This is a genomic window from Bilifractor sp. LCP21S3_A7 (genome assembly GCF_052118825.1).
Classification (GTDB): Bacteria; Bacillota; Clostridia; order Lachnospirales; family Lachnospiraceae; genus Bilifractor.
In genome coordinates this window covers 1-57,671 of the sequence record NZ_JBQKGL010000008.1, presented here as the reverse complement: position 1 = coordinate 57,671, position 57,671 = coordinate 1, and the positions used below count along the sequence as shown (strand labels likewise).

Annotated in this window: 55 protein-coding genes and 3 pseudogenes (1 of these 58 running past the window's edge); 57 read left to right on the top strand and 1 reads right to left on the bottom strand. The window is 47.8% G+C overall.

Annotated features, from left to right (window positions below):
• On the bottom strand, positions 1 to 105 hold the 5' portion of the coding sequence (locus tag ACTQ1O_RS08755) for a hypothetical protein (RefSeq protein ID WP_441474208.1). It extends 525 nt beyond the left edge of the window; 105 of the gene's 630 nt are visible here — the first part of the coding sequence; it begins with the start codon at positions 103 to 105; the stop codon falls past the left edge of the window.
• A 504-nt stretch (positions 106 to 609) separates the two neighbouring features.
• Here ACTQ1O_RS08755 and greA point away from each other — a divergent pair.
• The 57 genes and pseudogenes from greA (at position 610) to ACTQ1O_RS08470 (ending at position 57,526) form a co-directional block, all read left to right on the top strand.
• A complete protein-coding gene (greA, locus tag ACTQ1O_RS08750; RefSeq protein ID WP_441099753.1) occupies positions 610 to 1,089 on the top strand; it encodes a transcription elongation factor GreA in 480 nt (159 codons plus the stop codon).
• 39 nt (positions 1,090 to 1,128) lie between these two features.
• The gene (lysS, locus tag ACTQ1O_RS08745; protein WP_441486956.1) at positions 1,129 to 3,117 is read left to right on the top strand and encodes a lysine--tRNA ligase; all 1,989 of its coding nucleotides are present in this window, start codon (positions 1,129 to 1,131) and stop codon (positions 3,115 to 3,117) included.
• Positions 3,118 to 3,373: 256 nt separating this feature from the next.
• Complete coding sequence (locus ACTQ1O_RS08740) at positions 3,374 to 3,697, top strand: DUF6462 family protein (protein ID WP_441486955.1); 324 nt, start codon at positions 3,374 to 3,376, stop codon at positions 3,695 to 3,697.
• Positions 3,687 to 3,935 carry a DUF6462 family protein gene (locus tag ACTQ1O_RS08735; RefSeq protein WP_441486954.1) on the top strand — a complete coding sequence of 83 codons (249 nt, stop codon included), beginning with the start codon at positions 3,687 to 3,689 and terminating at the stop codon, positions 3,933 to 3,935. Before ACTQ1O_RS08740 ends, ACTQ1O_RS08735 begins: the two co-directional genes overlap by 11 nt.
• Positions 3,922 to 4,128, top strand: coding sequence for a DUF6462 family protein (locus tag ACTQ1O_RS08730; RefSeq protein ID WP_441486953.1), 207 nt, complete (start codon positions 3,922 to 3,924; stop codon positions 4,126 to 4,128). Before ACTQ1O_RS08735 ends, ACTQ1O_RS08730 begins: the two co-directional genes overlap by 14 nt.
• Before the next feature lie 14 nt (positions 4,129 to 4,142).
• Positions 4,143 to 4,928 (top strand): ParA family protein, encoded by a 786-nt coding sequence (locus tag ACTQ1O_RS08725; RefSeq protein ID WP_441486952.1) that lies wholly within the window; start codon positions 4,143 to 4,145, stop codon positions 4,926 to 4,928.
• On the top strand, positions 4,918 to 5,871 hold the full coding sequence (locus ACTQ1O_RS08720) for a ParB/RepB/Spo0J family partition protein (protein WP_441486951.1): 954 nt from the start codon (positions 4,918 to 4,920) through the stop codon (positions 5,869 to 5,871). The genes ACTQ1O_RS08725 and ACTQ1O_RS08720 overlap by 11 nt, the downstream gene beginning before the upstream one ends.
• Positions 5,861 to 6,217 (top strand): replication initiator protein A, encoded by a 357-nt coding sequence (locus tag ACTQ1O_RS08715; protein WP_441486950.1) that lies wholly within the window; start codon positions 5,861 to 5,863, stop codon positions 6,215 to 6,217. The genes ACTQ1O_RS08720 and ACTQ1O_RS08715 overlap by 11 nt, the downstream gene beginning before the upstream one ends.
• 74 nt (positions 6,218 to 6,291) lie before the next feature.
• A complete protein-coding gene (locus ACTQ1O_RS08710) occupies positions 6,292 to 7,218 on the top strand; it encodes a DUF6017 domain-containing protein (protein WP_441486949.1) in 927 nt (308 codons plus the stop codon).
• 82 nt (positions 7,219 to 7,300) lie between these two features.
• A complete protein-coding gene (locus ACTQ1O_RS08705) occupies positions 7,301 to 7,690 on the top strand; it encodes a helix-turn-helix domain-containing protein (RefSeq protein WP_441486948.1) in 390 nt (129 codons plus the stop codon).
• Between the two features lie 22 nt (positions 7,691 to 7,712).
• Positions 7,713 to 8,366, top strand: a complete 654-nt coding sequence (locus ACTQ1O_RS08700) for a hypothetical protein (protein WP_441486947.1) — start codon at positions 7,713 to 7,715, stop codon at positions 8,364 to 8,366.
• A 259-nt stretch (positions 8,367 to 8,625) separates the two neighbouring features.
• Positions 8,626 to 9,684 carry a DUF5688 family protein gene (locus ACTQ1O_RS08695; protein WP_441486946.1) on the top strand — a complete coding sequence of 353 codons (1,059 nt, stop codon included), beginning with the start codon at positions 8,626 to 8,628 and terminating at the stop codon, positions 9,682 to 9,684.
• Positions 9,681 to 9,881: a hypothetical protein gene (locus ACTQ1O_RS08690; protein WP_441486945.1), complete on the top strand. Its 201-nt coding sequence runs from the start codon at positions 9,681 to 9,683 to the stop codon at positions 9,879 to 9,881. Before ACTQ1O_RS08695 ends, ACTQ1O_RS08690 begins: the two co-directional genes overlap by 4 nt.
• A 4-nt stretch (positions 9,882 to 9,885) precedes the next feature.
• Entirely contained in the window at positions 9,886 to 10,755 is an 870-nt protein-coding gene (locus ACTQ1O_RS08685; RefSeq protein WP_441486944.1) for a DUF6017 domain-containing protein, read from the top strand.
• Positions 10,756 to 10,768: 13 nt separating this feature from the next.
• Positions 10,769 to 11,200, top strand: coding sequence for a hypothetical protein (locus tag ACTQ1O_RS08680; protein WP_441486943.1), 432 nt, complete (start codon positions 10,769 to 10,771; stop codon positions 11,198 to 11,200).
• Positions 11,201 to 11,210: 10 nt separating this feature from the next.
• Entirely contained in the window at positions 11,211 to 11,543 is a 333-nt protein-coding gene (locus ACTQ1O_RS08675; protein ID WP_040800312.1) for a DUF7768 domain-containing protein, read from the top strand.
• Between the two features lie 58 nt (positions 11,544 to 11,601).
• Positions 11,602 to 12,138: a PcfB family protein gene (locus ACTQ1O_RS08670; protein ID WP_441486942.1), complete on the top strand. Its 537-nt coding sequence runs from the start codon at positions 11,602 to 11,604 to the stop codon at positions 12,136 to 12,138.
• Complete coding sequence (locus ACTQ1O_RS08665) at positions 12,135 to 13,949, top strand: VirD4-like conjugal transfer protein, CD1115 family (RefSeq protein ID WP_441486941.1); 1,815 nt, start codon at positions 12,135 to 12,137, stop codon at positions 13,947 to 13,949. The genes ACTQ1O_RS08670 and ACTQ1O_RS08665 overlap by 4 nt, the downstream gene beginning before the upstream one ends.
• 117 nt (positions 13,950 to 14,066) lie before the next feature.
• Positions 14,067 to 14,615, top strand: a complete 549-nt coding sequence (locus ACTQ1O_RS08660; protein ID WP_441486940.1) for a hypothetical protein — start codon at positions 14,067 to 14,069, stop codon at positions 14,613 to 14,615.
• Between the two features lie 199 nt (positions 14,616 to 14,814).
• A pseudogene (locus tag ACTQ1O_RS08655) lies at positions 14,815 to 14,943 on the top strand (Maff2 family mobile element protein); the annotation flags it as partial.
• A 724-nt stretch (positions 14,944 to 15,667) separates the two neighbouring features.
• Positions 15,668 to 17,551 (top strand): group II intron reverse transcriptase/maturase, encoded by a 1,884-nt coding sequence (gene ltrA, locus ACTQ1O_RS08650; protein WP_441486939.1) that lies wholly within the window; start codon positions 15,668 to 15,670, stop codon positions 17,549 to 17,551.
• A gap of 151 nt (positions 17,552 to 17,702) precedes the next feature.
• A pseudogene (locus tag ACTQ1O_RS08645) lies at positions 17,703 to 17,801 on the top strand (Maff2 family mobile element protein); the annotation flags it as partial.
• 110 nt (positions 17,802 to 17,911) lie between these two features.
• Positions 17,912 to 18,778 carry a VirB6/TrbL-like conjugal transfer protein, CD1112 family gene (locus ACTQ1O_RS08640; RefSeq protein ID WP_441486938.1) on the top strand — a complete coding sequence of 289 codons (867 nt, stop codon included), beginning with the start codon at positions 17,912 to 17,914 and terminating at the stop codon, positions 18,776 to 18,778.
• Between the two features lie 57 nt (positions 18,779 to 18,835).
• A complete protein-coding gene (locus tag ACTQ1O_RS08635) occupies positions 18,836 to 19,261 on the top strand; it encodes a PrgI family protein (protein WP_441486937.1) in 426 nt (141 codons plus the stop codon).
• Positions 19,245 to 21,626, top strand: a pseudogene (locus ACTQ1O_RS08630) (VirB4-like conjugal transfer ATPase, CD1110 family); the annotation flags it as partial. The gene ACTQ1O_RS08635 and the pseudogene ACTQ1O_RS08630, both read left to right, overlap by 17 nt.
• Positions 21,627 to 21,771: 145 nt before the next feature.
• Positions 21,772 to 23,634, top strand: a complete 1,863-nt coding sequence (locus ACTQ1O_RS08625; RefSeq protein WP_441486936.1) for a CD1108 family mobile element protein — start codon at positions 21,772 to 21,774, stop codon at positions 23,632 to 23,634.
• A 143-nt stretch (positions 23,635 to 23,777) separates the two neighbouring features.
• Complete coding sequence (locus ACTQ1O_RS08620) at positions 23,778 to 24,218, top strand: DUF4315 family protein (RefSeq protein WP_106612474.1); 441 nt, start codon at positions 23,778 to 23,780, stop codon at positions 24,216 to 24,218.
• Positions 24,211 to 25,044 (top strand): CD1107 family mobile element protein, encoded by an 834-nt coding sequence (locus tag ACTQ1O_RS08615; RefSeq protein ID WP_441486935.1) that lies wholly within the window; start codon positions 24,211 to 24,213, stop codon positions 25,042 to 25,044. Before ACTQ1O_RS08620 ends, ACTQ1O_RS08615 begins: the two co-directional genes overlap by 8 nt.
• Before the next feature lie 212 nt (positions 25,045 to 25,256).
• Complete coding sequence (locus ACTQ1O_RS08610; RefSeq protein ID WP_441486934.1) at positions 25,257 to 25,583, top strand: DUF3784 domain-containing protein; 327 nt, start codon at positions 25,257 to 25,259, stop codon at positions 25,581 to 25,583.
• 22 nt (positions 25,584 to 25,605) lie between these two features.
• On the top strand, positions 25,606 to 26,154 hold the full coding sequence (locus ACTQ1O_RS08605) for a GNAT family N-acetyltransferase (protein WP_441486933.1): 549 nt from the start codon (positions 25,606 to 25,608) through the stop codon (positions 26,152 to 26,154).
• A 19-nt stretch (positions 26,155 to 26,173) separates the two neighbouring features.
• Complete coding sequence (locus ACTQ1O_RS08600; RefSeq protein WP_441486932.1) at positions 26,174 to 26,647, top strand: GNAT family N-acetyltransferase; 474 nt, start codon at positions 26,174 to 26,176, stop codon at positions 26,645 to 26,647.
• A 187-nt stretch (positions 26,648 to 26,834) separates the two neighbouring features.
• Positions 26,835 to 27,029: a hypothetical protein gene (locus ACTQ1O_RS08595; RefSeq protein ID WP_441486931.1), complete on the top strand. Its 195-nt coding sequence runs from the start codon at positions 26,835 to 26,837 to the stop codon at positions 27,027 to 27,029.
• A complete protein-coding gene (locus tag ACTQ1O_RS08590; RefSeq protein WP_441486930.1) occupies positions 27,022 to 27,186 on the top strand; it encodes a hypothetical protein in 165 nt (54 codons plus the stop codon). Before ACTQ1O_RS08595 ends, ACTQ1O_RS08590 begins: the two co-directional genes overlap by 8 nt.
• Entirely contained in the window at positions 27,143 to 29,203 is a 2,061-nt protein-coding gene (locus ACTQ1O_RS08585; protein ID WP_441486929.1) for a JAB domain-containing protein, read from the top strand. The genes ACTQ1O_RS08590 and ACTQ1O_RS08585 overlap by 44 nt, the downstream gene beginning before the upstream one ends.
• 76 nt (positions 29,204 to 29,279) lie before the next feature.
• Positions 29,280 to 31,466, top strand: coding sequence for a DNA topoisomerase 3 (locus ACTQ1O_RS08580; RefSeq protein WP_441486928.1), 2,187 nt, complete (start codon positions 29,280 to 29,282; stop codon positions 31,464 to 31,466).
• On the top strand, positions 31,463 to 31,849 hold the full coding sequence (locus tag ACTQ1O_RS08575) for a DUF4316 domain-containing protein (protein ID WP_441486927.1): 387 nt from the start codon (positions 31,463 to 31,465) through the stop codon (positions 31,847 to 31,849). Before ACTQ1O_RS08580 ends, ACTQ1O_RS08575 begins: the two co-directional genes overlap by 4 nt.
• Position 31,850: 1 nt before the next feature.
• Positions 31,851 to 32,195: a plasmid mobilization protein gene (locus tag ACTQ1O_RS08570; protein ID WP_441486926.1), complete on the top strand. Its 345-nt coding sequence runs from the start codon at positions 31,851 to 31,853 to the stop codon at positions 32,193 to 32,195.
• A gap of 23 nt (positions 32,196 to 32,218) precedes the next feature.
• On the top strand, positions 32,219 to 33,757 hold the full coding sequence (locus tag ACTQ1O_RS08565) for a relaxase/mobilization nuclease domain-containing protein (protein ID WP_441486925.1): 1,539 nt from the start codon (positions 32,219 to 32,221) through the stop codon (positions 33,755 to 33,757).
• Between the two features lie 426 nt (positions 33,758 to 34,183).
• A complete protein-coding gene (locus tag ACTQ1O_RS08560; protein WP_441486924.1) occupies positions 34,184 to 34,420 on the top strand; it encodes a helix-turn-helix domain-containing protein in 237 nt (78 codons plus the stop codon).
• Positions 34,413 to 34,688: a YdbC family protein gene (locus ACTQ1O_RS08555; RefSeq protein ID WP_441486923.1), complete on the top strand. Its 276-nt coding sequence runs from the start codon at positions 34,413 to 34,415 to the stop codon at positions 34,686 to 34,688. The genes ACTQ1O_RS08560 and ACTQ1O_RS08555 overlap by 8 nt, the downstream gene beginning before the upstream one ends.
• An 11-nt stretch (positions 34,689 to 34,699) precedes the next feature.
• Positions 34,700 to 35,320: a DUF1819 family protein gene (locus tag ACTQ1O_RS08550; protein WP_441486922.1), complete on the top strand. Its 621-nt coding sequence runs from the start codon at positions 34,700 to 34,702 to the stop codon at positions 35,318 to 35,320.
• The gene (locus ACTQ1O_RS08545; protein WP_441486921.1) at positions 35,317 to 35,898 is read left to right on the top strand and encodes a DUF1788 domain-containing protein; all 582 of its coding nucleotides are present in this window, start codon (positions 35,317 to 35,319) and stop codon (positions 35,896 to 35,898) included. The genes ACTQ1O_RS08550 and ACTQ1O_RS08545 overlap by 4 nt, the downstream gene beginning before the upstream one ends.
• 28 nt (positions 35,899 to 35,926) lie before the next feature.
• On the top strand, positions 35,927 to 37,006 hold the full coding sequence (locus ACTQ1O_RS08540) for a hypothetical protein (RefSeq protein ID WP_441486920.1): 1,080 nt from the start codon (positions 35,927 to 35,929) through the stop codon (positions 37,004 to 37,006).
• A 37-nt stretch (positions 37,007 to 37,043) separates the two neighbouring features.
• Complete coding sequence (gene brxC / locus ACTQ1O_RS08535) at positions 37,044 to 40,715, top strand: BREX system P-loop protein BrxC (RefSeq protein ID WP_441486919.1); 3,672 nt, start codon at positions 37,044 to 37,046, stop codon at positions 40,713 to 40,715.
• Between the two features lie 38 nt (positions 40,716 to 40,753).
• Positions 40,754 to 44,392 carry a BREX-1 system adenine-specific DNA-methyltransferase PglX gene (gene pglX / locus ACTQ1O_RS08530; RefSeq protein ID WP_441486918.1) on the top strand — a complete coding sequence of 1,213 codons (3,639 nt, stop codon included), beginning with the start codon at positions 40,754 to 40,756 and terminating at the stop codon, positions 44,390 to 44,392.
• 14 nt (positions 44,393 to 44,406) lie between these two features.
• Entirely contained in the window at positions 44,407 to 45,948 is a 1,542-nt protein-coding gene (locus tag ACTQ1O_RS08525) for an ATP-binding protein (RefSeq protein WP_441486917.1), read from the top strand.
• Complete coding sequence (gene pglZ, locus ACTQ1O_RS08520) at positions 45,941 to 48,526, top strand: BREX-1 system phosphatase PglZ type A (protein WP_441486916.1); 2,586 nt, start codon at positions 45,941 to 45,943, stop codon at positions 48,524 to 48,526. Before ACTQ1O_RS08525 ends, pglZ begins: the two co-directional genes overlap by 8 nt.
• A gap of 21 nt (positions 48,527 to 48,547) precedes the next feature.
• The gene (gene brxL, locus ACTQ1O_RS08515) at positions 48,548 to 50,662 is read left to right on the top strand and encodes a protease Lon-related BREX system protein BrxL (RefSeq protein WP_441486915.1); all 2,115 of its coding nucleotides are present in this window, start codon (positions 48,548 to 48,550) and stop codon (positions 50,660 to 50,662) included.
• 25 nt (positions 50,663 to 50,687) lie between these two features.
• Positions 50,688 to 52,526, top strand: coding sequence for a KAP family P-loop NTPase fold protein (locus ACTQ1O_RS08510; protein WP_441486914.1), 1,839 nt, complete (start codon positions 50,688 to 50,690; stop codon positions 52,524 to 52,526).
• A gap of 4 nt (positions 52,527 to 52,530) precedes the next feature.
• Positions 52,531 to 53,217, top strand: coding sequence for a hypothetical protein (locus tag ACTQ1O_RS08505; protein ID WP_441486913.1), 687 nt, complete (start codon positions 52,531 to 52,533; stop codon positions 53,215 to 53,217).
• Positions 53,214 to 54,581, top strand: coding sequence for a Qat anti-phage system QueC-like protein QatC (gene qatC / locus ACTQ1O_RS08500; protein ID WP_441486912.1), 1,368 nt, complete (start codon positions 53,214 to 53,216; stop codon positions 54,579 to 54,581). Before ACTQ1O_RS08505 ends, qatC begins: the two co-directional genes overlap by 4 nt.
• Positions 54,578 to 55,303 (top strand): TatD family hydrolase, encoded by a 726-nt coding sequence (locus ACTQ1O_RS08495; RefSeq protein ID WP_441486911.1) that lies wholly within the window; start codon positions 54,578 to 54,580, stop codon positions 55,301 to 55,303. Before qatC ends, ACTQ1O_RS08495 begins: the two co-directional genes overlap by 4 nt.
• A 57-nt stretch (positions 55,304 to 55,360) precedes the next feature.
• A complete protein-coding gene (locus tag ACTQ1O_RS08490) occupies positions 55,361 to 55,636 on the top strand; it encodes a hypothetical protein (protein ID WP_441486910.1) in 276 nt (91 codons plus the stop codon).
• Positions 55,637 to 55,725: 89 nt separating this feature from the next.
• On the top strand, positions 55,726 to 56,502 hold the full coding sequence (locus tag ACTQ1O_RS08485) for a hypothetical protein (protein ID WP_441486909.1): 777 nt from the start codon (positions 55,726 to 55,728) through the stop codon (positions 56,500 to 56,502).
• A 58-nt stretch (positions 56,503 to 56,560) separates the two neighbouring features.
• Positions 56,561 to 56,767 (top strand): hypothetical protein, encoded by a 207-nt coding sequence (locus ACTQ1O_RS08480; protein WP_441486908.1) that lies wholly within the window; start codon positions 56,561 to 56,563, stop codon positions 56,765 to 56,767.
• Positions 56,768 to 56,779: 12 nt separating this feature from the next.
• Complete coding sequence (locus tag ACTQ1O_RS08475; RefSeq protein WP_441486907.1) at positions 56,780 to 57,094, top strand: hypothetical protein; 315 nt, start codon at positions 56,780 to 56,782, stop codon at positions 57,092 to 57,094.
• Between the two features lie 216 nt (positions 57,095 to 57,310).
• Positions 57,311 to 57,526, top strand: coding sequence for a hypothetical protein (locus ACTQ1O_RS08470; RefSeq protein WP_441486906.1), 216 nt, complete (start codon positions 57,311 to 57,313; stop codon positions 57,524 to 57,526).
• Positions 57,527 to 57,671 lie beyond the last annotated feature (145 nt).

The window sequence follows — 57,671 nt, the reverse complement described above, 5'->3', positions numbered from 1 at the left end:
GCGGGTCACGCCTGCAGTTGCCGTGCTGACGATCGATATCAGAAGTATCAGCACACTTAAGATGACGCCGGACCATTTGATCAGAAACGGTAGAATGTTGTCCATGTGAATGAGCCCCCTTGGTAATAATCTGAAATATAAGCCATTGAGTATTTCCGGTCCAGCGGATACCAACCACTGGAAGCAGGTGAAGGTACGGCGCTGTTTATCGCTATTTACATTTATATAGGAGATAAAGCCGGATAAGATAAGAAAATTCTAGCATTGCCTTGTATCAATGTCAATTTTTGAACGTATTTTGCACTGTCAGACGAAGCAGTTAAGGCTGAGTGCTGCAGCGAAGTATATCTGATTTTCGGCGAAGAATACTTGTTTTCCAGGACGATGTATCCACCTGGTTGAGCATCTGGAAACTATGGCCTTGCGGAGCAATGTAATTCCCGGATCCGGCATCAGAAGATACCCGCTCGCCGGGGGCAATTTTTACGGATTTTTACCTGCCTTCCGCGCCGAACTTTACTTGACATCGTCTGGTGGACAGTTTAAAATATGGAAATTGCGAATATGCGCGCAAATGACGGTAATTTCTTTTATTCATGAGGTGAAATCATGGCAAATAAGACAGTAGTTACATATGCAGGCCTGAAGGCACTCGAGGACGAGCTGCAGGATCTCAAGGTTACAAAGCGTAAAGAGATTGCAGAGAAGCTGAAAGAAGCCCGGGCGCAGGGCGACCTCTCCGAGAACGCGGAGTATGATGCCGCAAAGGACGAGCAGGCCCAGATCGAGGCAAGAATCGAGGAAATTGAGGCGCTGCTGAAGAATGTAGAGGTAGTCGTTGAGTCCGAGGCGGACGCAAACAAGGTAAATATCGGCTGCAAGGTCAAGGTTCAGGACATGACCTACGACGAGGAGCTTGAGTTCCAGATTGTCGGTTCAACGGAGGCAAACAGCCTGAAGGGGAAAATCTCCAATGAGTCTCCGGTTGGAAAGGCTCTTCTGGGACACGAGGTAGGCGAAGTGGTTTCCATCGAGACGCCGGACGGCGATGAGCAGTACAAGATCCTCGGAATCGAGAGAAACATCTGATAGATATTTTTTTGGAACATAAGGAAGCAGGAGGAAGAGATGGCAGAGCAGAACCAGAATAAAAACGGGAAGCAGAAACCGGTACAGGATATGAACCAGATCCTGAAGGTACGTCGCGACAAGCTGAAAGAGCTGCAGGATGCAGGCAAGGATCCGTTCAAGATCACAACCTACGACCAGACCCATCACAGCCAGGAAATCAAAGATCACTTTGAGGAACTCGACGGGAAGGACGTATCCATCGCGGGACGTATCATGAGCAAGCGTGTCATGGGTAAGGCTTCCTTCTGCCATATTCAGGATAAGCTGGGACAGATTCAGTGCTATGTGCAGCGCGATTCTCTGGGAGATGAGCCCTACAAGGAGTTCAAGCATCTCGATATCGGCGATATCGTCGGCATCAAGGGCTATGTATTCCGGACCCAGACCGGAGAGATCAGTGTCCACGCAAAGGAAGTTATTCTTCTGTCAAAATCCCTTCAGCCGCTTCCGGAGAAGTTCCACGGGCTTCAGGATACCGACACACGGTATCGTCAGAGATATGTGGATCTGATCATGAATGAGGATGTCAAGAAGACATTTATTAAAAGATCCCAGATTATCCGCGAGATCCGTAATTTCCTCGGTGAGCGTGACTTCATGGAGGTGGAGACCCCCATGCTGGTAGACAATGCCGGCGGAGCTTCCGCACGTCCCTTTGTCACCTACTATAATGCGCTCGGCGAGTACAAGAAGCTGCGGATTTCTCTGGAGCTGTATCTGAAGCGTCTGATCGTCGGCGGACTTGAGAGAGTCTATGAGATCGGACGTGTATTCCGGAACGAGGGACTCGATCAGAAGCATAACCCGGAATTCACGCTTATGGAGCTTTATCAGGCATATACCGATTACAACGGCATGATGGAGCTGACCGAGAGCATGTTCCGTTATCTTGCGGAAAAAGTTTGCGGAAGCACAAGCATCTATTATGGAAATAAAGAGGACGGCACAGGCAAGATCATTGACCTCGGAAAACCGTTCCGCCGTCTGACGATGGAAGACGCGATCAAGGAGCAGACCGGAATCGATTTTGAGACGATCAACACAGACGAAGAGGCAAAGGCTCTCGCAAAAGAGCACAACATCGAGTTCGAGGACCGTCACAAGAGAGGAGACATCATCAACCTGTTCTTCGACGAGTACTGCGAGGACAAGATGATCCAGCCGACCTTCATCATGGATCACCCGCTCGAGATCAGCCCTCTGACAAAGAAGAAACCGTCCGATCCGAGAAAAGTAGAGCGTTTCGAGCTTTACATCAACGGATGGGAGATGTGCAACGCTTATTCTGAGCTGAACGACCCGATCGACCAGAGAGAACGTTTTGCTGCTCAGGATGCCCTCTCCGCACAGGGCGATGAGGAAGCACAGCACACAGATGAGGATTTCCTTCACGCGATGGAAATCGGTATGCCTCCGACAGGCGGCATCGGATACGGCATTGACCGTCTCTGCATGCTTCTGACAAACAGTGCATCCATTCGAGACGTTTTGCTCTTCCCGACACTCAAGAGCTTATCGAAGGATAACACTCAAGTACATGAGGACAAGAAGGACGAGACAGCAGGATCTGACAATAACGGATTTTTCACCCCGAACGACAAGATCGACTTCTCCAATGTGAAGATCGAGCCTCTGTTCGAGGAGCAGGTTGATTTTGATACCTTCAGTAAGTCCGATTTCCGGGCGGTGAAGGTTAAGGCCTGCGAGGCAGTTCCGAAGAGTAAGAAGCTGCTGAAATTCGTTCTGGACGACGGGACAGGCACAGACAGAGTCATTCTTTCCGGCATTCACGCTTACTATGAGCCGGAAGAACTGGTTGGAAAGACCCTGATCGCCATCACCAATCTTCCTCCGCGGAAGATGATGGGCATCGACTCCTGCGGAATGCTTCTCTCCGCTGTCAACAACAAGAAGGACAGCGATGACGAGGAACTCCACCTTCTCATGGTGGACAACCACATCCCGGCAGGCGCGAAGCTGTACTGATCCGACCGAAAAGTACTTGGATTTGTGTAACAAGTTGCAGACTTAGATAAATTCGTGGACATGAATTGCAACATGGTTGCAACGAATCCGCAGTTTTTGAAGAGGACTGACGGATTCAGACATGTAGCAAGACAGAAATCATAGAGTACCCACTGAGGCACTTTCTTTAGAAGAGATTCTGAAGAAAGTGCTTTTTTTATTGTTTTTGAATCCAAGACTAGGGATACCACAAATCCAAAGCGAAAGGAGAAATGCAATGAGCAAGACCAGGATCGGTGAGGAACTGATGACAGACGAATATTACGATCTGGAACGAAGGACAGAAATAAAGGCGGAGGCAAGCCGATTGAAAAAGAAATTCCTGACCTGGAGGGAATGTGAGATTGTCTACAGCCTGCAGCACAGGAAGCTTCTGAAGCTGGCTGACGAAGCCGGAGCGATTTACCGTTTCGAAGGGGTTGTACTCATCAACCGGGATATCTTCGATGCCTATCTGGAGAAGTTCCGGCAGGAGCCTCTTACCCAGGGACAGGTCCGTAAGGTGAGAAACCGCTGGGAGCAGATGAAGGATGAAGGGTAATTTATGGAAGATTTCAGATCGATTGGATGAAACAGACATCCGCTTCGCGCAGAAGCAGTTCTTTGATCTGAGATCGGGGTACGAGTACTACGGACTGACGGAAAAGGTGATCCTTCGCATGGCAAGAGAAGCAGGAGCTCTCTACAAGATCGACACCACTTATCGGGTCCGGAGAGATCTATTTGATGCGTATTTAAGGGAACAAAGCAGAAAGGAGAACGAACATGAAACCACTTAGTCAGGCAGCAAGAGAGGCAAGAAGTAAGAGAAAGAAGTATGTAAAGTTTCAGGAGGGTGCAGAGCTTTACAGTATGGGAAAGTCCAAATTCATGGAGATGGCCCATGATTGTGGTGCGGTTATAAAGGTTGGAAGAAGTGCATTTGTAGACCTTGAGATTTTCGACAAATATTTTCAGACATTCAGATTATGAGGGAGGAAGAAATCATGAGCAGGATCATAGCAATCGCGAATCAGAAGGGCGGCGTGGGTAAGACCACGTCTGCCGTTAACCTGGCCGCAGGCCTGGCAGATAAGGGAAAGAGGGTACTCCTGGTGGACCTGGATCCCCAGGCGTCCCTCACCCTCAGTATGGGATACCGGGAGCCGGACAAGCTGGAGCATTCCGTTACCGAGGTTATCTCCGCAATTGTGAATGATGAGGAGCTGTCGGAGAACTTCGGAATCATCCATGTGAAGGACAATCTGGATCTCCTTCCTTCCAATATTAATCTTTCTGCCGCAGAGGTATCCCTGGTGAATGCTATGAGCAGGGAACTGATCCTTCGGACCTATATGGATCAGATCAGAACCAGGTACGAATATATTCTGATCGACTGCATGCCGTCGCTGGGAATTCTTACCGTAAATGCCCTGGCCTGTGCAGACAGTGTTCTGATCCCAGTTCAGGCTGCCTACCTTCCGGTCAAGGGCCTTCAGCAACTGATCAAGACGATCTATACGGTCAAGAGAAGATTGAACAGCAACCTTCAGATTGAAGGGATTCTTTTCACCATGGTGGATCGCCGGACGATTTATGCCAGAGAAATCGTAGATGAGGTCAATGAGGTTTACGGCAAGTCCATACCAATCTTTCAGATTGAGATCCCAATGTCAGTCCGGGCATCTGAGACCAGTCAGCTGGCAAAGACAATCTATGACTATGATCCGAATGGGAAGGCGGCGGATGCCTATTCGAAATTGACAAAGGAGGTACTGGAGCATGGCTGTTAAGAGGGAGAAGGTTCACTTTGAGACTGTGGAGGAGCTTCTCGGTGCGCCAGTTGAAAAGGATGCGACAACAGAGATCCGGATTGACCAGATTTATCCCTTTGAGAATCATCCCTTCAAGGTATTGGATGATGACAAGATGGAGGAACTGGTCGAGAGCATCAAGGAGAATGGAGTCTTGTCACCGGTTCTGGTCCGTCCGGATGATGAGGGAGGCTATGAGATGATTTCCGGCCACCGCCGGATGCATGCGGCAAAGCTGGCAGGGCTTACCACGATACCGGCGATTATCAAGCCTATGACCAATGATGAAGCGACAATTGTCATGGTGGATTCCAATATGCAGAGGGAGGAAATCCTGCCGAGCGAGCGGGCCTTTGCATTGAAGATGAAGCTGGATGCTATGAGGAGACAGGGAAGCCGCGTGGACTTAACTAGTGGACCTGATGTCCAGAGCATGAATTTGACAGAAACTTCTCGACATGATGTCGAGAAGTCTCGTGAATCCTGGAGCAGTGAGGCGGTTGGCAGATCCATGGGCATGGGCGGTCGTCAGGTGCAGCGCTATATCCGGCTGACAGAACTGATACCGGAGCTGCTGGATTATGTGGATCGGAGACGGCTTCCCATGATTCTCGGTGTCGAGATCTCCTATTTCAATAAGGTTCTTCAGAAATGGCTGTATCAGTACATCAGGGAGAATGGCATGGTCCGGCAGGCACAGATCGATGCCATTAAGAAGAACAACGTTGATAATCTGACGCAGTACAGCATGATCGAAGTGCTGAATGCAGCACTGCCACAGAAGAAGCAGAATGGAAAGCTCACGTTCTCCAAGAGAAAGCTGGATCGCTTCTTCACGGCAGATTATGACAACGAGGAACGCGAGAAAGTGATCCTGCAGCTTCTGGAGAAATGGAAGGAGAATGGTGAACATGGCATTTGATTATATCGACAGGGATGAATCCCTGCAGTATGCATTCATCCGGATCCCAAAGGCAATGATGGATCCGGACGGATATTTCGGAAATATCTCCAGTGGTTCAAAGATGCTCTACGGTCTCCTCCTGGACCGTATGTCTGAGTCCATGAAAAACCACTGGCTGGATGGACAGAACAGGGCCTATATTATCTATCCCATCAAGGAAATGGCGGATGACCTTGGTATATCTTCCAGGAAGACCAGTGACTGCCTGCAGGAACTGGAGCAGATCGGACTTGTTGAAAAGAGGCATCAGGGACAGGGAAGGCCGGATATTATTTACGTGAAAAACTTCGCTGTCATCGAGTGATGAAGCAGGATCCCGGTGAGTTCAGAAGTGCAGATTCTGCATGTCTGAACGCAGACGGAAAGGAGGAAAATCGAGTGAGCGACCAGATACAATTCAAGTATTTCTATGGAACAGAATCGGAAATGCTCACCTTCTACCGGATCCCGAAGCTTCTGGTTACCAGCGACTTCTTTAGTAAGGTCTCCAATGATGCCAAGGTTTTATACAGCCTGATGCTGGACCGGATGTCACTTTCGGCCAGAAATCATTGGTTTGACAAGGAAAATCGGGTCTATATCTATTATTCCGTTGAAGATACCATGGAAAATCTGCACTGTGGGAAGAATAAGGCGATGAAGACGATTGCAGAACTGGATGCGAAAGGGGGGATCGGACTGATCGAGAAAAAGAAGCAGGGGCTGGGGAAACCGGACATTATCTATGTGAAAAACTTCTTCCTGGAGTCAGAAAAAAGCGGTTCTGAAGTTTACAATTTAAACCTCTGCAGGTCCCGAAATGAAACCTCCGGAGGTTTACAAAACGGACCTCTGGAGGTTTACAAAGGGGACCCTAATAAGAATAAAAAAAATAATACTGAGTTTAATAATACTGAATCAGATCTCATCTCATCCGGAGAAAACGGAGAGAAGAGATCTGATGTGGCAGGATACACAGAGCTCATCAAGGAGAATATTGAGTATGGCTGCCTTCTGGAGCGATTTCCCTACGAGAAGGACATCATCGACGGGATCTGCGACCTGATTCTGGAGGTTGTGCTGTCTAAGAGGAGTCAGATTGAAATCGCAAGAGACAGTTATCCGGCGGAACTTGTCAGATCCAGATTCCTGAAGCTGGAATACAGCCATGTGGAATATGTCATTGAGCGTATGAAGGACAACACAGCAAAGGTCCGAAATATCAAGAAATATCTCCTTGCCATGTTGTTTAATGCTGTGTCTACGATGGGGAGCTACTACCAGGCAGAAGTCAGTCACGATATGTATTATCCAAAGGCAGAATAAATGCGTGTCAGAAAAGCTGACAAACATCACTAAATATGTTATGCTGAGGGTAGGTCAGAAATACTAACATGGAGGTAATAAAATGAGCTTCGGGGAGAGACTGAAAGAGGCAAGAATTCTAAGTGGAATGAGGCAGTTGGATGCTGCAAAAGCAATGGGAATGTCCAGGCCTACCTTGTCTGCAATCGAAGCTGACAAAAGGCCGCTCCGGGCTTCTGAAGTCCATGAGTTCGCAGCCCTTTATCATGTATCAACGGCAAGCCTTATGGAGGATGAAGAACCAGTCCTGGAAGAGAAAAATACAGAAGAGACCACCCGGAAAGAGAATAAGCGCAAAGAGGCAGATCAAACCACAAAAGAGGATAAACAATTTGCCAGACTGCTTGAGTACCAGAATGGATTCAAGAGACTGAGTAAGAAGAAGCAGGAAAAGGTTCTAAAGTACATCCGGAAGCTTCAGGACGAGGAGTGACCCGGAAAAGGGGGTAACGGTAATGCTGCTTTATATCATCACAATATTATGGTTCGTCATTTCGGCGGCATTGATTATCATTTCAGCCTGTTTCTATGCTGCGATGACGATAATGCCCTATATCAGCGGTGCGCTGATCAGCCTGTTCATCTGCACGGAAGTGCCATGGGCAGGCAGAATAGTGCCCGGGCATCCTGTCATGAACTACCTAATGATCCTTCTTGTGGTTGAGGTTGTGGTTGCGGTACTGATGAATATTAAGGCTACCGGCAGGGCAACGGCATTGTCCTTCAGCGAAATAATGATTGCTGTCATTAGCATGATTGCACTCGATGCCATGAAACCGGATTCTGTAGGATATTGTGTGTTTGTAACGATCGTTTATCTGATCCTCAATCTTGTATTCCTCGTTTCAAATTCCTCAAAATATAGAGCTGACAAGGAGGATAGCCCGGTTGGAACCGTAATATCCTCGCTGATTTGTGCATTTTCCGCGTATTTTGTCCTGGCTATTCCCGCTGAACTTTTATGGCAGAAATTCATCGAGGCAAACTACTCTCCGGCTATGCCGGTTTTTACTGTGATTTATTGGATCCTTCGGATTTCGCTTTGCGGCGGAATTGTCCTTCTGGGCATACTAAAAGCAAGAAAAACAGGGCTTGTAGAAGTCATGTAGAACAAATTTAGAGGAAATTTAGATCCTGTGTAGGTTGTACCTCTCTTTTGAAGCTGATACTATTATCATAGACAAGCAAGACGAAAACACCTGAGCGGTGATTCGCTTGCTTGTTTTCTTTTGCAGAAGAATGAAATAGGGACTTTTGATGAGCGTCAGCTCGAGACCGGAATGGCCGCGGGTCTGGCGCTTTTCTTTTGCCCGAAATCAGGTGACGACCTGATTTCAGACAAAGCACAAGAGAAAGGAAAACAGCCTGATGGATTATGAACAGTTTAAGGCAGCGTTCGCAGAGGATCTCAAAACCAATCTCCAGAAGCTGGGGATCGAGGCAGATGTCAGTGAACATCACATTGAGAAGCTGAATGATTCCTACGATGCATTAAGTGTTACGCCGAAGGGAAGCAGCATTGGCGTCAATGCAAACCTTGATGAAATTTTCCACGCAATGGAAAGGGGTAGAGATTACAGCGAGGTGCTTTCCGGAGTTACCGAATCACTGAAAGGCAGCCTTGAGCATATGCCGAAGTTTCAGGTATCGGATCTTACCAACTATGCGGAAATGAAGAACAGGCTTGCCATGGAGGTCGTATCCGCGGAGCGGAACGCTAAGATGCTTCAGGATGTTCCGCATGAGCAGATGGAGGACATCGCCGTTGTCTACCGTCTGGTGCTGGATTCGAGTAAAGACGCGAGCAGCACGATTCTGGTCACCAACGATCTGATGGACAAGTTCGGAATCACACATGAGCAGCTCCACGATGACGCCATGAAAAATGCACCACTCATTCGCCCTGCAGAGATTAAGGGGATGGGGGAGACACTGAATGAAATTGAGCACGGACCTGTACTGGAGCCGGATCCGGATGAATTCCTGTTTGTGGCAGGTGTTCCAGACCAGACCCACGGAGCTGCCGTCATCGCGTATCCGAATTTCTTTGAGGAGGCCGCTGAAAAGCTTGGCGGTGATTACTTCATCATTCCCAGCAGTATTCATGAGGTGCTTCTGGTTAAGGATACCGGTGAAATGAATGCCAGGGATCTGGCAGCCCTGATCAGGGAGGTCAATGCCACGGAGGTTGCTCCGGAAGATGTTCTGACGGACCATGCCTACCATTACGACAGCAAGGAGCATATTTTCGAATCGGCAGACAAATTCGAGGAGCGCCAGGCAGAAATGGAGGCTGCGGGACCGGAGGAGGACAGGGGATCTCTCATTGAGCAGCTGAATGCAAAGAAGGAGGAAGCTGCAAAGGAGTCACCGGAAAAAGCCGCAAAGGATGCGGTTAGGAAGAGCCGCGGAGGTGAGGCATTATGAGCATGAGCACTACCGTTATCTTTGCGGGGCATATTCCGGTGGAAAACAGATACGGCGGTGGGGACTTCATCCAGGGAGCTCCGACACCTTCCCCACTGAATTGTGAGCATCCCTGCTGTTATGGCAAGGGAAGATGTTTCTGCTGGCCCTGCATGAAAGAGATCCTGGAGAAAAGGAGAAGCGGACAGAAGGGGTGATCTCTTGGACTATGACTACTTTTATGAGGAGGAGTCAGAGCAGTTTGCCTTCTACCGGATCCCGAAAGTTCTGTTTACGGATGAGCGGTTCAGACGTATCTCCACATCGGCCAAAGTGCTGTATGGACTGCTTCTGGACCGTGTTTCATTGTCCGCGAGGAACCGGTGGGTCGATGAGCAGGGCAGAGTCTATATTTACTACACGTTGGAGAGTATTCAGGCAGATCTGCTCTGCGCCAATGAGAAGGCAACGAAGCTTCTGAAGGAGCTGGAGCGGTACGGACTGATCGAGCGGACGGTGCAGGGACTCTGCAAGCCAAACCGGATCTATGTGAAGAATTTTATCCGCTCACGAAAAACCGGACTCCGGAATCACGAAAATCGTGAGTCCGGGGTCACGAATTCCGTGAGTCTGGAGTCACGAAAATCGAACGGAAATAATACTGATATTACTAAGACTGAGTACAGCGATACTGATCTTATCTCTTCTGGGGACGGGAACAGAATGGAAGAGAGGCAGGCGTACCGGGAGTATTTCATGGATGCACTTTCCATTGATCTCATGAAGGAGCGGTATCCCTATGACACGGATGCCATCGAGGAGATTCTGGAGCTCATCCTTGATACGGTCTGCACCAGCAGAAAGACCATAGGCATTGCCGGGGAGCAGAGACCGGCGGAGGTTGTGAAGAGCCGCTTTAAGAAGCTCGATTCCAGCCATCTGGAATTCGTTCTGAAAGGGCTTTCTGAAAATACGACTCTGGTCCGGAACATGAAACAGTACCTGTTGGCGTCACTTTATAATGCGCCGCTTACGATCAACAACTACTACAAATCCCTTGTCCACCATGACATGGCGGAGGGGAATATCTGAGGAGAATGAAGAAATGAGTAAACACATTGAGATCAGACTGGATCCCCTGACGGATGGATTCACAGAAAATAAAGCAGCAGTTGATGCTATCCGGGCAGACCGTCATGCCCTGATTATTGCAACTAATGGAGATTTCAGGCTGACAGATATCAGAGAAGCTGACAATATTTTGAGAGAACTTGCTGCTTCCGAGTGCAGTGGATCAATCATACTCGAGGATGTGCCGGATGGTATTGATTTCCTCGTTATATTCAATGACCATAAGGCTTTTGATCTGGAGGAAGGCCGATTTTTTGTCGGCAGTATGTTGGTACTGAAGATGGAGGACAGGCGGCTTCATGGACTTACTGATGAGGAGGTTTATAAGGTGAAGGACATGATGGATGGAAGAATGGCCACCCTGGTTGATGAAGGTGATACTTTCTCTGCGTTGACACTTTTTTAAGGAGGATCGTATGAGCAGAACAATTCCAAGAGCCTATGTAACCGCGGCATGGGACAAAAATCCGGTGGTCGCAAAGGAGGAAGCCAGGAAGTACTGCAGTGAGCTGATCAGGGAAGGGTATCTTCCTCTGTGCCCGGTACTGGCCTTTGATGGGATCTTTTCCACGGAGGATACGGAATCCCATAAGCGCAGAAGAGAAATGTCAGAGGATCTGCTTCGAAGGGCGAGATTCCTCGTGATCTGCGGTAAGGAGCAGAACGACGAAGTGAATGATGATATCGCCATCGCTAGGAAGGCAAAGGTGATCGTCACATCCCTGGAAGGTGTGATCGGATATGAATGAGGGCCGCCTCTGGCTGGCCTTTTCTTTTGCCTGGAATCAGGGAAGGAGGTGAGCCCGGATGATGAATGAAGAAATTGCAAAGGAGATAGTAGATGGGGCTGCCAGAGGGTTAAAGGAAGAAGTAGTTAAGCCAGCACAGCGCATAGTAGTGGAATGCATTGGCAAACCGACAGCGCAGATGCTGGTCAAGGGGCTGAAAGCAGCTGTCACCGCGCCGGGAAAAGCAATCAGGAACAAGCTGCATCCGGAACACGGCGAGATGAAGGTAAAGGATCTCATCCGGAAGGACCAGGGGGCACAGGCCATCGACATTGATGGAGCAGGGCTTGGGGACTTCCGGAAGATTGCCAACAAATACGGGATGGATTTTGCCATCGTTAAGAGCACGGAACTGGATCCGCCCAAGTATTCGGTATTTTTCAAGGCCAGGGATGCGGACGCCATCAATGCGGTCGTGAATGAGTATACCGCGAAGCAGATGCGGATCGGGAAGGAGGGCAGGCCAAGTCTTCTGGAAAAGCTCGGTAAATTCAAGGCGATTGTAGCTGCGCTGCCGAAAAAGGTCGTGGAGAAGCATAAGGAGGTGGATCGATGAACAAGAAGCTGAAGAAACAGCTGATCCTGAACATCCCCTATGTAATTCTCGGCCTTTTTGCCACTAATTTTGGCGAGGCCTGGAGGATTTCTGAAGGAGTGAATGCCTCTGAAAAGCTGCAGAGCATGATCCTTGGCGGAGGCTTCCAACAGGCCTTTTCAAATCCGCTACCAAGCCTCTATCCGCTGGATCTGACTGTCGGTGTCTGCTGTGCGCTGGTGCTCCGGCTCGCTGTCTACCTGAAGGGGAAGAATGCAAAGAAGTTCCGGCATAACGAGGAGTACGGCTCCGCCAGATGGGGCACACACGCGGATATCGAACCGTATGAGGATCCGGTTTTTGAAAATAACGTGATTCTGTCGCAGTCAGAGCGTCTCACCATGAACTCAAGGCCGAAGAATCCAAAATATGCGAGGAACAAAAACGTGCTGTTGATAGGCGGCTCCGGTTCCGGCAAGACGAGATTTGTCCTCAAACCGAACCTTCTACAGATGCATAGCTCTTACGTGATTACTGATCCGAAGGGCACTGTGTTAAATGAATGTGGCAGAGCGCTGCAGATCGGTCCGGTAAAGAAGGATAGTGAAGGAAAGCCAATGAAAGACAAGAACGGCAGGCTCATTCATGAACCCTATCAGATCCGGGTGTTTAATACGATCAATTTCAATCGGTCGATGCATTACAATCCCTTTGCTTATATTCATTCTGAAAAGGACATCCTGAAACTGGTAACGACACTGATCGCCAACACCAAGGGGGACGGCAAAGCGGGCGACGAGTTCTGGGAGAAAGCGGAAAAACTGCTGTATAGTGCCTTGATCGGCTACATCCATTATGAGGCGCCGGAGGAGGAGCAGAACTTCTCCACACTCCTGGAGATGCTGAATTCTATGGAGGTACGGGAGGACGATGAGTTATTCAAGAATCCGGTGGATATGCTCTTTGATGAATTGAAGGAGAAGGATCCGGATCATTTTGCCGTTAGACAGTACATGAAATTTAAATTAAGTGCCGGCAAAACGGCGAAATCGATACTGGTCAGTTGCGGCGCGCGGCTTGCTCCCTTCGACATTAAGGAACTTCGGGAGATCACAGCCTACGATGAACTGGAGCTGGATACCATTGGCGACCGGAAGACAGCGCTATTTCTCATCATGAGCGATACGGACAGTACTTTTAACTTCCTGATCAGCATGATCTACACGCAGATGTTCAATCTGCTGTGTGAGAAGGCAGACGATGTGTACGGCGGAAGGCTTCCGGTCCATGTCCGGTGTCTCATCGACGAGATGGCAAATATCGGGCAGATTCCGAACCTGGAGAAACTGATGGCGACGATCCGCTCCCGTGAGATCAGCGCGATGCTGGTGCTGCAGGCAAAATCGCAGCTCAAGGCCATCTACAAGGACAATGCAGAGACCATCATTGGCAACTGTGATTCCCAGATTTTTCTTGGTGGCTCGGAGAAGACGACGCTGAAGGATCTGAATGAGGCACTCGGCAAGGAAACGATAGACATGTACAACACCGGCGAGAGCCGGGGCAGTCAGCAGTCCTACAACATGAATTACCAGAAGTTGGGGCATGATCTCATGTCCCTGGATCAGCTGGCAGTGATGGATGGCAGCAAGTGCATCGTGCAGGTAAGAGGCGTGAGACCATTCTTCTCGGATAAATACGACCTGACACAGCACCCGAACTACAGGCTGACAGCAGACTATGACAAGCGGAACTGGTTCGACGTGGAGAAATATCTGAAGCGGAGGCTGGTCCTGCATCCGGATGATACCTATCAGGTGATCAGAGTGTAAAGGCATCCTGCAAGGGATGCTTTTTCTGTGCGAAAGGCCAGAAGATGAGCCGCCGTGCTTGCACGAGCGGACATTTGACGGCCAACGGTCAGCGGGAAGCTGGATTGGAGGAAATATATGGCAGAACAGAAGGAATTGATGCCGGCGGACATTCCCGACTGGGTGCGGGACGCAGAAGAGGCAATTGCGCGGGGAGAGACATTGGATGTGCCGGAAGTGAAAGAGATTTCTATCAAGTTCGGCAAGGGGCTGGTCGGGGAGCCCTTTACCTCAAAGAGCGGGAAAGAGCTGGTTGAGGTGAAGATCCCGAATACGGATCCGGCAGACAAGACTCCCTGGGCATCCTTTGTGATCTCTCCGAAGATGATCCATGACAACAAGTTCGGAAAAGGTGTCTGGATGAAGCTCCCTGAAGATCAGACCACAAGAGTTTCCAAGCCCTTTATTGTCACAACGGGACCGGATGGGCAGAGGAGATGGGACCGCAATGTGCGGGATGTACCCAATACGGAACTCAAGGCAATGATGGAGGCTTATAAGACAAGAGACCGGGCCGGGAACAGAGAATCAGTTAGAGATTCCCTGCAGGAGAAGAAGGAAGAGGCTGCCAGGCAGCCGGAAAAACCTAAGACTCCCCACATAAGATCGAAAGGAATGGAAAAATGATGATCCGGATACTTCCAAGGCCACCCAACCAAAACAAGTCCGTCACCCGATTGGGACAATTCCGTCCAGTAAAAGCGGCAGATAGAGATAATTACTGACAACTTCATATGGAACTATAGGTACAGGACTGATCGGCAAGGCGCCGGCCGGTCCTTTTTCATACAAACCACACACTATCAAAATTTTGGAGGAAAAACTTATGGCATTCTTTAATTCGGCAGTTGGCGTTCTTCAGACACTTGTTATCGCACTTGGTGCAGGTCTTGGTATCTGGGGCGTCGTTAACCTCATGGAAGGATATGGCAACGACAATCGTGCGACACGTTCGTAAGTGAAAAGCTTGCGCACAAAGTCGAAGGGCATTGACCCGAAAACTTTGGAGAACTGATATTCCGATTGGTGAAATGAGGGAGTAACGCCCTGAAGCGCCTACCTAATACTCCGAATGGCAGGAAACCATGCAACAGGTTTCCCCCAAAGATGTTATAGAGCTCGGTGAAGTCGGCAGAGAGCAGTCGTAAGTATGATTTTCAGACGATACACGAAAGCTGTCCAGCGGTGGATGGTGCTGCCTATATGCCGGGGTTCGGTTACCCATGGTCAGGATGATAGAGATATCTGACGAATTTCTGAATGTACGAGTCTAAACGTTGATACTGTCGAAAGGCAGTACACCTTTTACGGTGGTGTCCGTGGATAAGTAAGACTGGTTGTTATGAAAGTCCATGCATCGTTACAGGCGATGCGGTTATGCATGACCGGATACAGGCTTAGAGGAAAGACCTAAAGGTATCCAATGATAGGAATATCGGAACGTGGAAAGCTGGGAACATGGAGGCTGTTGCAGACCGATGAAGTGGTGGATGGGAATACCTTCGCGAGAGGGCAATAACCGTTCTTTATTCTAGTGAGAGCAGTGGCATGGTACCTGTGAAGCCGTGAACAAGTAAGCGGTGGAGGGACGGCCACAAGTCGAATTCAGTAAAAATCATAAAATACACAACAAACACAGCTTCGAGTATGACAAAGAAAATCCAAACTGGAAGGAGAGGATGCCTGTGCCCACTTCGGAGCAGCAAGAAAGGAAAAGTAAACAAAGAAAAATCCGCAATTCAGAGTATTACGACATGGAGTCAACCTTTGACCGCCTGTATGCCGAAAGCAAAAATGGAAAAACCTTCAATCATCTGATGGAAATCATTGAGAGCGAGGAAAACATCAAGCTGGCTTATCGGACGATCAAAAAGAATACAGGAAGTAATACGGCTGGTGTGGATAAGCGGACGATAAAAAGCCTCATGAAATTAAGTGAGGAAGAATACGTCCGCCGGATACGAAATCAATTCAGCAACTATCACCCGCGCCCCGTAAGGCGTGTGGAGATACCAAAGCCCAATGGAAAGATGAGACCGCTGGGAATCCCCACGATCATAGACCGCATTGTCCAAAAGTGCGTTCTACAGGTCATGGAGCCGATCTGTGAAGCAAAATTCAGTGAGAATTCAAACGGGTTCCGCCCGAATCGCTCAGCTGAAACAGCGATTGCACAGTGTATGCGGCTGGTGCAGGTACAGCACCTGTATCATGTCGTTGATCTTGACATCAAAGGATTCTTCGACAACATCAACCATACAAAACTGATTCGTCAGATTTGGGCATTGGGAATCCGTGACAAAAAGCTGATATGCATCATTAAGGAAATGCTGAAAGCGCCGGTCATTATGCCAAACGGTGAAAAGGTCTATCCGACCAAGGGAACACCACAGGGCGGAATCCTGTCACCGCTACTTGCAAATATCGTATTGAATGAACTGGACTGGTGGGTTGCTTCCCAATGGGAAGAAATGCCGACCAAAACAGAATTCAAGATAAGAGAAAATGCGAGTGGCACAAAGATCAAGAGCCATTCTTACAGAGCTTTGCGCAGAAGCAGACTGAAAGAAATGCACGCGGTCAGATACGCAGATGATTTCAAAATCTTCTGTTCCTCTCACGAGGATGCCGTCAGAGCCTATAAAGCTACAGAATTATGGCTGAAGGACAGACTGGGGCTGGATATCAGTCCTGATAAGTCCAAGGTCGTGAACCTGAAACGGCAGTACTCTGAATTTCTCGGATTCAAGCTGAAAGTTCGTAAAAAGGGCAGGAAATATGTCATTCGGTCTCATATGAGCGATAAGGCGTACAAAAAGGCGCATGAAAAGTTATCCGAAGAAGTGAAGAAGCTGGCTCATTCGTCAGAAGAAGCACAGTTCATGCAGTTACAGAAATACAATTCTGTCGTTGCAGGACTTCACGAATACTACTGTATTGCTACAGAAGTATCTCATGACTTCGGAAAGCTTGCCTTCAGTATTAACAAACAGCTCAGAAACAGGCTGAAAGGCGATCTGTCCAAAACAGGATATCTCAAGGATGGGTTTATCAAGCGGAAATATGGAGAAAGCAGACAGCTGAGATTTCTTCACAAGCGGCCTGTGGTTCCGGTGGGATTTGCACAGCCCAAGAACGCCCAGCACAAACGCAAGGCGGTCAATAAGTATACGGTGGAAGGTCGTGAGTTGATTCATAAGAATCTTCAAATTGACACAGAAACAATGCTTTGGGTGATGCGTAATCCTGTCCGGGGTCGATCTATAGAGTATGCGGATAACAGGATTTCACTGTATGCGGCGCAGTACGGCAAATGTGCTGTCACTGGGGAGCCAATGGCTCCTCATGACATCCACTGTCACCATAAACTTCCAGTCAGCAAAGGTGGAACCGATGAATATGCCAACCTGATTTTGATTAAGAAGGATGTGCATACCATCATCCATGCAACACAAGACCCAACAGTCGAGAGACTCCTGAAATTCCTTAATCTTGAACAAAAGCAACTTGTAAAACTTAATAAGCTTCGTGCATTGGCAGAAATGCCACCCATTATTCTTTGAATGAAATGCTGTAACGAAGTGTGTAAGTTGTGTGCTTCATGTCCCAAAACTACTGAATTCGATGGAACGCCGTGTGCGGTGAAAGCCGCACGCACGGTGTGGAGCGGGGGAAAATCCTGAGATAATTTCAAGGGATTACCTATCGCTATCCGGCGCGAAGTCTCAGGGTATGAAGCAGCTCATGGCCGGCGGCGGTGTGGCGCTCATCGGCACCACCCTTGTTCCGCTCCTTGCCGGTCTTTTCGGTTGAAGATTGATGTAATCGTAACCGCCGGACCGTAATATCCGGACCCGCAGGACAGGGGAGACGAAAAAAACAGAAGGGCTGGTCCTGCAGCCCTCCGGAAAGGAGAGAACCGCTTGGATGCACTCAAGGAAAAACTATTTGCATGGCTGAAAGAAATCCTCATTTCGGGCATCATGGATAACTTTAGCAGGACATTCACCAACTTAAACAGCAAGGTTGGGGAAGTGACGAATCAGCTTGCACAGTCGCCGACCAGCTTTGAACCCGGTGTATTTTCGATGATCCGAAACATCTCCGAGAATGTCATCATGCCGATCGCTGGACTGATTCTGACGTTCATCGCCTGCTACGAGCTGATCCAGCTCATCATCGCGCACAACAATCTCGCGAACTTTGAAACCTGGATCTTTTTCAAGTGGGTGTTTAAGACATTTGTCGCGGTGACGCTGATCAGTAATACGTTCAATATCACACTTGCCGTATTTGACGTGACAAGTTATGTGATCAGTCAGTCTGGCGGCATCATTCAAAACGGCACGGCTGTTGATGCGTCGGCACTTGCCTCTGCGCAGGGAACGCTGGAGGCAATGGATTGCGGCGCGCTGTTTGGGATCTTCCTGCAGAGCCTCATCGTGCAGTTCCTGTTCAATATCATTTCGGTCCTTATCTTCGTCATCGTATATGGGCGAATGATTGAGATTTATCTCATGATCAGTATGGCGCCGATCCCCTTTGCGACCTTCGGAAGCCACGAGCAGAGCATGGTTGGACAGAATTATCTACGGTCCCTGTTTGCCCTGGGATTCCAAGGATTTCTCATTATGATCTGTGTCGCAATCTACGCTGTCCTGATCCAGTCGGTTGCATTTTCCAGTGACATCATGGCGTCGCTCTGGAACGTGCTCGGATATACGATGCTGCTTTGCTTTACGCTGTTTAAGACCGGGTCGCTTGCGAGAAGCATTCTTCATGCGCATTGATAAAAAGGCATGGCCGGCAAAGCTTTATAGAACACAGAGAGGAGGAAGAAAACGTAAGTGGCAAGTTATATTTCGGTCCCGCGGGACCTCACAAAGGTAAAGAGCAAGGTCATGTTCAATCTGACCAAGCGGCAGCTGATCTGCTTTTCCCTGGCGGCACTCATCGGAGTACCGTCTTTTTTTCTGCTAAAGCGCACCGGGAATATCAGTCTTGCGGCGCTTGGCATGATGGCGGTCATGATGCCGCTGTTCTTTTTTGCGATGTATGAGAAAAACGGGGAGCCTCTGGAGGTGATCCTGTTCCATTTCATCGAAGCACAGTTTCTCAGGCCGAAGATCCGGGTGTACCGGACAGACAATTACTACGCCGCGCTGATGCGGCAGGCAGAGGTAGAAAGGGAGGTAGAGGAGATTGTTTCCAGGTATCAGGAACCTGTTCCGGCGAAGGGAAAGAAAAATCTATCAGGTGCCGGAAAATCTTAATGGAAGAGACCGGAGAAAGGTCGCGGAGATCATCCGGAATGCGCAGCGTGACGACGGGATTCCGCGCACGACCCAGCAGAGCATCCCGTTTGACCGGATGTTTCAGGACGGCATCTGCCGCGTCGGGAAAGACTATTACACGAAGACCATCCAGTTTCAGGACATCAATTACCTGCTCGCCCAGCAGGACGATCAGAAGGAAATCTTTGAGGAGTGGTGCTCGTTTCTCAACTTTTTTGACAGCTCCGTCCATTTCGAGCTGAGTTTCATGAACATGGCGACGGACTCGGAGAAGTTCAAGGCGGGGATCGCGATCCGGCACCAGAAGGATGCCTACAACGACATGCGCGACGAATACACGGGCATGCTCATGCATCAGATGGAGGCCGGCAACAATGGTCTGACCAAGACAAAATATCTGACGTTCGGCATTCACGCGGACGGCATGAAGACAGCAAAGCCGCGGCTCATCCATATCGAGATGGATCTTCTCAATAACTTCAAGCGCCTTGGCGTTCAGGCCAAAACACTGGACGGATCGGAGCGGCTGATGCTCATGCATCAGATCTTTCACATGGGAAGCGACGAGAAGTTCTTTTTTGACTGGGGACTGCTGGCACCGTCCGGGCTGTCGGTAAAGGATTTCATTGCGCCGACGGCGCTGAATTTCAAGACGGGAAGAGTTTTCCAGATGGGCAATCTGTACTGCGGGATGAGTTTTCTCTCCATCACAGCCTCGGATATCAGTGACCAGATGCTGGCTGACTTCCTGTCCATCGAGTCATCGGAAGTTGTGACCATGCATATGCAGTCCGTGGATCAGACCGAGGCGGTCAAGAAGGTGAAGCACACCATCACGGAGCTGGACCGGTCCAAGATCGAGGAACAGAAGAAGGCGGTCCGCTCCGGCTACGACATGGATATTATCCCGTCGGATCTCGCAACCTATGGCAATGACGCCAAGGCGCTGCTCAAGGAACTTCAGAGCCAGAACGAGCGCATGTTCCTTCTCACGTTTCTTATTCTCAGCACGGGAAAGACCGAGCAGGAACTGGAAAACAACATTTTCCAGGCAAACAGTATCGCACAGAAGCATAACTGCAACCTGGTGCGGCTTGATTTCCAGCAGGAGCAGGGACTCATGTCATCCCTGCCGCTTGCGCATAACGAGATCGAGATTCAGCGTGCAATGACCACGAGCAGCACAGCGATCTTTATTCCCTTTACCACGCAGGAACTCTTCCAGACCGGCACAGGCGCGCTGTACTACGGTCTGAATGCCCTCTCCAACAACCTCATCATGGTGGATCGGAAGAAGCTCAAAAACCCGAATGGGCTGATCCTCGGGACACCCGGATCCGGCAAATCGTTTGCTGCAAAGAGGGAGATCGCGAATGCCTTCCTCGTGACGGATGACGATATCATCATCTCTGATCCGGAGGCGGAGTATTCGGCACTGGTCCGGCGTTTCGACGGGCAGGTCATCAAGATCGCGCCGACGAGCGACCAGTACATCAATCCGATGGATATCAACATGAACTATTCGGATGACGACAACCCGATCGCCCTGAAGGCGGATTTTATTCTGTCGCTGTGCGAGCTGATCGTCGGCGGGAAGGAAGGCCTGAATCCGGTGGAGAAAACGGTCATCGACCGGTGCATTCACCAGATCTACAACCGGTATTTTGAACATCCGGGACCGGCAAACATGCCGCTTCTCGAGGATCTCTACAATGCGCTTTTACAGCAGCCGGAGCCGGAGGCAAAGAATGTGGCGACGGCACTGGAAATCTATGTGCGCGGTTCGCTCAATGTCTTCAACCACCGGACGAACGTTGACATCCACAACCGCCTCGTCTGCTATGACATCAAGGATCTCGGCAAGCAGTTGAAAAAGATCGGGATGCTGGTCGTGCAGGATCAGGTCTGGGGGAGAGTGACGGAGAACCGGAGTGAGGGAAAATCGACGCGCTACTACATGGACGAAATGCATCTGCTTCTGCGTGAGGAACAGACGGCGGCGTACACGGTGGAAATCTGGAAGCGCTTCCGGAAATGGGGCGGCATTCCGACCGGGATCACCCAGAACGTCAAGGATCTACTGGCTTCAAAGGAAGTGGAAAACATCTTTGAGAACAGCGATTTCATCCTGATGCTGAATCAGGCAGTCGGCGACCGGGGAATCCTCGCAAAACAGCTCAACATCAGCCCGCATCAGCTTTCCTATGTCACACATTCCAGCGAGGGCGAAGGACTTCTGTTCTATGGCAACGTCGCGATTCCATTTGTAGACCGCTTCCCGAAGAACACGGAGCTTTACAAGGCGATGACGACGAAGCTGGCCGAGATAACGCCGGAGGCAGAAGCAAAAAGTCAGCCTTCAGCAGAAGAGGGGAGCCGGGAAGGAGCTTCCCAAAACAAAGAGCTGAAAGCAGATCGCCAGACTATGGATGAGATGACAACAAACGCGGGAAAACAGGTCCGGACGCCGGACAGATGAGAGGTGAATCATGGCAGGTTATGTGGACACCGGAAATCCGGACGCAGAGCACGGATTCCGGAAAGAAAAAGAAGAGGAGGGAAACAAGACGAGGGCACCGAGCCACGGACGAAAGCTGAAGAATGCATCTTCTGCAAAACGCGCTGCCGGAGCCAAGTTCCGCCAGGACAAGGCGGATCTTTCGATGAGCGCGGAAGAGAGAAAAGCGCTGGCAAAGAAGAAACGCTCCCATGAGAAGGCGGCAAGGAAGGAATTTCTTGATACAAGGGCAGCACATGATACTGTGGACCGTGCCAATGAAGATGAAAATGCCGGGACGGAGGCGCTGAACCGCGGAACAGAAGCTGCCGAAATCGGTATGCGGGCGGCGGAAAACCATTATTATGGGAAAAAGCTGAAAGCAACTGCGGAAAGACAGGGAAGAACAGCGGCGGCAGAATCATCTGTGGAAAGTACTGCAGCAGAAACCAACGCTATGAAATGGGCGGACTTTGGAAAATATGTAAAAAACAGCTCCAGCTATGCTGCAAGGATGGGAAAAACCGCCAGGAAAGCTTCGGAAAAAGCGGCCGCCACAGAGCTCAGCGCAGGCGTGGAAGGAAAAGCCGCGCAGCACCGGCTTATGAAGAAGGAATTCCAGAGAGCGGCAAATCAGAAGGCCTCGGCGGAAGCCGCAAATTCTGTGGGGAGTCTTGGCAGAAAGTTTACGGACAAGGCAGAGGACCTTGTGGGCAAAATCGGAGAGTGGGTTACCGAGCATTTTTCGGAATATCTCCCGGTTCTGCTTGCCGCAGCTGCTGTTTTGATCGCCGTGATGGCTATCGCGGGCGGAGCCTCAAGCGGACATCTTATCTCAAGCCTTTTTGGAAGCGGGTCGGTAGCATCGTCGTATACGGCAGAGGACGCGGACATCAAGACGGTCAATCAGGATTACAAGGATCTGGAAGCGGATCTACAAAAGACGGTAGACCGCATCGAATCCGATCATCCGGGATATGACGAGTACCGCTATACTCTCTCCGAGATCGGGCATGATCCCTATGAACTTGCCGCCATGCTGACGGTTCTCTACGAGAGCTACAAGCCGGAGGAGGTCCAGGGAAAGCTAAAGGAGATCTTTGACAGGCAGTACGAGCTGGAGCTCGTGCCGGAGACGGAGATCCGCACCAGGACAGAGACCAGAACCGGACACCGCACCGTGCACAATCCCGACGGGACAACAGACCGCGAGGAATATACGTACGAGGTGGAAGTGGAGTATGAGTATCACATCCTGAATGTCACCTTGACCAATGCTTCGATGGACAACGTTGTCAATGAAATCGAGTTTACCGAGGATCAGATGGAGAGATACCTTCTGCTTAAGGAGACCTACGGGAACAAGAAGTACCTCTTCGAGGACGACATTTATGCAAATCCGGAGGCAGACAGCGGCGGATCATCCGGAGGAACATCCGGCGGTGAAAGCTACAAGCCAAGTGGAGAGGCACTTACGGATACGCAGTTTGCGGCGATGTGGCAGGAAGCATCCAAATATCTTGGCAGAGCTTATGTATGGGGAGGATCCAGCCCGTCAACGGGTTTTGACTGCAGCGGCTTTGTCTGCTGGGTCATCAATCATTCCGGTGTGGGAAATGTCGGCAGGACAACGGCAGAAGGACTCCGGCAGTGGACGGATCCCATCCCCGCGTCAGAGCGGCAGCCGGGAGACATCATCTATTTTCAGGGAACGTATGATACGCCGGGTGCAAGTCATGTCGGGATTTATATCGGCGATGGGAAAATGATTCACTGCGGCGATCCGATCAAAGTCTCTAACGTGGACAGCGGCTATTTTAAGCAGCATTTTCTGGGCTACGGGAGAATTCCGTAAGAACGGATATCAAGCGGAGCATTGGTACGTACTATCCCAAGTCTGTGGGCAGGTCCCGGACGGATGAGAAAAAGAAATATGACACTGGTGACAGGGGCTCGAAGCGGAGTGCTTTAGAGCCCTTTTTTAATGGAGGAAAACGAATGTACGAAAAACTCGACAAGCTGCGCGAGGAAGTAAGGCGCGCGGAGAAAAGAAAGAAGTACGCCGATGAAAAGTTTAACACGCTGCAGGAGAAGCTCCGGGAGGCGGAGAGTATGCAGATCCTCGCGGATGTTGGTGCGATGCATCTGACACCGGAGCAGGTCGCCATCTTCCTTTCCATGGCGGCATCCGGCAAGCTTCCGAAGGTCAACCCGGATGGCAGCATAGAGCAGGAGAATGCAGACGGGTCCGGAGATGAACCACCGAAAATGTCCGGACAGGAGGAGACAATGGCGGGTGAGCCTAATCCGGAGGAGAGTTTCACAGAAGGCTTTCGGTTTACGAACGAGAAACGTACGGGAAACGGATCAGAAGAGAATACGGATTTTGATGCGGAGGACGATGACGAATATGGAAAGGAGGACGAGCTTGATGGGTAAGATCAGTTTCAGACCGCAGCTTGTGGCTGCAGCGATGCTTTCTGCAGTACTTGCCGGATCATTCCCGGTGACGGCATTTGCCAATACGGGGAAGGAAGCCGATTGCATCTGTGAGACAAGGTGCGGGAAGGAAAGCGTTAACGAGGAGTGCCCGGTGTGCAGAAGCGACATCGCACTCTGCCAGGGCACGGAGCCGGAGAAAACAGAGGAAAGCACGGAGACAGCGACGGAACCTGCACCGGAACCCGAGGAGCCGCTCACGCCAGACGGAAATATGAACCTTGTGGATGATTACGGAGATCATGAAGCATCCGGAAAGCAGTTCATCACACTGACGACAAAGAATGGCAATTACTTCTATCTGATCATTGACCGCGATGACTCCGGGAAGGAGACCGTGCACTTTCTGAATCAGGTGGATGAGTCGGATCTTCTTTCCCTCATGGATAAAGAGGAAGTGAAGGAATATACTACCCGGCAGGATGAGGAGAGCATGGGAGACAAGCTCAACGATGGGGAAACTTCCAAGGAGAGCAGTTCGGCAGAACCGGCGCAGTCCGCGCAAGCACCGAAGGAGACAAAGCCCAAGGAGAAGAAGACACCATCAGTTCCGGTTGGAACGCTGGTGCTGCTTGTTTTGACAGGCTTTGCGGCCATTGGTGCCTACGTGTATAAGAAGATCGGAAAGAAAAATAAGAAGGATGACCGGCCGGATCCGGACGCGGATTATCAGGAGGGCGAAGAGGAAGACTATCTGAAAGAACTGGAGGATGACGGCAATTTGGAAGAAGATGGCGAAGGTCCGGAAAATAGTTCAGATGGTTGATAACGGATAGATCCTTCTCTTTGAGAAAAGGCAAAGTGAGAAGTATTCATTGTTCTCCTGGTCGCTTAATGGTATGTTTGACTTGTAGACGAAATCGCTTGAGGCCGCAAATTGCGACCTCAAGCTTTGAGAGATTGCAAGAGCAGTGATCATGAGCGTAGTACATGATACATAGTCAGTGTAAGTGAATAGAGAATCGGGGGTAAATGAATATGTCGTTAAAGGAATCCTGCATAATCCTGGACCTGGTAATGGCTGCCATTTTCTTTTTGATTGGGTTCTTGTTTTACAGATCAAACGGGAAAGCAGCGAACTTCTTAACAGGCTATAATATGAAGTCCGCTGAAGAACGCAAAAAATATGATGAGAAGAAAATGTGCAAGGATTACGGAAAGCATATGATGCTATGGCCGATTCCCTTTTTCATTGGAGCTGTTATTGACTTCATTTTTCCTATAAAGGGAACTTTGATCGCATGGGTCATATGGTCAGGCATGTTTATCCTTTTACTGATCGAAAGACATAAAAGAGAAAGATAAATCAGAATTTGGAGGGTAAGGCATGAACCATTGTGGAACCCGCATGATAGAAACAAAAAGATTACTGCTAAGAAAATTCGTAATAGAAGATGCAGATGCTATGTTTCGGAATTGGGCATCCGATAAAGAGGTTACAAAGTTTCTGACATGGCCTGTTTATACCAGTTTGGATACCGCAATCCATATATTGAATGAATGGACTACGTCCTATGAAAAGCCGGACTTTTATCAGTGGGCAATTGTGCCGAAAGATATCAATGAACCGATTGGTTCAATTTCTGTCGTATCAACCAATGAAAAAACGCAGATGGCAGAAATCGGTTACTGCATTGGCAGGCCGTGGTGGAATCAGGGAATCACCTCGGAAGCGTTGAGTGCAGTAATAGATTTCATGTTCGACCAGGTTGGCGCAAATCGCGTCCAGGCAAAACACGATGTAAATAATCCTCATTCAGGACTGGTTATGAAAAAGTGCGGAATGAAATATGAAGGTACCTTGAGAAGCGCGGCAGTTAATAATCAAGGTGTCTGCGATGTGAGCATCTACGCATTATTAAAGTCAGATCGATAAATCCCAGCTTGCGGAGGCAATGATGATAATTCCTGTAAACGAACAGAATATAATGGATGCGGCAATTATTCATTCCATATCCTGGAGAGAATCACACAGAGATTTTTGCACTCCGGAATTCATAGAGATCCATTCACCCGAACGACAGCTAAGGTATATACGCGATAAGATGGATAAAGGAACCAGGTTCTTTATGCTTGTGGATGAAGCTCCTGTGGGTGTCGTTTCGGTGACAGAAAACCTGATCGAGGATCTTTATGTCCTTCCGGAAAAACAGAATATGGGATATGGAACGGAATTGCTGCAGTTTGCAGTCGGTCAATGTCCGGATACTCCTTCGTTATGGATCCTTGAGAACAATGTTAACGCGGAAAGGCTATATCGCCGTATGGGCTTCACGAAAACCGGAAGGATCAACGCGATTACAGATGAACTCGCAGAGATCGAGATGGCATTGGAACAGACAGATTCAAGTTTGTATGTTCCTGGATAAATGAACAGTAATTACCAGCTGGAAGCCAGTGCAAATTGTGCTTCCATTTTTTAGTTGCCGGAATTTCCGGCAATGAACCACAACTACACATGAAGTTGGCAAGACAGATGCCAATTACTTTAGACCGATTGCTTTTCGAGAAGAAAGGCGTCGGTCATTTTTTATGCCATGAGAAGGAGGAAGGCAAATGGCAAGACGATCAAGATATCTGCACTATGACGAACAAATGACTGCGCTGATGAAGCGCGGCAATCTTTCGCAGATTCCGGCGGACAGGAGCCACACCCGCGGATCCGTGATAGAGAAACTGAAAATGCTGGGAGCAGCGGAGCCACATAAGAATGCGGGAAAAGCAGACCCAAATGGAGGCAGCAATGGATAAGGAAGAGCTTGTTTTTACAACCATCGATGATTTAATCCGGTACCTTGGCGAATGCGGAGAGGATGTACAGATCCACATGGAAATTGAGGTAGAAGGGGAAAGGAGGGCACCTGATGCCGCGGAAGAAGGAGACAGCCGGTCAGTATTCCATGGATGATTACCGACTGAAGCAGGTGGATATCCGGTTGAAACTGATGGAGGGGCCATCCTACTACAGCCAGACGCCGCTCACAAGTCCGGAAGGCGCAGCGGCAGTCATGCGGGATGTGCTGAAGGAGCTTGACCGGGAGTGGGTGTGCGTTGTCAATATGGACAATCATTTAAAGCCCGTGAACTTTAACATCGTCTCCATCGGCAGCATCAATCAGTCGCTTGCGCCGATCCAGAACATCTTAAAGAGCGGCATTCTCTCGAACTGCAACAACATCATGCTGATGCACAACCATCCCTCCGGCGATAATGAACCGAGCCGGGAGGACCTGCAGCTCACAAAGCGCCTGGTCGAGGCGGCAAAACTCATGGATATGAATGTTGTCGATCATGTGGTGATCGGCGGACAGAATGGGAATGTCTACAGCATGCGTGAGCATGACCCGGACATGTTTGCGAGTAAGGATATCGATCTGGATTACATTCACCGGATGATGACAAAAGAAGAACCCGGTGGAAATTATGCGGCTGGAGAGCGCATGGAGCGGGCAGAAGAGGGAAGAGGTCAATATTCGGCAGGGCAGAACTATGATCCCAAGGCTGCCGATGAGGCGCGCAGAAATGAGATGAAGGAGATCACCAGGAAGCTCGAGGAAGGTGTCGCCGGAATTTTCTCCAGTGAGAAATATCAGAAGTTCCTCGATACGATGGCAAAGTTCCCGCAGTATTCCATCAATAACAGCCTCCTCATCATGATGCAGAAGCCGGACGCATCGCTAGTCCAGTCCTATACCGGCTGGAAGAAGATGGGGCGGTTCGTAAAGCGTGGGGAAAAAGGAATCCGGATCCTCGCACCGACGCCATTTACGATTGACCGGGACCAGGAACGAATGGATGCGGATGGAAAGCCAGTCCTTGACCAGGATGGGGAGCCGGTGAGGGAAACTGTACAGATTCGCATGATGGCGTTCAAGCCGGTCAGCACCTTTGACATCTCGCAGACGGAAGGAGAGCCGGTTCAAAGTCTTGGCGTGGATGAGCTGAAGGGCAGCGTCGATCAGTATGCAGCGTTCTTTTCGGCGATGAAGGAAGCAAGCCCTGTTCCTGTCGGCTTTGAGAAGATCAAGGGCGGCGCAAAAGGATATTTTCATACGACAGAAAACCGGATTGCCATCAAGGAAGGCATGGATGAGATCCAGAACGTAAAAACGCTGGTACACGAGATGGCGCACGCCAAGCTCCACAACATGACCGCACAGAAGAAGCGGGAGGATGGGGGACAAACCAAAAGCAGCAAGGAGGTGGAAGCGGAATCGGTCGCCTATACGGTCTGTCAGCACTATGGAATCGACACGTCCGATTACAGCTTCGGCTATATCGCGGGCTGGTCCGGCGGGAAGGAGATGCCGGAGCTCAAAGCATCCCTTGACACGATCCGGACTGCTTCATCGGAGCTGATTTCCCGCATCGATGAGAAACTGCAGGAGATCTCAAGAGAGCAGAATCCGGTTACACTTTCCGATCAGATCGACAGGCTTGCTGCAGACCTCGATCAGTACGCCCTTGACCGCGACCCGTATGGATATCAGGACGCTGTAGAAAATCGGGAGGATGGTATTGGGCAGATCCGGGAGCAGCTGGAGAAGGGAGAGCTTTCCGGAATCCGGGAGAGTATCCGGCAGGATCTTGTGGAAGCGGAAGGGTCAGAAGACGCGCTTCGTGAGACTGCTGAGGCGCTTCTATCCAGGCTGGATGCACTCCAGAAGGAGCTTGATGAGGGAAGAGAAAACATCGCCGATGAAAAAACAAATCTGAACCCGGAGATGCCGGAAAAGGCATCAGGAGAGGCTGCGTCTTGCAGAGAGGCACAAAAAGAAGAGGGAAAGGCAGTGCAGAAGGCTGGCAGGATGGCGGGGCAGCATGGCAAAACCTCCATCCTCCAGAAACTCTCTGAGGAGAAGGAGAGAATGGAGAAGAAGCCGGATCAGAGCAGAAGCCCCAGGGGCAAGGACCCGGAGCGCTGATCGGATACGTACGAATACAGGAAAGAAGGGGACGCTGGGATACCTGGCGTCTTCTTTATTTGAAAGGGAGGAACCAATGGGATACAGACTTGTGATTGCCGAGAAACCTTCTGTGGCGCAGTCCATTGCGAAGGTGATTGGCGCTGATAAGAGACAGGACGGATATCTCGAAGGAAACGGGTATCTGGTCAGCTGGTGTGTAGGGCATCTGGTGGAACTTTGCGAGCCACAGGATTATGACCCGAAGTATGAGAAGTGGAGGAAGGAGGATCTTCCGATCTTTCCGGAGTCATTCCGCTATCAGGTTTCGACGGAGACAAAAAAGCAGTTCCAGAAGCTAAAGGAACTCATGGAAATGGATGATGTAGAGGAGCTGATTGAGGCGACAGACGCAGGACGAGAGGGAGAACTGATCTTCCGCCTGGTTTATCAGGAGGCGCATTGCAGGAAGCCATTTCAGAGACTCTGGATCTCCTCGATGGAGGACAGCGCGGTACGGGAAGGCTTCCGGAATCTGAAACCTTCATTGGCGTATGATGCGCTCTATGAGGCGGCACTCTGCCGGGAGCGGGCAGACTGGCTCGTCGGCATCAATGCGACGAGGCTGTTTTCGACGCTTTACCGGCAGACTCTGAATGTCGGAAGAGTGATGACGCCGACGCTCGCGATGCTTACGGCACGGGAAGAAGAGATCCTGAAGTTCAGGCCGGAGCCGGTCTATTCCCTTGCAATTACTGCGGGAGCAGTGAGGGCAGTTGGAAACAAAACGAAGGACAAGGCAGAGGCAGAAAGAAACCTTGCATTGGTCAAAGCAGTCGGCAGCGCCATCGTGTCAAAGATGGAGCAGACAGAAGGCGAAGAGAAACCGCCGCTTCTCTATGACCTGACAACACTGCAGAGGGATGCAAACCGGCTGTATGGATTTACTGCCCAGCAGACCCTCGACATCGCACAGAGCCTCTATGAGAAAAAGCTCGCGACGTACCCGAGAACAGACAGCCGGTATCTCACGAACGAAATGGAGGACACCACAAACCGCCTCGCCTGTCTCATGAAGGAGAAATGGGGTTACACAAAACTCGTTTCGCTGAATACGAAAAGCGTCTTGAACAGCAGCAAGGTCAGTGATCATCACGCTATCCTCCCGACGGAGAATGTCTATGACGCTGTTTTCGGCGATCTCCCATCAGGAGAACAGAAGATTCTCTCCCTTCTTGCGGCAAGACTGCTTTCCGCTCTGGGAAATCCCTGCCAGTTTACAGAGTACCATATGGAACTCACAGCCGCAGAACAGACCTTCAAAGCTTCCACAAAGAGGATCACCGATCCCGGCTGGAAAGAAGTGGAGAGCTGGATTTTGGGAAAGAGAGCGGAGGAGAGCACAGAACTGTCGGAGGAAGAGGAAAATCAGGCAAAGGATTCGGACGCAGATCCAGAGGCATCGGGAAATGAAGGCAGCAAAATCCTGGAAGCGCTGTCCGCGGATCCGGATTATTTTGCTGAAGGGAAATCCATGAAGATCATGGACGTGCAGCTTCGCGAGGGTACGACAAAGCCGAAACCGCGGTTCACGGAGAGTTCACTCCTCTCTGCGATGGAGCGTGCAGGTGCCAGCGAAACCCCGGATGAAGCAGAGCGGAAAGGTCTCGGGACGCCGGCGACGAGGGCAGGCATCATTGAAAAGCTGGTCCGGATCGGTTTTGTCGAGCGGAAGGGTGAACGGAAGACAAAGTATCTTGTTCCGACGCATAAAGGGATATCTTTGGTGACGGTCATGCCGGAAGAGATCCGCTCTCCGCTTCTTACGGCGGACTGGGAGCAGAAACTCCTGAAAGTGGAAAAGCAGAAACTTGCGTCGGAAGACTTTATGAAGGAAATCGGGGCAATGATTTCAACTCTTGTTACTACCTATGAAGCTGTGCAGGATGCGGAAGTGATGAAACGCGAGCCTGCTTTGAGGATCGGGACTTGTCCTGCCTGCGGAAGCGACATCGTGGAGCGGCAGAAAGGGTACTTCTGCAGCAACAGGGACTGCCACTTCGCACTCTGGAAGGAGAACCGGTATTTTGACGCGATCGGAAAGAAACTGACAAAAGAAATCGTAAAGAGCCTGCTCGAAAGCGGCAGGGCGAATCTTACGAAGTGCCGCTCCAGAAAATCCGGAAGAACTTATGATGCGTTGATATGCATGACAACGGGAACAGACGGAAAGCCGACATTCCGGATGGAGTTCCCGGACAGGAAAGGAGCAAAAAGAAAATGATGAAAGCGCAGGGAGAGAAGATACGAAGCTGGGATGAAGTAAACGGGCAGGATGAGAAAAAAGCTCCGCCGGATCAGTCGCCGTCGGAGGCGATGGAGGGCCCGATGCGGGCGTATGGACAGGAAAATTACCTGAAGGCCGCCGAGGAGCTGTCGGAGGATGACTACAACTCGATTGATGGCATTTTAAATAATGGAGACAGGCGGGAAACGGATCCTTCCAGGGAAGACACAAGTGCGAAACCAGAAGCTCAGAAAGCTGAAGCAGAGAGAGAATCCGTCATGGAGAAAATCCGGGAACATGAGGAACGCATTCGAAGTTACGCGCCTGAACAGGTCCGCTTCCGGAAAGATGCGCTCTGTCCGGACCGGGAGCTCTGCTGATATGGCAGAGGAGAAGAACCGCCAGATGATTCAGTACCATTTCTTTGCAACGAAGGAACAGGCAGAACAGATCGAAAAGCGGATGCGCAAGATCGGTGTGCGCAATAAATGCGCGTACTTCCGGAAAATGGCAATCGACGGATATTACATCTGCGTGGATCTTGCCGATGTGAAAGAAATGGTTCGGCTTCTTCGCATTTACGGCAACAATCTGAACCAGCTTGCCAGGCGGGCAAATGAAGGCGGCAGCATTTACCGGGATGACGTGGAGAACCTGCAGCGCGAAATGTATGAGTTATGGAAAATGATGCGGCAGATTCTGGAGAGGCTCTCGCATCTTAATTGATGCCGGAGAGGAGGTGATGACAGATGGCGGCGACTCGGCTGATTGCAATGCATGTGAATAAGGGAAAATCCATCGGGCAGTGTCTGAAGGATCGGACCGACTATGCAAAGAATGAGGAGAAAACCCAGAATGGTCAGTATGTCTCCGCCTATGCCTGCGATCCGGAAACTGTCGATCAGGAATTTCTGCTCTCGAAGAAAGAGTATCTTCGCATTACCGGGCGGCAGATTCCGGGCGACATTATCGCGTACCAGATCCGGCAGTCCTTCAAGCCTGGCGAGGTTTCCGCGGAGGAGGCAAACCGCATCGGATACGAAACGGCGATGCGCTTCACACACGGAGAGCACGCGTTCATCGTCGCAACCCATACGGACCGCGCGCACATCCACAATCACATCATCTTTAATTCCACAAATCTCTCCTGCGACCGGAAATTTAAGGACAGCTGGTTCATCGCCCTTGCGCTGCAGAAACTGAGCGATCAGATCTGTCTGGAGCATTGCCTGTCCGTCATCAAGCCACGAAAGCCAGGGGAGAGGGATAACATATCTCCCTATCGCCGCGTCTCCTTCCGGCACATGCTGAAAGAAAACATCGATGCGATCCTCGTTTCAAAGCCGGAGAGCTTTGAAACATTTCTCGAAGTACTCAGAGACAAGGGCTATGAAATCAAGAGCGGTAAGAATCTGGCGGTCAGAGGAAATGGACAGAACCGCTTCATCCGGTTTCACTCCCTTGGCAGGGGTTATACGGAGGAGGATATCCGGAAACGGATTACCTGCGAACTGGAATTTGATCCGAAAGAGGAGAGGCGCGCCTGGCGAAAGAGCAGGAGATCACGCGGCAAGGATCCTGGTGCAGATCTATTCACAGAACGCGCTGGTGACGCATGCGGCAGAATCGGTGATGCAGCTGCAGATGCCGCCGGAGAAAACAAAAGTCATGGCGCTGAGCGATATGGACCTTATGGGACGGACGGGAAGGACTTTGACCTTCTGATTGATATCAACCGGAAGATGCAGGAAGGAAAGGGCAGAGGATACGAACGCTGGGCGAAGATCTTCAACGTGAAACAGATGTCCAAGGTCCTGCTATATCTGCAGGAGCATGACATCCGCGACTACGAGGAATTGCAGGAAAAGGCAAAAACGAGTGCCGCCAAGTTTCATGTCCTGTCCGATACCATCAAGGAGAAGGAGGCAAGACTTCAGGACATCGCCGATCTCAAGATGCAGATCATCAACTATGCAAAGACAAGAGATGTCTATGCTGAATACCGGAAGACCGGATACAGCAAGAGATTCCTGGAAAGTCATCGGGATGAAATCCTTTTGCATCAAGCAGCGAAGAAAGCATTTGACAAGCGGGGGCTTAAGAAACTTCCGCGCGTAAAGGATTTGTCTTCAGAGTACGGCAGCATCCTTGCAGAAAAGCGAAAGCTTTATGAAGAGTATCGCACGGTCAAGAAGGAGATGATGAACTACCAGATCGCAAAACAGGATATCGACCGTTTCCTAAAGATTGATGAAGAGCAGGGACGACAGCAGGAAAAAACAAGATAAGGAAATATCGATGATCAATGGGCAGGTGGCAGTCATGAGGCTGCTGTCTGCCCTCTTTTTTATTTGCCGTAAAACGACGGTCATAGAAAGTGCCAGACTCTCTGGCGCGCAGCCTGTCCGCAGGACAGTTCTCGGGGGATTGGGGGATGTCCACCAACAAGCGGAGTCCTTTTTGTACAAAAGGACACTGCTTGCCAATATTATCTCGAATTTGGGTTAATACTGTAACTGATGTTGTGGGAAAACAGCCTTCAGGCTCTACCGTTATTCAAATTTGATAAATCTGTGTCATAAATCACGAAAATATGATTTGTATTTGAAGAAAACCATAAATCGGTTGAGTAAATAACACTACAATGGTAAGATAAAATCATCAATTTTTTGTCTTATCATTTTTCAAAATCTAACCATGTGAAGAGGTGCCCGATGAGAGTCAGCTACGATAGGCTTTGGAAAAAGTTAATTGATGAGAAGATGAACAAGCGTGACCTTATGCGCAGAGCAAAGGTCAGCACGAATATCATCGCCAAGATGGGCAAAGAAGAGCCGATCGCACTCGAAAGCGTGGCAAAGATCTGCGCTGTTTTCAATTGCTCCGTGGATGACATTCTGGAACTGGACTTAAATTCTATCGATTACAAAAAGGAGAATCAGGATGGCTGATAAGGATTCTTTTTCATTTGAAATTAAGACATCTGTCGGTGAGATATCGAAATCTTTCAAGGGATGGTCAAAGGAACTGAATCTGGTTTCTTGGAACGGACGGAAAGCGAAGTACGACATCCGGGAATGGAGTCCTGAACACGAAAAACTCGGAAAAGGTGTAACCCTCTCAGAAGAAGAACTGCGAACGCTTGGAAAGCTGATCGATCAGGAGATCAAGCGGCTTGATCGCGGTGTTTCTGATGCGGTGGACTATGACGAATTATAGGAGGGTTCTGCATGATAATAGTAAGTGTTCTTAATCAGCGGTATCCCTGTCGAACAAGAGATCGTCTCTGGTACCGTGAGATTAAGACTGCCATCGATAAAATTCTTGCTGGAGATCTGACGACAGCTGATATTGGTAAGGCAAGTCTTGATGAAAATATTTTTAACGCTTCCAGCACATCTAGGAGCAAGGAAATTGCGCAGGCCGTGACGCGCAGAATTAATGCAGTAGATTCGGCGTATTTATCTTTCTTTGTGGGGAGGAATACAGAAAGTCAGCAGCTGCTCTGCATTGTGATGGTCATGCTGACAGATCATTCTTTTCTGGAATTTATGGATACGGTTTATCGGGAAAAGCTGATTCAGCATGACGATATTCTGCGGGACAGCGACATCATGGGATTTTTCCACCGGCTACAGGAAAAGGATGAAAACGCGGCAAAATGGACGGATGCCGGAATCAAAAAGGCAAGAGATAATTACAAATCCATGTTGAAGGAAGCGGGGATGCTGTCAGAGTTTGGAACAGAGCGGAAGATCATCCGCCCGATTCTGGATAAAGAGATGGTAGATTTTCTTCAGTCAGAAGGGCTGACCAGAATTTACAAAATTCTGGCGGGGGAACGGGAATGAAGACGATAGAAGAACGACTGGATCTTTTGGAAAACAAAATGCGGCAAGAGAACTTCCGCAGTAATACTGGTCTTGGTAATGAGGTCGGGTACTATGTGTTCGATTATGATCCGGCTGATGAATTGAAAGTACGGGAGCGAATCCGCGAACTTCAGGAAACGAATACCATGCTGAAGTTCGGCTATCAATTGATTGTCTATGACCTCTATGAGCTGATCCTTAAACTGCTGCAGGATGAGGATGTACTGGATGATCTGAAGGATCTGGAGGAAGAAGAAGGAACAGACTACGTGTTCGCTTCGATTTCCGACATTTTGAAGTTTGATGAATCGGACAGTCTGATCGTGAACTATATCGTGGACAACACACCAGATGATGCAGTTGTCTTTCTGACCGGTGTAGGCAAATGTTATCCGATTCTGCGCAGTCATAAAATCCTGAATAACCTGCATCAGGTGATGGATCATTGCCCGGTTATTCTGTTTTATCCGGGAAAGTATACAGGAAGTTCTCTTCATATCTTCGGCGAAATGAAAGAGGATAACTATTACCGCGCATTTCCAATTGTAGAGCGCTGACATGATAGTACATGAGGAGGCAAAGCGTATGAGTGAGCAAGATAATTCTTTGGCGATTATTGACAATAATGCAGTAAAGCTGAACCGGGTAGATGAGGCTATTGATTATAAAACAGATGCTCGATTCAGGCAGATTGACAACCGTACAGCTGCACAGGTTTCTGGCTTGCTGCAGTATCTGCCCCAGGCAGCTGCAGGAAATGCCTTGAAAGGAACTTTCCGCGTTGAATTTCCGCAAGGTATCTCTGGAGCATTAGTGCAGCATGGAAATGGCTATCTTTCTGTAATGAAGGAACCAGATAATGGAAAGTTTGTGGGACAGGCCACGTTTATCCCGACATCAGAAAGTGCACCGGCTCTGCTTGGCCTGTTTACGGCTCTTTCTGTTGTAACGAGTCAATATTTCCTTGCTCAGATCAATCAGAATCTCGAAGAGGTTCAGAAAAAACTGGATCAGGTTCTGAACTTTCTTTACAGTGATAAGGAATGCGAGATTTATGCCGAGATGCAGGCAGTACGAACAATTTACGTGAATTATCCTGCAATCATGAATGCTGCAGAACAGCGTACAGCCTCGATTGCGACTATTCAACATGCGAAAATTGTGGCGGAAAGGAATATCCAGTTTTATTACCGGGATATGAACAAGCGGGTCATGGCAGAATTGGAAGATAGAGGCATGCCTCTTCCTGATCTGATGAACCGGCTAAATGATGATAAAACCAAGAATCTCGCATATGGCTTGCTTGATGATTTGAACAGTTATAATCAGGCGATTAATCTGTACAGCATCTGCTCTATCATGGAGATTGTCCTATCTCAGAACTTTGAAAATTCCTATCTCGATTATATTGAAGAAGATCTAACGGACCATTACAAAGCTCACAACATTATCATCGGCAAACTGGATGGAAAATTAACGGCGCTGGCAAATAAGAGGGGAACATCAAGGCTGGATCCAGTCATGAAAGATGTGCAGAACCTTCTTGGAGAGGGATCGCCGGAAAAGAGATATAAGGATGTTATTGGCCAGATTCGAAGTTCTTATAATTCTAGAACAGAATATAGGATTCTGGAAGACGGGACAATATATCAGAAAATCGTGTGAGATTGGGTACACGATAATTTTATGAGGGGGCAATGCTATGAGAATCTATGACATGTTCGCTAAGAAAATCGATCGTCCGATTACAGGGGTTATCAAGGTCGGGCAGATCGCGGACAGCGACAAAAAGCAGGAGCTGGAAGAATACGTAGTCACCAGAGAGCTGACAAAGCATTTCCGGGACTTCTTTGTAAATTATGCGCGGAGCATTGACACGCCAACCGACGAAATGGGCGTATGGATCTCCGGCTTCTTTGGAAGTGGTAAATCTCACTTCCTGAAAATCCTGTCCTACATTCTCGACAATACTGTGGTGGACGGCAGGAATGCTATCGACTATTTCAGAGACAAGGATAATCTCAAAGACAATCCGATGATCCTTGCCGATATGGAGCGAGCTGCCCACACGCCGACACAGTCGATCCTCTTTAACGTGGATTCCAAGAGCACTGCATCTGCAAAATCCGACAGTAATGCCATCGTGATGGTGTTCAACCGTGTCTTCAATGAAAAGCTCGGATATGACGGGGCAAATCCTGCTCTTGCGGATCTGGAGCGGACACTGGATGAAGAGGGAAATTATCAGAAGTTCAAGGATACCTTCAAGGAATTAAACGGCAAGGAGTGGCTTGAGGAGCGGAACAAATTCCGCGTGATCCGGGGAAAGGTTGCAAAGACCCTTGCTGCTATGGGACGTATGTCCGAGCAGGAGGCTATGGACTGGACCAAGGCAGCTACGACGTCCAATTATGAAATCGCCATTGAGGACTTTGCTGAGAGGGTGCATCAGTATATTGAGAAGTCCGGGCAGAGAGTGGTCTTTCTGGTGGATGAGATCGGGCAGTTCATCAGCACGGATTCCCGCCTGATGCTGAATCTCCAGACGATGACGGAAGAGCTCGGCACGCGTTGCCATGGAAAAGCATGGATTGTGGTCACTGCACAGGAAGACATCGATTCCATGATGGAAAACATGGATGCCAGCATGGAGAGCAAGAACGACTTCTCCAAGATCCAGGGCCGGTTCAAGACACGGCTTTCCCTGACCTCCGTCAATGCGGATGAGGTCATCCGAGAAAGAATCCTGAAGAAGAACGAGGCTGGAGAAACTACGCTCAAAGCTCTGTATGAATCTGATGAGACGCGCATCCAGAATGCTGTCGTATTTAAGGGCAATGGCTATGAAATGCGGAAGCTTCACAGTGCGGATGAGTTTGCGGCGGTGTATCCGTTCCTGCCGTATCAGTTTCATCTGCTCGCTGATGTTCTGAATTCAATCCGTTTGAACAGTGCATCCGGCAAGCATCTGTCGGAAGGAGAACGGTCCATGCTGGGCGCCTTTCAGGAGGCTGCCAAGAAGGTGGAGAACAAGGAGGAAGGTGTCCTGATTCCGTTCTACAGCTTCTATGACAATCTGCTAAAGTTTCTGGATCACACCCATGCATCGGTCATCCAGAGGGCGCAGGATAGTGACCGGATCAATCCGCTCCATGAAGAGGACTGCTTTGCGGTCAATGTTCTGAAGACCCTGTTTCTTCTCAAGTACATCGACGGAATTCCGCTTACCGTGGATAACATCATGAACTTCATGATAACGGATATCCATGAGGACAAGGCAGTTCTTAGACAGAAGGTGGAAGAATCCCTGCAGCTTCTCACGAGAAGCCTTCTGGTTGCGCAGATTCAGGATACTTATGAATTCCTAACCGATGAGGAACAGGATATTAACCGTGCGATCCGTGACCGGAATATTCAGCAGGGGGATGTCATCGCTGCTTTGACCAAGATGACGTTTGACAGCATCTATCCGAATGCGCGGTATCGGGTGCCGAAGTTTAACGGTCGCTATACGTTTGGCTACAACCAGTTTGTGGACAACCGTCCGGCGAAGAACAGCCAGAATAATTCGATCACCCTGCGGATCGTTACGCCAAAATATACTGGAAGCGGTTCTGTGATTGGAACGGATGACAGTTCTATGACGATCTTGTCTACCGCACATGAGGTTGTCATGCGTCTGCCGAATGATAACGCGGTTTATTACCGGGATATGCAAAATGCCCTGAAGATTGAGGATTATATCCGGAATGTGTCGGATCCTCAAAAAGGAAAATCCACCGTCATCCGTGCCACAAAAATGCAGGAGGCTGGAAAGGCTAAAAACAGCGCCATCGATTCCATGAAAGAGGCGATTGGAAGCGCAGAGCTGTTCATCAATGGAGCACATGTGACGGATATTCATACCCATGATGCCGTAGGCAGAATTAACGAAGCGCTGGGCAGATTGGTCGGGAATATCTATTACAAGCTGGACTATATCACGAAGCCGGAGGATGATATCGACATCAAAAACCTGTTCCGGAAGGATAACCAGATGAGTCTGGATATCAAGGCGCAGGATGAGGAAAATCGTCTGGCTGTGAAGGAAGTGCAGGAATACATCCATAATGTGACTTCTGCCCACACTATGATTTCCATGAAGAGCATCCTTGACAGTTTTAGCAAGCCTCCGTATGGATATCAGGAAACCGACACGAAATGGATGGTCGCAAAGCTCTTTAAAGAAGGAATCATCAGCGCAACCGTCGATAAGGAGCCGGTGACACTGTTCAACAGACAGCCAGAGGAGCTAACCTCCTACTTCACGTCACGCCGATATGATGAAAAGATCCTGTTCCGCGCAAAGCCGACGATTGATCAGCAGAAGATCAAGGCAGTGAAGGACATCATCAAGGCACTCTTTAACCATACCGAGGTGAGTGCTGACGCGGACAAAGTGATGGCAACCTTTAAGCATGATGCAGAAAATCTCATCCGGGAGATTCAGGGCATGCTGGAGCAACAGCGGTACGTTCCGCAGTTTCCGGGACGGGGAACGCTGGAGTCTGCCGCAAGGCAGCTGTCCGGTGTTACCGGGATGAATGAGGAAGCTTCCTTCTTTGACTGGGTATATAAGCACAGAGATGACTTCCTTGATCTCGCGGAGGACTTGGCTCCGGTTATCACGTTCTATAACAGTGATACGCAGCGGAGCATTTTCCAGGAGAAAGGCCTGAAGACATTAAAGCTCTATGAGAACAGCAAGGAACATATCACTGATCCGGAGATCCGGAAGGTAGTAGATCAGATCCGTGATATTGTGATCTGCCAGATGCCTTATGAGAGGATTAAGGATCTGCCGAACCTGTATCAGCAGTTCATTGAAATTTATGGACGTATTCTGGATGAGAAGCTGGAACCAGTAAAGGTGGTCATTGACTCTGACCGGCAGACAGCACTCAATGCGCTGGAAGGCCAGCCGTTTGAAGAAAAGTACAAGTGCACCGTTCTGAATGCATTTGCAGACTTGTCGGATCGCGCTGAAAAACAGAATGATATTTCTGATATGCTGGGCTTTAAGGATAAGGCAGACAGCCTCTTAAAGACCTATTTGGATAAATTTGCAAGACTTACGGCAGAAGCGGCTGCTAAGGCTTCTGAAAAGAAAGGCAATCCGGTAACTCCGGAAGACCAACCTGATTCACCTGATCCTTGTGTATATGAACCCACAAAGCCGTATGCAAGGAAAACCAAGAATCTGATGGTCAGTGATCTGACATCCAATATTTGGGTGATCAAAGATGAGCACAGCCTGAACCAGTATATGGATCAGCTTCGGGACAGAATCGAAAAGGAACTGGACAGCGATACGGATATTATTATCCGCTTTTGAACCGCTGGTAAGAGTGTGTTGAGAGAGGCAGGGTAGAAATGGATAAGACAGCCATCAAAAATTTTGCAGTATGGGCAAGAGTCAAGCTCATGGAAGATATACGGACCAGACTGGGGCTTCTGGGAATTACGGAAGATGGAATTTCTGATCCTCTGCCTGCCTCAACGAATGAAGTGAAGTATTTTGACATCGGGGCAGATCATCCGGTGTCCATCAAGGGAAAAGCAATCCGCCAGAGGGAACAGCTGGCGGAGGAAATACGAAAGGCAGGGAGAGAAAGCAACTACCAGTCTGCTTATCGAAACTTCATTGAATCGTCCGCGTATGACTGGTTCAACCGCCTCATTGCCATACGTTACATGGAAGTGAATGAGTACGCGCCGCTGGATGTCCGCCTGCTTTCCTCTGTAGAACCGGGAAAACAGGATCCGGATTTGGTATCGACACCGTTTGATGGAAGTCTGGAATATTCCGAATCGGAGACACAGCAGATCCTTGCGTGGAAGGAGCAGCATGACAACAACAAGCTGTTCCGTTTTCTGCTGTTCAAAATGTGTAATCGGCTGCATGAGGTGCTTCCAGGTATTTTTGAGGCAAGAGACGATGCATCGGAGCTTCTGATGCGCCAGTCCTTTATTGATAAAGATGGAATCATCCATCATCTGGTGAATGACATTCCGGAAGAAGACTGGAAAGATCAGGTCCAGATCATCGGCTGGATTTACCAGTACTACAACTCTGAACTGAAGGCGGAGGTCTTTGCCAAGAAGGAGAAGGTAACTAGGGACGAGCTCCCGGCGGTGACCCAGCTCTTTACACCGGACTGGATTGTTCGTTACATGGTGGAGAATAGCCTTGGAAGGCTCTGGATTGAGCACCTGAGAGGGCTGAACCCGGATATTGATGAGAAGGAGACGGCAGATAAGTTTGGCTGGAAATATTATCTTCCGGAGGCAAAGCAGGAGCCAGAAGTAGAGCAGCAGCTCGCCAAAATCCGAGAGGAGTATGCGGCACTGAAGCCGGAAGACCTGTCCTGCCTGGATCCCTGTATGGGCAGTGGGCATATCCTTGTCTACATGTTCGACGTGCTGGAACAGATCTATACCTCTGTTGGTTACAGCGAACGTGAAGCTGCAAAAGCAATCCTGGAAAACAACATCTACGGTCTCGACATCGATGACCGTGCTTATCAGCTCGCCTACTTTGCCGTCATGATGAAGGCAAGACAGTATAACCGTCGCATCCTGACCTGCGGAATCAAGGCACATGTCTACTCCATTCAGGAGAGCAACGGCATCACAAAAAATCAGCTTCAGGAGATGGGAGAGAACTTGTCTCCAAACGAAAAGGCAAAAGCTCTATCGCAGGCAGAAAAGCTGGTGGAGCTCTTCCATGATGCCAAAGAGTACGGCAGTATTCTGAACATTCCGGAGATGGACTGGGATTTGCTCCGGAGATTCGCAACGCCAAAAGAATCTTTGGGACAGACCAGTCTGAACTGGAATCAGGAGGCATCAAAGAGGCTGATACAGCTCATTGATCAAGGCGAGGTGATGGCGAAAAAGTACTGGGTGGCATGCACGAATCCTCCATATATGACTTCAAGCAAGGCAGATTCTAGCCTATATGCTTTTTTAAAAAAATACTTTTTTAACACTAAGGCAGATTTGTATGCATCGTTTATTGAAAAATGCATTGAATATATTAGAAGCAATGGATATTGTGCGTTACTAACAATGCACTCTTGGATGTTTATTGATAGCTTTAAATCACTTAGAAAAAAATTGAGCAATGGCCAGCTGGTTTCGATGATTCATTTAGGAGCAAGAGCATTCGATGAGATAAGCGGAGAGGTTGTTCAGACAACGACTTTTGTAGTCAGAAATACACACTGCAAAACCTATTTTGGTTGCTATTGCAGAACAGTAGATGACAGAAGCCAAAAAGAAAAAGAAAAAGCATTTTTGGCGAGACAAAAACTATTTATTACTGATCAATCTCAGTTTGATCGTATTCCTAACGCACCCATTGCCTACTGGATTTCGGAAAACACTAGACAAAATTATATAGATAATCCTCTAATAGGCGATATTTCATTTGTCAAAAAAGGATTATTTACTGGACAAAACGATTTGTTTTTTAGACTTTGGCCAGAGGTAGAATTTGAAAAAATTGATTTTAATTTATCCAATGCTAATCAAGTAAAATCATGCCACTATGTCCCGATGAATAGTGGAGGAGCATATCGCCGTTGGTTTGGTAACAGAAATTATGTAATAAAGTTTGATGATAAATACTACAATCTCATTTCTAATAATAAAGGACATAGAAATCCGCAATTTTATTTCAAAAAATCTGCATCATGGACCAAAATAGCAACTGGTAATTTTTCAATACGAATAGCAGAACAAGGCTTCATCAATAATGATGCAAGCATGGCAATTTACGAAAAAACGAAACCGCTTGAATTAGTCATGGGAATTCTCAACGGAAAAGTTGGACAGTATTATTTGAATTTAGTCAATGAGTCATTGAATTATACATCCGGGAATATTGCATCGGTTCCATATAATACAGGGAAAAACGAGAAGGTGAGAAATATTATTCTGGAAATAACAAAGCAGTGTATTTCACTTTCTAAGGAAGACTGGGATTCCTTCGAAAATTCATGGGATTTCAGTACTCACCCGCTCATTGAAAATAAATCTGGAGCAGGTTACGCAGATGTTCCAATAGATAAGTGGTCATATCATCTTTCTGATACATATCATTCATGGGAGATGAATGCCCAAGCACGTTTTGATCAGCTGAAAAAGAATGAAGAAGAACTGAACCGTATCTTTATTGATATATATGGTCTGCAGGATGAATTAACGCCGGAAGAAGATGACAAAGATGTCACTGTTCGCAAGGCAGATCTTGGACGAGATATCCGCTCTTTGATTTCCTATGCTATAGGCTGTATGTTTGGCCGATACTCTCTCGACAAAGAAGGCTTGATCTATGCAGGTGGCGATTGGAAATCGGTTCAAGATGTTTATAAGACATTCCTTCCTGATCAGGATAATGTGATCCCGATCACGGACCAGAAGTATCTCGATGATGACGTGGTAGAGCGGATCTGCGAATTCCTGACTGTTGTTTACGGAGCTGAAACTCTGGAAGAGAACCTTGATTTCATTGCCAAGGCACTTGGCAATAAGGGATTAACCAGCCGGGAGGTCATTCGCAACTACATGCTGAATGATTTCTTCAAGGATCACTGCAAGACTTATTCTGTGACGGGGTCCGGGAAGCGGCCAATCTACTGGCTGTTTGACAGTGGCAAAGAGAATGCATTCAAGGCTCTGGTCTATATGCACCGCTGGGATGAGGATACCACCGGACGGGTGTTGCTCTATGCCCAGCAGATTCAGCAGAAGTATGAGACCGAGATCCGTGCAATTGATATGATGCTCGACCATATCACGGACGCAAGGCAGAAGAGTACCGAGGAGAAACGTCAGGAGCATCTGAAGAAACAATTGGAAGAGCTGGTTGACTACGAAGAGCGTCTTGAGCATATGGCAAATGAACGGATTGCTATTGATCTGGATGACGGCGTAAAGGTCAATTATGAGAAGGTACAGACGGACCGGAATGGTAAGAAGTATCAGATCCTTGCTCCAATCAAGTAAGGGGGAATTGCAATATGACGTTAGAGGAAATCCTTGCCGGGGAATCCAAAAATCTGGAATTCAAGGTGCGGCGTCCGAAGGACGGCATCAAATATATGAAATCCGTCGTTGCCTTTGCGAATGGCGAAGGTGGCAGGATTATTTTCGGTGTTGATGATAAGACGCATCGGGTTGAAGGCATCCCTGAAGAGCAGGTGTTTTCGGAGATTGATGCGATTACGGAGGCAATATCAGACAGTTGTGAACCGTCGATTATTCCGGATGTCTATCTTCAGACGCTTGAGGGCAAAACGATTATCATTGCGGACATTTCGGAAGGCAGACAGCGGCCATATTTTATCAAATCCCTTGGGAAAGAAGCGGGAGTCTATGTCCGTGTGGCAGGTACAAGCAGGCCTGCAGATGAGTATATGATCAAGGAACTGATGCTGGAAGGCAGCAGCAGATCTTTTGATCAGATTATCAGCACCGGATGGAATGTCACAGACGATGAGATAAATGCTTTATGCGCGGAAATGAAAAAGCAGGCATTAAAGCACGCGCCTCATCTTGAGGAAGTCAGGGAAGTTGGCCCGCAGCAGCTTCTTTCGTGGGGAATCCTTGCGGAAAAGGACGGGAAATACTACCCGACAAATGCCTTCTATATTTTGACGGGAACTGGCCCGATCCATACCGTGATGCAATGTGGTGTTTTTAAAGGATCAACAAAAGCAGTTTTTGTGGACCGCAGAGAGTATTCCGGTCCGCTTTGGCTGCAGGTTGATAATGCGGTTCAATATGTCCTTCGCAATATTCACATGGGGGCAAAGTTTGTTGGCATCTACCGGCAGGATATTTATGAGATACCACCGGATAGTATCCGAGAGCTAATCGTAAACGCTGCCGTTCATCGCAGCTATCTGGATCATAACAATACACAGATTGCGGTGTATGATGACCGGCTTGAAATCACGTCGCCGGGTAAATTGCCGATGGGACAGACCATCGAACGGATGAAAAAGGGGTATTCCAGAATCCGGAATGAGGCTATCGCCAATGCTTTTGCGTACATGCATCTGATCGAGCACTGGGGCAGTGGTATTCCTAGAATTATTCGGGAGGTGCAGGATGCTGGACTGAAAGCGCCGGAATTTATTGGTGGTGAGGTTGACCTGAGAATCAACATTTACCGGAAACAGAATGACAATAATTTCTCAGATGCAATTCATACTGACACAGAAGCAGGAAATACCAGCCAAGAAACTGGTCAAGAAAACCAAAATACTAGTATAGAAACTGGTACCGGAGCGGTAAATACTAGTAAAAAAGATTTAAATACTAGTATAGAAAAGAGCTCAGATAATAAAAAGAGCGATGACAAACCGTCATTTAGTGAGACAGAACAGCAGCTGCTAACTCTTATCAGGGAAAACCCGATGATGACAATGGGGGAGATGGCTTCTCGCAGTGGCTTGTCAAGAGCCGGCGTTCAATATGCACTGAATGTTCTTCGCGGTAAAGGTGTGATCTCGCGGGAAGGATCAAGAAAGAAAGGCGTGTGGGTGATTCATGGATGAGCTGAACCTCTCAGAAATTGAGAAAAAACTAAATGATGTGTTTTCCTCTGGGGAGCGGCTTGTCTTCTGGTATGACACGACGGGAGCCTTTGAGGATTCGGTAGATGATTTGAAACTTGGACAGGTAAAGGTTTTGCATCTTACGGATCGCAATGCGTTCCGGGCGAAGATCACATTGGAGCATGATGACCCGGAGAGCCAATTTCTTGTCTATGCGCCTTTTGCCAAGCCGGATGTATCACAGAACCATCTGGAAGACACACTTCTGTATTCGAGGCAGTTCTTCGCGGACAAGCTGTCGCTCATTGCGGCAGATCTGCATATTCCAATGCGGCTGCGCGGAGCTCTGTCTGACCTGTATGTTTTCTTTGGAGCAGGGAAGCAGAAGTTAAATGCAGCAGAGAGAAAAGAAGCGGATAAACGCACCAATGCATTTATTGAGCGCGCGCATGAGATGGATCTTGAATCCGAAAATGAAAAGACCATTACGCTGATTGCGCTCTGCGTGGCAGCAGATGCAAGGAATACGACGGTGGATGATCTTTTCTATGCAGTTCTGACCTATGGAGATATCCGGGAACAGGCCATCCTTCAGAAATTTGATGCGCTTGGTTTGACGGAAAGCTTCTGGCAGCTTTGCGAGGAGAGGCTAGGCTATTCTGATCCGAAGCACAGCCTCCTGAGACTGGTGATGTCACTGTTTGCCGTCGATACATTTAAGGATCAGCTCACGCAGGTTCCAAATGTTTGGAAGCAGTATGCGCAGGACGATATGAAGAGTAAGGCGAGCAATATTGCTGTTCTTCTGGAGAACATGAAGAACAATGTCCTGTATCAGGAGAGCTATGACGAGCTGTCGGAATTAGCAGCACAGGAACTGCATGCGGCAGATGTGCTTGCTGATGTTCCGTTGGAGGAGCTGATCCATACATCCTCCTTCCTGCTGGTGGATGACCTTATTATTCGCTGGCTCTGTGAGCGTGAGGTGGCGGAGGACCTGCAGGCACAGATCGCCGGGTTCCGGGTTCCGGAAATCTGTGAAGAGAGACTGCGTTTCCATTTCGGATCTGCAAGATCAGCGCAGTATCATGCGCTTCTCGCCGGTTTTTCTCTGCTTCATGCGGTTGGTTTTGCGCCAAAGAACACGCTGAAGGAACTGATTGAATCCTATACGACAGAGGATTATCAGATCGATACCGATTACCGGAAGTTTATAACCAATCTGGATCGGATGGAGGATACCTCTGCATTTGAGAAACTGTCAGATCTTCTTGAAAACATTTATCGGACCGATTACCTCGAAAAACTGGTTTACGCCTGGAATGAGGCATATGCAGAAAATGCCATGCATTATGTCATTACGGAACAGAGCCGCTTTTACTCGCTGAAGGTTGCAACGATCAAGGAAAAGGTGGCTGTGATTATCTCTGATGCGTTCCGGTATGAAGCGGCACAGGAACTGTGCGGTCAGTTCAGGGAGGATCCCAATATGGAGGCATCGATTGAACCGATGCTGACGGCGCTTCCTTCCATCACAATGGTGGGAATGGCGGAGTTGTTGCCGCATGATACGATTACGATGACCGACGGAAAGGCACCGCAGGTTCTTGCGGATGGCAATCCGACTTCCTCTACTGCTTATCGTGAGAAAATCCTGCAGGCAAGGAACCGGAATGCTGTGGCAATCGATTATGACTCACTGAAGCAGATGAAGAGCAAGGAGCTTCGCAGCTTCACTGCCGGAAAAGAGGTTATTTACATTTACCATAACCGAATTGATGCGACTGGTGAGGCAATGAAGACAGAGAATAGTGTTTTTGATGCAACCGACAAAGCGATTGAAGAAGTTTTCGGAATTGTCCGGACGCTCAGTAAGAGCGGTAACGTATACCGGTTCCTGATCACATCAGATCATGGTTTTATCTATACCCGCAGAAAGCTGGAGGAGACGGATAAGTTGGAAAATCTCGCCGGAAAGGCAGCGTTTACAGACCGTCGGTTTATTATCAGTGATTCCAGAAATGATGTGGATGGAGTTTATTCCGTATCGCTTGGGGATGCACTGAAGAATCAGGATGAACGCTGGATTTCACTTGCCAAGGGCATGAGTGTATTCAAGTGCGGCGGAGGGATGAATTATGTCCATGGCGGCGCGTCTCCGCAGGAAATGATCGTTCCCTGCGTATTTGTGAAGACCCAGAAGGGAAAAGTGGAAACTGAGGACGTAAAGTTCAATCTGATCACAGATATCCGGAAGGTTACGAACCTGAAGCTGAAGCTGGACTTCTATCAAGAGCAACCGGTAAGTGACGTTGTAAAGGCAGCAACGTACCGCATCCGGTTTGAATCGGATGATGGAGAAATAATCTCCAATGAAGTTCTGTATACCGCAGACAGCTCGTCCCAGAATCCGGGAGACCGTATGGTGTCTCTGCATTTTGACATTAAGAAAAAGTCCTACGGCAGTGATCACAAGTACTTACTGAGAATTCTGAAGGATGAAACCGGGGCAGAGGTTCAAAGCCGGCAGGTGATCATGGATCTGCCGTTTACAGATGATTTTGGCTTCGGCGTATAAAGTTAGACAGGGGTTTGTGCTATGGATGATACAGAGGTAAAGGAAAGCCGCAGAGAAGAGATCCGGCGGAAATTGAGAGAAAATTTTGACGGGAAGATTGTCCGTAAGGATCTGACAAAGAAGATCAAGGAAGGGGCAAATGTCCCGGTTTACGTGCTGGAATTCCTTTTAGGGCAGTACTGCAGCTCGGATGACGAAGAAATCCTGCAGTCCGGCATGGAGAGTGTAAAGCAAATTCTTGCGAATAATTATGTCCGACCGGACGAGGCACAGAAGGTTCTGTCAAAGCTTCGGCAGCATGGCTCTCATACGGTCATTGACATGATCTCTGTACAGCTGAATCTGAAGAAGGACCGCTATGAGGCATCCTTTACCAATCTGGGTCTTACCGGTATTCCTATTGATGAGACATATCCTGAGAAATACGATCGCCTTCTCTGCGGAGGAATCTGGTGTATCGTGCAGTTGGAATATGAGTCGGATGAAGATGCCGATGTCGAAGGGTATGGAGAATTTAATGATGCTGGTGTCAAGTACAAGAAGAAAAAGGACTTCTCACCGATTCGCATTCGATCTTTGACACCGATTCAGATGCCACATGTAGATATTGAGGAACTGAAAGAAGGCAGAAAAGCCTTCACAAAGGATGAATGGCTCGATATCCTGCTCCGTTCCACCGGTATGGAGCCGGATGAGTTCACGTACCGCGAGAAATGGCTGCTTCTGAACCGGATGCTGCCGCTGGTGGAGAATAATTTCAATTTCTGCGAGCTTGGTCCGCGCAGCACCGGAAAATCGCATCTGTATAAGGAGATCTCTCCCAACAGTATTCTTGTGTCCGGCGGACAGACAACGGTTGCTAACCTCTTCTATAACATGGGCAGGCGTCAGGTCGGCTTGGTTGGCCTCTGGGATTGTGTCGCTTTTGATGAGGTCGCTGGAATTAACTTCAAGGACAAGGATGGAGTCCAGATCATGAAGGACTATATGGCGTCCGGATCCTTTGCACGTGGAAAAGAGGAGATTTCTGCCTCTGCTTCCATGGTCTTTGTCGGCAACATCAATCAGAGCGTGGATGTGCTCCTTAAGACATCCAGTCTCTTTGATCCGTTCCCGCCGGAGATGGGCACGGACACTGCATTTCTTGACCGCATGCATTGCTACAATCCCGGTTGGGAAATTCCTAAATTCCGTCCGGAACACTTTACGGATGACTATGGCTTCATCACGGACTATTTGGCGGAATTCATTCGGGAACTGCGCAAGGAAAATTATGGGGATGCGATGGATCAATACTTCAGACTTGGCCGGAACCTGAACCAGAGAGATACCATCGCTGTGCGAAAGATGGTGGATGGGTACATTAAGCTTCTGTACCCGGATGGCAGCTTTACAAAAGACGATGTAGCAGAGTGCCTGACAATGGCGCTGGAAATGCGCCGCCGCGTAAAAGAGCAGCTGAAAAAGCTCGGCGGCATGGAATTCTATGACGTGAATTTCAGCTATATCGACAACGAGACTTTTGAAGAAAAGTACGTCTCCGTGCCGGAGCAGGGTGGCGGCAAGCTGATCCCGGAAGGAATCTGCAATCCGGGTCAGGTCTATACGATATCAAGGGGCAAGACGGGCATGATCGGCGTATTCCGTCTGGAGAGCCAGATGCTCGCGGGAACAGGAAAGCTCAACTGCACCGGCCTCGGAAGTGATCGTGGTGTGAAGGAAGCGACCAATACAGCGTTCAATTTCCTGAAGGCCAATGCGAACCGGATCAGCGGAAGCATCAGCATGACAACAAAGGACTACAACATCAACTACCAGGATCTGCAGGGCATCGGCATGACCGACAAACTGGCTCTTCCGACAGTGATCTCTATCTGCTCCATTGCCCTGAATCGGCCTGCACAGAGCTCTTTGGCTGTTCTGGGGGAGATCAGCATTGCCGGATCCATGATCAAGGTAGAAGAACTGGCGAATACCTTGCAGGTGTGCCTTGATGCCGGTGCGAAGAAGATATTGCTTCCGATTACATCAGCAGCGGATCTGGGAACCGTGCCGCCGGAACTGATGGGAAGCTTCCAGATTATCTTCTATAACAGTGCGGAAGATGCTGTGTTTAAGGCCTTGGGGGTTGAGTGAGCTAATAACTCAGGAGGGATAGTAAATGTGGTTGGATAATGCTTCTGACATAGACATTCTTTTTTATAAGCCATATGCGGATATTGTAACAGAGATAGCAGAGGATGATGAGTATAAGCCGCTTACTATCGGTATTTTTGGTGAGTGGGGAGCTGGTAAGTCGACTCTGTTGAATTTAGTGCGTCAGAATATTGAATCTCAGCCACAAGATAAGAAGACGATATGCATCGACATAAATGCATGGGCTTTTGAGGGATATGAAGATGCAAAAATTGCAGTAATGCAGGCTCTTCTTCAAAAATTGGAAGAGTCTGCCCCTAATCAAGTGAAGAGTAAATTTAAAGACCTCCTAAAGAGAGTTGATGTATTTAAGTTGGCAATGAAAACAGTAGGTACTGCGGCTCCGATTATTGCGGGGCTTACTTTAGGGAATCCTCTTCCTATTATGTTTAGTTTCAATAACATTGAGACAATTGGTGACGACATAAAAAAAGCAACTGAGGCAATCCAATCATTCCACGACAACTACATTACCAAAGGCACAGATGAGCAGTCTGTTGTTAATAGCATTAGAGTTTTTAGATCTGAGTTTGAGAAGGCTCTCGATGATAAAGAAATAGGTAATGTAATCGTTCTTATTGATGATTTGGATCGCTGTCAGCCAGACAGGATTATCGAAACCTTAGAAGCAATAAAATTGTTCTTATCTGTACGAAAAACGGTTTTTATTATCGCCGCGGATGACAAAGTAATTCAATATGCAATCAAAAAGAAATACCCGCCTATTGAAGGGACTGGAGTTTCGTTTGAAAAGGAATATATCGAAAAAATAATACAGCTTCCAATAACTATTCCGCAGCTATCATCTAAGGACGTAGAGAATTATTTGCTTTTGCTTGTCGTCCAGCAATATTTGAAGAAGGATGAGTTCAAAAAGTTTCTAGAGATTATATGGAAAGAGAAATTTTTAGTTAATGCGACGCCAATAAGTACGAGTAAAATCCATGAATTGCTTTCAACAAATCAAGTTTCAATGGGGAAAGACTTTAACGATACGCTTGAAGTTGTTGACAGCATAAAAGGGATTATTTCACGAAACTTGAAAGGAAACCCAAGACAAGCCAAAAGATTCTTAAATACTTATGTAACCAAGAAAAAATTGGCGTCATTCTATTTTGGCGAAGGGGAAGAAAAAGCTGATAATCAGATTCTTGCATTGCTGCTGGTGCTTTATAAATTAAGTCCGGACAGATTCAGACAACTAAATGAATGGAATCAACATTTCTTAACTGAAAATGAAGAGTTTCATCGTATGAAGGTAAGCTTGGATAATGATGAAGCAGACGAGTTCTCTGAGTGGAGAAAACCAGATCTTATAAGGTGGGTTAAATCGACACCAGATGTTTTTTATACACATAGACTCGATAAGTATTTTTATCTTACCAGAGAATGCTTAAATGGAGATCTCGAATATGATTCCAATCTGTCGGAAGAGGTGAAAAAAATACTGGAGGAGATTGGAAATGCAAAACCAGCGCAAATTAGTAAGACAATTAACAACTTTGAATCAATAAATGCCAAGGATAAAAACGATGTCATGGAGGTCCTGCTGAAAAGGACTTCAGATGGTGAAATGGAGCCATATATTATTGGAGAAATATTTGTTCGAGATCAGTTATCCGCATATAGGACCCAAATAGCAAATGCGATGATGAGGAGAACAAAAAATGCCTCTATTGCAGATATTGCTGTTTACAAGCGAATGTATCAGAAGGATTCTGACTTGATGGAAAAAGTTATTGATGCATGGAAGAATGGAAGTCTGATACAAGATAAGATGATTGAGATGATCAAGAAAGGTTAGCACCGTGGGAACATCAAAAGGATACATTGCGCCAACTAGCCCGACGTGGAGCGCAGCCAAAAGAGCTGTTTCTGGTTTTATCAGAAATAAAGATGGGGAGTCGTGCGCAAAGGCTGTATCTAAATATTCGGAAGCAAGCAAGGGATTAAGTGCTTCGAACTCGACATTTCAAATAGCAGCTGGAAAGGTGCTTGGCTTAAGCAGAAGTATTGCAAGAAACGGCGTTGGATCTGCCTTACATGACTTTGGACGCGACGATCTAATTGGCAAAGATTCAGAACAGATACTAGAAGAAATTCTGGATGAATGTACCAATTATCAACACACAAGAGAAGATGCATTGACCGCCATTGCAATTTCAGAATCCTTGAAAGAGCTGGGGATTAATAGCTTAGAAGAATTAGGAAATATCGATGAGTTGACGCTATTAAGGCAAATGGTCATTGAATATATCAATGCTGATTTCGATTTTAATTTTGAAGAGAAAATTGGAAAAGGTAGAACAGTAAGAGAAAAAAACGCATTACTGGATCAAATCCATAAATATGTGGCAAATTCAGTTTATCCAGAATTGGACGAGAGGTTTCTTTACTCATTAAATATAAAAAAATTAGGTGACCAGGCTATTGTGAAAGAAACAGTCCAAAAAGCATATCAGGTGCTAGAAGATTTTTATGGTGATCAACTATGAAATTATGGATTTTAAAAGATGAAGACGTACTGCCTACAACTGGATGGGAAGATGCCTTTATTATCGCTGTTAATCGGGAGAAAGCAAGTACAGCATTTTCAAATGTTCCAAAAATATGGTCTAGATTAAAGAATTTCAATCTGGAGGAAGTCTACGAGGATCTTTTTATTATTGGCTTGGCAGTGTATTCAGTTGATAAGCGGGTATCACGAAGGGAATTTGCCGATTGTTGGACTAGAGAACTGGAAGTGTGTATTCCTGTTATTCAGTATGAGATTTGGGAAAAAACGGAAAGTAAATGGAATCAGCTGTTATCATTCCTTACAGGTGATCACTGGGTTATTACATTCAGAAAAACTAATCAGGTTTGGAAAAGCTGCCTTTGTAAAAGACGCAGTTATACTGACATTTCAAAAAATGACTGTGTAAGTTTATTTTCTGGAGGACTTGATTCATATTGTGGGGCCATCAGGTTATTAGATGAGGGGAAGTCACCTTGTCTGATTGGGCATAATGAATATCCCAAACTGAGATATAAGCAAGAAGAATTCTGCAACACTTTCAAAACCATATATCCGCTTCAGCATCCGATGTTCATTAGTTTTACAGCTGGGGCTAGAATGCCAAGAAAAATGAGTGGGGAAGGTCTTGAAGGAGTAGAAAACACTTCTCGCGGCCGTTCTCTACTATTTTTGTGCACAGCCGTATCTATTGCAGGTGCAATGGGAGAAAAAATCCCGGTGTATATTCCAGAAAATGGCTTTATAGGGTTAAATGTTGCATTGACAAACAATAGGCTCGGATCATGCAGTACTCGAACTACACATCCTGCTTTTCTCAATGCATTGCGAGATTTATTGGGAGAAGTGGGAATATACAATCCTATAGAAAACTTTTTCGCATTTATGACAAAAAGGGAAATTGTTCGCTTGGTAAAAGATAGTGACGCATTTCTCGCGCACTATATGGAAACGATTTCGTGTTCACACCCTTGTCAACCGAGGTATGCTCGAATTGGTAGCAGGGAATACCCCAAAAATTGTGGCTTCTGTTATCCAGATATAATACGCAAAAGTTCATTGTTAGACATGCCGGAGGATGGTAATTACAGATATGATATAACGCCATCACAATTCCTTGAACAGTATGGAGAATATGAGATTTCAGCTGATTTAAGGGCAATAGTTAGCAGCATTTATAGATATAAACATTCAAATGAATCAGATATCAGGAGACTTGTCTGGAGAACGGGAAAACTAAAAACTGATGACATTTTAAAGTATATCCGTGTTTATAAAGAGGGAATGAGTGATTTAAAGGAATGGATTGATCGTGATCATAATATGGGGAGATATTTTGAATGAAGTATCTGATAGACACACATTTCCATATTGATCATTATCGGAACTATCTTGATGTTGCTAATAAGATTAATGAATTGGAGCAATATACTCTCTGCGTTACAAATTCGCCAGGTGTGTTTAGATCATGTAAGAAAATTTTTGAGAATAGTAAATATTTGCAGTTTGCCATTGGCTTTCATCCTTGCGAGAGGACTTTGAAAAAAAGCGATTTGGAAGATTTTTTATGGCAGTCAAGGAACACCAATTATATAGGCGAGGTTGGACTGGATTTTTCAAGGGCGGAACATTTACCTAAGGAATTTCAAATAGATTGTTTTGATAAAATAATTCGTAATGCATCTGAATATAACAAATTAATTACGGTTCACATACGGAACGCTGAGAGAGAGGCACTAAAAATTATTAACGAATATAAACCTCGTAAATGCATTATTCACTGGTATACGGGTCCGGAAAATCTATTAGAAGAATTTCTGGAGATTGATTGTTATTTTTCTATCAACAACAACATGATCGCGGGAAAAAGTAATTCGAAATATTTGAGGATTCCTAAGGATAGATTGTTAATTGAAAGCGATGGACCTTTTACAAGGGTTAATGGGAAAAAATATTCCCCCGAATTATTAAAACAGCAGTATGAAAATATAGCAAAATTTTATTCTGAGCCAGACTTGATTATGTTGATTTATGGGAACTTTCGGAAAGTTTTGAGAGAGTGTTAAATAGAATACCAGCACCTAATGGGCGAATAACATTTTCATAATTTTAGGCGTTGAACTGTGAAGGAGAAGGAATGGAATAACCGGAAAAAGCGCCGAGAGTCGGATCTCATTTTCTGTAAGGTGATCTTTCCGGATGAGGAGAAGAAGTACACCTATCTCGCAGACGAGGATATCTACGAGAAAGGGGATTTTGCCTGGGCTCCGGTCGGAAAGGAAAACGAGAAAAAGATTGTCCGGGTGACGGATGTGGAATATCTGCAGCCGGAGGAGGCTCCTTTCCCGGTGGAGAAGATCAAGAAGCTGATCCGAAGGCTGACACCGGATGAGTATTGAGGTATGCGGAAGAAGGAGAAGACTACTGATAAATTGGCTATTCTCCTGTCTTTAGGATTATGGGTTTTTAAAAATTTAAGGGAAGTTACATGACTGCTGATTATCAGAAGAAAATTGGGGATGCTTCCACACTGGACGAACTTTTTGCCCTGTGGCGAGGGAAGAAACCGGAATCATTTGAATATACTAATGGCAAGAGGCACATCCAGGTAAGCATAGACCATGGAAAAAACGTTTTTATCGCTGATGGAATTGTAAATCCGGAGATATGGAACAGCGGCGATAAGAAGCGGATCCTCTTTATCATGAAGGAAGCATATGGAACAGACTGGGATAGCAGGACCCTTGCAAGCTGGCTGAGAATGTATCATCCGACTCTGCCCATGTGGAGAAGAGTTGCCCGCTGGACCTATGGAATCGAACATACCGATGCAAATGAGATTGCAAGATATAAGGACAAGCTGACGTATGAGCAGCACGCAGAGTCACTGGAGCAGATTGCTGTTCTTAACCTGAAGAAGAGCAATGGAGACAGCGCTTCAGATTATGGAGAAATCGATGCATATGCCAGAGCAGACCGCCTCGAGATCCTAAAGGAATTTTCCCTGATCGATCCGGACATCGTGATCTGTGGTTCAACGTTTGGGACAATGCTCACAACGGTTTTACAGAAGCCGCCGTTGAATGACGGCACCGGAAATGACAACTGGTATTACTTCATAAACGTCGCCGGGAAAGAGAGGCTTTTCATCGACTATTACCACCCGGCGAACCACTGGTCGGATCTGATGAATTATTATGGGCTGATGGGCATTTACCAGCAAGCTCTGAAGGAAAAGAAATCGTCGGTCTGGACAATAGACTGACGGCGATTGGAAAACAGCGATGCCTTGATTATGATTTTATAAATGAGGGGTGAAACATATGAAATATGGAATGAGAAAACCAAGCTTAAAGAAATCGCTCAGTGCCAGAACGAAGGGCAGAGCAACTCGTGCTGTGAAAAAGGCATTGATTCCGGGCTATGGTAAGAAGGAAATGGGGATTCTACATCCGAAGAAGGCAATCTATAACAAGGTCTATCGGAAGACCACCTTTGGATTAGGCGATTTGTTCAAACTTTTTAAATGACTCGGCGATGATATGAAGGCTTATATCAATGAAATTGAAAAGAAAATTGCCCCATATGTCAACAGCGCATTCCTCGACCGAGAGTACATCAATGAACAGGATCTCCCGGCGGTCAGAACTCTTTTGTGCTCGTTTTCCAATGTCAAAATGCGTATTGAGAAGACCAGACAGGACGACGGATATCTTGACTGTGTGATCAGCGTAGATGCAATCCTGGGCGGCGGAACGCTCCGGTATGAGATCCGCGATAACGGGAGGAGTAAGAAATATTATGATCCGCTCGCATGGATCGATGAGATAGAGAAGTGGGACGCACTGTTCTTCTGAACGAAATTTTGCAGACATTCCTCTGCCTTTAACGATTCCCAACGATCTTCCAGAGACCTGAAATGGCTGGAGCTAAGCGCAGCAGCCAGCAGAGCGAGACAATAATCAAATGGAAGAGATTGGCGTGTCAATCCATGATTTCCTTGACTGTTCTTCCTGATCCTTGCGGTCGATGTGATAAATCCGGCTTCCGCGCTTAAAAAGGCTGCCGGTCTGATGAAAGTGGAACGACACGCCGTATTCAACGCACTGCATCTTGGTGATAATGATCCAGCCATAGTCGCAGAGTCTGGCTCCCTCCCTTTATTCTCCGCCGCAGGAGACACATTCGATCTGATCGTGGTACTGCTCCAGATACTTTTCAATATGGATTTCCTGCAGCATCGGTTCGTGGATGATTTCCTTATTTTTAAACGAGGTGGAAATTCATGAATAACAGTATAGAATTATTGATTTTTAATATGATTTAGGTCAGTTTACAAGGAACTACACGCAGACCGTGAAACGGGCTGCTGACAACAAACGGCGCTATGCTCCCGGCTGGGTGCATAGCACCTGTTTGTTGCGGGGGTTTCCA

What these genes read in the sequence shown, in the direction of transcription:
- greA (WP_441099753.1), top strand. Translation starts at nt 610, where the DNA reads ATGGCAAATAAGACAGTAGTTACATATGCAGGCCTGAAGGCACTCGAG.
- lysS (WP_441486956.1), top strand. Translation starts at nt 1,129, where the DNA reads ATGGCAGAGCAGAACCAGAATAAAAACGGGAAGCAGAAACCGGTACAG.
- ACTQ1O_RS08740 (WP_441486955.1), top strand. Translation starts at nt 3,374, where the DNA reads ATGAGCAAGACCAGGATCGGTGAGGAACTGATGACAGACGAATATTAC.
- ACTQ1O_RS08735 (WP_441486954.1), top strand. Translation starts at nt 3,687, where the DNA reads ATGAAGGGTAATTTATGGAAGATTTCAGATCGATTGGATGAAACAGAC.
- ACTQ1O_RS08730 (WP_441486953.1), top strand. Translation starts at nt 3,922, where the DNA reads ATGAAACCACTTAGTCAGGCAGCAAGAGAGGCAAGAAGTAAGAGAAAG.
- ACTQ1O_RS08725 (WP_441486952.1), top strand. Translation starts at nt 4,143, where the DNA reads ATGAGCAGGATCATAGCAATCGCGAATCAGAAGGGCGGCGTGGGTAAG.
- ACTQ1O_RS08720 (WP_441486951.1), top strand. Translation starts at nt 4,918, where the DNA reads ATGGCTGTTAAGAGGGAGAAGGTTCACTTTGAGACTGTGGAGGAGCTT.
- ACTQ1O_RS08715 (WP_441486950.1), top strand. Translation starts at nt 5,861, where the DNA reads ATGGCATTTGATTATATCGACAGGGATGAATCCCTGCAGTATGCATTC.
- ACTQ1O_RS08705 (WP_441486948.1), top strand. Translation starts at nt 7,301, where the DNA reads ATGAGCTTCGGGGAGAGACTGAAAGAGGCAAGAATTCTAAGTGGAATG.
- ACTQ1O_RS08700 (WP_441486947.1), top strand. Translation starts at nt 7,713, where the DNA reads ATGCTGCTTTATATCATCACAATATTATGGTTCGTCATTTCGGCGGCA.
- ACTQ1O_RS08695 (WP_441486946.1), top strand. Translation starts at nt 8,626, where the DNA reads ATGGATTATGAACAGTTTAAGGCAGCGTTCGCAGAGGATCTCAAAACC.
- ACTQ1O_RS08690 (WP_441486945.1), top strand. Translation starts at nt 9,681, where the DNA reads ATGAGCATGAGCACTACCGTTATCTTTGCGGGGCATATTCCGGTGGAA.
- ACTQ1O_RS08680 (WP_441486943.1), top strand. Translation starts at nt 10,769, where the DNA reads ATGAGTAAACACATTGAGATCAGACTGGATCCCCTGACGGATGGATTC.
- ACTQ1O_RS08675 (WP_040800312.1), top strand. Translation starts at nt 11,211, where the DNA reads ATGAGCAGAACAATTCCAAGAGCCTATGTAACCGCGGCATGGGACAAA.
- ACTQ1O_RS08670 (WP_441486942.1), top strand. Translation starts at nt 11,602, where the DNA reads ATGATGAATGAAGAAATTGCAAAGGAGATAGTAGATGGGGCTGCCAGA.
- ACTQ1O_RS08665 (WP_441486941.1), top strand. Translation starts at nt 12,135, where the DNA reads ATGAACAAGAAGCTGAAGAAACAGCTGATCCTGAACATCCCCTATGTA.
- ACTQ1O_RS08660 (WP_441486940.1), top strand. Translation starts at nt 14,067, where the DNA reads ATGGCAGAACAGAAGGAATTGATGCCGGCGGACATTCCCGACTGGGTG.
- ltrA (WP_441486939.1), top strand. Translation starts at nt 15,668, where the DNA reads ATGCCTGTGCCCACTTCGGAGCAGCAAGAAAGGAAAAGTAAACAAAGA.
- ACTQ1O_RS08625 (WP_441486936.1), top strand. Translation starts at nt 21,772, where the DNA reads ATGGCAGGTTATGTGGACACCGGAAATCCGGACGCAGAGCACGGATTC.
- ACTQ1O_RS08620 (WP_106612474.1), top strand. Translation starts at nt 23,778, where the DNA reads ATGTACGAAAAACTCGACAAGCTGCGCGAGGAAGTAAGGCGCGCGGAG.
- ACTQ1O_RS08615 (WP_441486935.1), top strand. Translation starts at nt 24,211, where the DNA reads ATGGGTAAGATCAGTTTCAGACCGCAGCTTGTGGCTGCAGCGATGCTT.
- ACTQ1O_RS08610 (WP_441486934.1), top strand. Translation starts at nt 25,257, where the DNA reads ATGTCGTTAAAGGAATCCTGCATAATCCTGGACCTGGTAATGGCTGCC.
- ACTQ1O_RS08605 (WP_441486933.1), top strand. Translation starts at nt 25,606, where the DNA reads ATGAACCATTGTGGAACCCGCATGATAGAAACAAAAAGATTACTGCTA.
- ACTQ1O_RS08600 (WP_441486932.1), top strand. Translation starts at nt 26,174, where the DNA reads ATGATGATAATTCCTGTAAACGAACAGAATATAATGGATGCGGCAATT.
- ACTQ1O_RS08595 (WP_441486931.1), top strand. Translation starts at nt 26,835, where the DNA reads ATGGCAAGACGATCAAGATATCTGCACTATGACGAACAAATGACTGCG.
- ACTQ1O_RS08590 (WP_441486930.1), top strand. Translation starts at nt 27,022, where the DNA reads ATGGATAAGGAAGAGCTTGTTTTTACAACCATCGATGATTTAATCCGG.
- ACTQ1O_RS08585 (WP_441486929.1), top strand. Translation starts at nt 27,143, where the DNA reads ATGCCGCGGAAGAAGGAGACAGCCGGTCAGTATTCCATGGATGATTAC.
- ACTQ1O_RS08580 (WP_441486928.1), top strand. Translation starts at nt 29,280, where the DNA reads ATGGGATACAGACTTGTGATTGCCGAGAAACCTTCTGTGGCGCAGTCC.
- ACTQ1O_RS08575 (WP_441486927.1), top strand. Translation starts at nt 31,463, where the DNA reads ATGATGAAAGCGCAGGGAGAGAAGATACGAAGCTGGGATGAAGTAAAC.
- ACTQ1O_RS08570 (WP_441486926.1), top strand. Translation starts at nt 31,851, where the DNA reads ATGGCAGAGGAGAAGAACCGCCAGATGATTCAGTACCATTTCTTTGCA.
- ACTQ1O_RS08565 (WP_441486925.1), top strand. Translation starts at nt 32,219, where the DNA reads ATGGCGGCGACTCGGCTGATTGCAATGCATGTGAATAAGGGAAAATCC.
- ACTQ1O_RS08560 (WP_441486924.1), top strand. Translation starts at nt 34,184, where the DNA reads ATGAGAGTCAGCTACGATAGGCTTTGGAAAAAGTTAATTGATGAGAAG.
- ACTQ1O_RS08555 (WP_441486923.1), top strand. Translation starts at nt 34,413, where the DNA reads ATGGCTGATAAGGATTCTTTTTCATTTGAAATTAAGACATCTGTCGGT.
- ACTQ1O_RS08550 (WP_441486922.1), top strand. Translation starts at nt 34,700, where the DNA reads ATGATAATAGTAAGTGTTCTTAATCAGCGGTATCCCTGTCGAACAAGA.
- ACTQ1O_RS08545 (WP_441486921.1), top strand. Translation starts at nt 35,317, where the DNA reads ATGAAGACGATAGAAGAACGACTGGATCTTTTGGAAAACAAAATGCGG.
- ACTQ1O_RS08540 (WP_441486920.1), top strand. Translation starts at nt 35,927, where the DNA reads ATGAGTGAGCAAGATAATTCTTTGGCGATTATTGACAATAATGCAGTA.
- brxC (WP_441486919.1), top strand. Translation starts at nt 37,044, where the DNA reads ATGAGAATCTATGACATGTTCGCTAAGAAAATCGATCGTCCGATTACA.
- pglX (WP_441486918.1), top strand. Translation starts at nt 40,754, where the DNA reads ATGGATAAGACAGCCATCAAAAATTTTGCAGTATGGGCAAGAGTCAAG.
- ACTQ1O_RS08525 (WP_441486917.1), top strand. Translation starts at nt 44,407, where the DNA reads ATGACGTTAGAGGAAATCCTTGCCGGGGAATCCAAAAATCTGGAATTC.
- pglZ (WP_441486916.1), top strand. Translation starts at nt 45,941, where the DNA reads ATGGATGAGCTGAACCTCTCAGAAATTGAGAAAAAACTAAATGATGTG.
- brxL (WP_441486915.1), top strand. Translation starts at nt 48,548, where the DNA reads ATGGATGATACAGAGGTAAAGGAAAGCCGCAGAGAAGAGATCCGGCGG.
- ACTQ1O_RS08510 (WP_441486914.1), top strand. Translation starts at nt 50,688, where the DNA reads ATGTGGTTGGATAATGCTTCTGACATAGACATTCTTTTTTATAAGCCA.
- qatC (WP_441486912.1), top strand. Translation starts at nt 53,214, where the DNA reads ATGAAATTATGGATTTTAAAAGATGAAGACGTACTGCCTACAACTGGA.
- ACTQ1O_RS08495 (WP_441486911.1), top strand. Translation starts at nt 54,578, where the DNA reads ATGAAGTATCTGATAGACACACATTTCCATATTGATCATTATCGGAAC.
- ACTQ1O_RS08485 (WP_441486909.1), top strand. Translation starts at nt 55,726, where the DNA reads ATGACTGCTGATTATCAGAAGAAAATTGGGGATGCTTCCACACTGGAC.
- ACTQ1O_RS08480 (WP_441486908.1), top strand. Translation starts at nt 56,561, where the DNA reads ATGAAATATGGAATGAGAAAACCAAGCTTAAAGAAATCGCTCAGTGCC.
- ACTQ1O_RS08475 (WP_441486907.1), top strand. Translation starts at nt 56,780, where the DNA reads ATGAAGGCTTATATCAATGAAATTGAAAAGAAAATTGCCCCATATGTC.
- ACTQ1O_RS08470 (WP_441486906.1), top strand. Translation starts at nt 57,311, where the DNA reads ATGAAAGTGGAACGACACGCCGTATTCAACGCACTGCATCTTGGTGAT.